Genomic DNA, 56567 nt, shown 5'->3' with positions numbered 1-56567 from the left:
AACCTTCATCATGCCGGCTCGTCCATTAGATGCAGGCTGTCGCGGTTGAAGGTGAGCATCACCGCCTCGCCTTCCGCCGGCAGCGACGTTCCCGCCGGCACCACCGCATGCAGCCTCAGCCCATCGGCATCGAGCGCCAGCCTCGTGGTGGCGCCGAGATAGTTGGTCCCGACCAGACGCGCGGCAACGCCATCGCCGCTGGTCGCGTTCGAAACGCGGATGGATTCGGGGCGGAGACTGCCCCAGCGGTGCTGGCCGGAATAGCGCTGCACGAAATCCGGCGGCAGCACGTTGGACGAGCCGACGAAATCGGCGACGAAGCGCGTGTTCGGCCGCTGGTAGATATCTTCCGGCGTGCCGACCTGCATGATCCTGCCGTCGTTGAAGACGGCGACGCGGTCGGCCATGGACAGCGCCTCGCCCTGGTCGTGGGTGACGAAGACGAAGGTGATGCCGAGCACCTTCTGCAGCGACTTCAATTCCTCCTGCATGTTCTCGCGCAGCTTGAGGTCGAGCGCGCCGAGCGGCTCGTCGAGCAGCAGCACCTTGGGCTGGTTGACAAGCGCACGGGCGAGCGCGACGCGCTGGCGCTGGCCGCCGGAGAGCTGGCCTGGGCGGCGCGTGCCGTAGCCCGGAAGTCTAACGAGGGAAAGCGCCTCTTCCGCCGCCTTCAGCCGCTCTGCCTTGCCGACACCCTTGACCATCAGGCCGTAGGCGACGTTGTCCAGAACGTTCAGATGCGGGAACAGCGCGTAATCCTGGAAAACGGTGTTGACGTTGCGGCGATAGGGCGGAACGCCTTCGGCGCGCTCGCCGAAGATCGAGATCGATCCGGCCGTCGGCTGCTCGAACCCGGCGATCAGCCGCAGGCAGGTCGTCTTGCCGGAGCCTGACGGCCCGAGCATGGCGAAGAATTCGCCCGCGGCGATCTCCAGATCGACCGCGTCGACGGCGCGCACGCTGCCGAAATGGCGCGAGACTTTTTTGAAGGAAACGGCAGAGGTCATGAGTCTGTTTGTTTCGTTGCCGGTTTAGAGGAGATGCGCGACGCCTGCCTCCCCCTCGATGGGGGAGGTCGCGGCGAAGCTGCGGGTGGGGGGTGATAGCGCGAACCTATCAGACAGCCCCCCACCCCGACGCTCAAGCGTCGACCCTCCCTACAAAGGGGGAGGGTAAAGCCGATTACCGCCCGCCGATGACGCCGATATAGTCCGACACCCAGCGGTAATAGGGCACGCACTGGTCGTTCTGGCTGGCGCATTTCGACACCGGCGTCTTCCAGAACTTGATCTTGTCGAAATTGTCGTAGCCGTTGGTCTTGCAGCCTTCGTCGGTCAAAAGCTCATTGCCCTTGCAGGCGGCGGGCACGACGGGCAGCGAGCCAAACCAGGCCGAGACGTCGCCCTGGACCTTCGGCGAGAGCGAATGCTCGAGCCACATATAGGCGCAGTTCGGATGAGCGGCGTCGGCTTCCATCATGGTGGTGTCGGCCCAGCCGGTGACGCCTTCTTCCGGCACGGTCGAGGCGACCGGCTTCTTGGCGGCGACCAGCGTGTTGACCTGATAAGGCCAGGAGCCGGACGCGACCACGCCCTCGTTCTGGAAATCGTCGACCTGGATCGCGGCATCGTGCCAGTAGCGGCCGACCAGCGTGCGCTGCGTGCGCAGCAACCCGAGCGCCGCCTTGTACTGGTCTTCGTTGAGCTCGTAGGGGTCCTTGATGCCGAGTTCCGGCTTGTGGAACATCAGGTAATTGGCGGCGTCGGCGATGTGGATCGGGCCGTCATAGGCCTGGACGCGTCCCTTGTTCGACTTGCCGTCGGGCAGCTTCATTTCCTCGAAGACGACGTTCCAGCTCTTGGGCGCTTCCTTGAAGACGTCGGTGTTGTACATCAGGATGTTCGGGCCCCACTGGTAGGGAACGCCGTAATGCACCTTGTCGACAGTGAACCAGGGCGCGTCCTTCAGGCGGTCGTCGACGGTCTTCCAGCTCTTGATGAGATCGGTGTTGATCGGCTGCACGCGCTTGCCGGCAACGAGGCGCAGCGATGCATCGCCCGAAGCGGTGACCAGGTCGAAGCCGCCCTCGTTCATCAGCGAGACCATTTCATCCGAGGTGTTGGCGGTCTTGACGTTGACCTTGCAGCCGCTTTCCTTCTCGAAAGCCGTCACCCAGTCATAACCCTTGTCGGTCTCGCCGCGCTCGATGTAGCCCGGCCAGGCGACGATGTTGACCTCGCCCTCGCCCTTGCCGATTTCCTTGACCTGGGCCATGGCCTGACCGGAAAAAGTCAGCGCGACAGTCAGCGCCGTGCACGACTTCAGGAATGCATTCATCGTCGATCTCCCATTTTGGCGCATGACCCAGAAACCGGTCCGGTTTCGGAAAGGATCATGCGCAGACTCAAAAGCGACAGGACACATCGTGCTCTGCCAGCAGCGCTCTCAGGGCGCGGCTTTGTTCCCTGGGCGAAAGGTGCTGTGAAAAATCCGGTTTCGCAAATTCATTTATCAGAAAGCCGATATCGGTTTTTCCGATATCAAACCGCCCTCAAGCCAGTGCCGTGACCAGCCAGCAGGCAGCGATGAAACGAGCCTTGCCGTCGGCCACGAAAGGCGCGAATGCAGCGGGCAAGGCCGCGGTGACTTTTTCGGCAGTTGCTCGGTCAAGCTCGCGCAGGGCGGCGCCCACCGGTCCCAGCCGGGTGGCATATGTCATCAAATGGCTTTCGGCGATCTGACACGGAACGTCCGCCCGTTCGATTTTGACTGACGACCAGCCGCTCGCTTCAAGGATCCGCCTCACCCTGGCGCCGTCGGCAAAGGCAAACTGCCCCGGCGCCTCGGGGTCTGGCGCGGGCGCGGGCGGCAGGAAGGGCGCGGCCGCCCGCGCGGCGGTCGTCATGAAATCATTCTCGGCCGGACTGCGCCAGGCGACAAAGGCGAGTTTACCGCCGCGCCTTGCGGCCTGTCTTATGTTGCTGAACGCCGCCACAGGATCATCGAAGAACATGACGCCAAAGCGCGAGACAACGGCATCGAAGTGCCCCGATTCGAACGCATACAGCTGAGCATCGCCGACTTCAAACCTTGCGTTTGCCACCTCTTCAACCCGCGCGCGCTCCGTCGCCAGGGCGACGAGCGGCCGCGAGATATCGAGCCCGGCGCATCGGCCGCCATTGCCAAGGCGGCGCGCCATCGCCAGAGTCGTGGCGCCGGCGCCACAGCCGATGTCCAGGACATTGCCCCCTTCTCCGGGATAGCCGGCATCCACCACCAGGCTCTCGAACGGCGATAGCACGCCATCGAGGATCGGCTGCATCTCGACCCAGGCCTTTCCGCTGGCGTCGTTCCAGAGAGCGGCTTGCTGTGTGTTTGGCTGCGCGGATTGCGGCATGGCGGACCTCGCTTCAGTTGCCCTCATCGATCGCTGCCGGCACTCTACGAGTTCAAGCCGACTTGAGGTCAAGCATGAAAGATGAGTGCAAGCATGAAAGACTTGGACATTGCCGAAGTGTCGCGCCGCACCGGCGTCCCCTCCTCGACGCTTCGCTACTACGAAGAGAAAGGCCTCATCGCCTCGACCGGCCGTCGCGGCCTGCGCCGCCTGTTCGATCCGGCCGTCCTGGAACGGCTTGCCTTGATCGCGCTTGGACGCGCGGGTGGATTTGCACTGGACGAGATTTCCGCGATGCTGATGCCCGACGGCCTGGCGAAAATGGATCGAGGGCGCCTGGATGCCAAGGCGGACGAGCTGGACCGCACCATCCAGCGCCTGACCACGATCAGAGAGGCTTTACGTCACGCCGCCCGATGTCCGGCCGCCCGGCCGATGGAGTGTCCGACGTTCCGGCGCGCCGTCAGGCTGGCCGGCGCCGGCCGCTTCGAGGTTGCCCCGATCGGCTCGTTCAAGGCGGAGGCCGTTTTTGTCACAAGGCGCAAGCGCAAGACTGGCGATATCGGCTAGGAGTTTCACCGTTTCATGGAAACGGTGAAACTCCCTATCTCTTTGTTTTTACGCAATTCCGGACAGAAAACCGCTCGCACTTTTCCTGGAATTGCTCTAGCGGCGAACCATGCGCTGCGACTGGGCGAGGCCGATGAAATCGCGCGCGGCCTGCGGCAGGCTGGAGCCGCGGCGCCAGACCATGCCGACCTGGACCACCGGCAGCGAGCCGGAAATGTCGCGCGATTCGATGCGGTCGCCTTCCAGCGACCAGGGCCGGTAGACAAGGTCCGGCAGGAGCGCCACGCCGGCGCCCGTGGCGACCAGGCTGCGAACCGCTTCCACCGAACGCGTGCGGAAAGCGACATGCGGCCTGGCGCCGATCGCCGACAAGAGCTTGCCCGTGTTCTCCTCGATCTCGTCGACTGTGAGCATGATCAGCGGCTCGGACGCGATATCGCCGATGCCGATGATGTCGGCGCTGGCCAGCCTGTGGCTGAGCGGGATCCACAGCCGGTAGGCCGAGACTTCCAGGATTTCCGACTGCAGCGCGGTGCGGTCGCGCAAATTGGACGTGACCATGACGGCAATGTCGAGCTTGCCGCCGACCAGAAGATGCTCGAGATAGTCGCCATTGTCCTCGATGGCCGAAACCTCGACGCCCGGATAGGCGCGGCGGTAGCGGGCGAGCAGATCGGACAGCACATAGCCGGCGACCAGCGAGGTGACGCCGAGTTGCAGGCGGCCGCCGGCGACGGCCTGCTCGCTGGAAAAGGAACGGCGCGCGTCGGAGACATCGGCCAGGATTTTTGTCGCGTGGCGCAGGAACTGGTGGCCCTTGTGGGTGATGTTGAGGCCGCGCGGATGGCGCTCGAAGAGCTCGACGCCGAGGTCGCTCTCCAGCTCCTTGATCGCCTCGGTGACCGAGGATTGCGAAATCGAGAGGTTCTGGGCGGCACCCGAGACGGTGCCCTGCTCGGCGACAGCGACGAAGAACTGGAGTTGACGGATGGTGAAGGCCATGGCCGGACTAAACACCGGCGCGTGCGGGAAAGAAAGCGGGGGCAGCGCATCGTTTGCGCCGGGCAGCGTCTACCCTCCTGCAACGCGGCGCCAGTGGGAGCGCAGCGCGACGAGGAACGCGATTTCCAGGGCGAGCACGACAGCCATGATGCGAAACGCCACCGTGGGCAGATCGTGGACGCTGTCGCGCATCGCGTAGCCGGCAAGAAGGAAGGAAGCATTCCACAGCATCGCGCCAAGCAGGGTGGCCAAAGCGAAGGGCAAAGCCGGCAGGCGCAGCGCACCGGCGGCAATCGGCAGGTAATTGCGCACCGTGGGCACGAACTGCGCCAGCAGCGAGGCGCGCATGTGATTGCGGCGGTACGCGCCGGAAAACCGCAGATAGGTTTCGTGGCGCAGGAAGATGTAGCGGCCGCAACGCCGGGCCAGCGTGTCGGCACGGGCCGGCCCGAGCCGGCCACCCAGCGCGAACCAGAACAGGCAGCCGGCTGTCGAAGCCAACGTCGTCACCATGAGCAGGGTGCCGAGCGCCGCAAGATCGGACGCCCTGGTCATGCCGAGAAAGAGCAGCAACACATGCGACGGCGGCGCAGGCAGGATCTTTTCGGTAAAGGCCAGGCAGGCGGCACCGAACAGGCCAAGTCCCAGCATCGCCGACAGGAGATCGGTCATGAGAAGCGCCAGTCATAGGTGCTGAGGCTCTTGATCCTGGAGACACGATAGACCGTCGCCGGCGGAAAGTTGCGGAAGGTGCCGCCGATGCGGACCGCCTCGAGGTCGAGCCGGTCGAGGACCGTCTGATCGAAAGGGCAGCGACGGCCAAAGGTAAACTGGTAGAGGGCTGCACCCGGCCGAAGAGCGGCAAAAACGCCTTCGAGGATGGCGGATGATTTGCGCGGCGATATCAGCCGAAACGGCAAGCCGCTGACAGCCGCGCCGACGACCGGGCCATCGAACAGCGGCAGATGGCGCAGGCCGACCGCGTCCATCTCGACGATGCGCGCCGTCGGGAAGCGGCGGGCGAGCAGCGCGGCGAAATCCGGATCGGACTCGACCAACGTCAGGTCGTTTTCGCTAACGCCGCGCTGCAGCAGGGCGCGCGTGAAAGGACCAGTGCCCGGCCCGAGCTCCAGCACCGGACCTGTGTCGGGCCCAATCTCACGCGTCATCAGCGCCGCAAGGCTGGGACTGGAGGGCGTGACCGAGCCCATCCGGAACGGCGCCAGCGTCCAGGCCATCAAGAAGGACAAAGCGTCATTTGCAGGCATGTTGACCTCATTGTTTTCCGCGGGCGATTCGGTTGCCCGGTCTTCGACGAGGCGCTGTTTGAGAGCAGCGGATTGCATGGACATTGCGGATGTTATGGCTTCGCGAAAGAAAAGGCTCGCTGCCGGCAGCGAGAACTGGCGCCATGTTTACGCAATCCTGGCGCGATAGCCGGCAGGGATTGTAAGAAGTCGCGAGCGTAAGAGGTTTTCAATGCGTATCCTGCTGGTCGAGGACGAGCCGGAAATGGTTTCGGCGCTGCGGGCGGCGCTGAAGCGGCACGACATGGTGGTCGATCACGCCGCCTCGCTGCTGGAAGCGGAAGGGTTCGTCGCCGTCGACGGCTACGACGCGATCCTGCTCGACCGGCAGTTGCCGGATGGCGACGGGCTGACGCTGGTGCCAAGACTTCGCGCCGCGAGGAACACGACGCCGGTGCTGATGCTGACGGCGAGGGGCGACATTGCCGACAAGGTCGACGGGCTCGACATGGGCGCCGACGACTATCTGGCCAAGCCCTTCGCCTTCGAGGAACTGCTGGCGCGGCTGAGGGCATTGCTGAGGCGCCCGGCGGCGATCGAGACGCAGACCATCCGCGCCGGCCATCTTTCGCTCGATGTCGGCCATCGCGAGGCCTCGATCCGCGGCGAGCCGCTCACCCTGCCGCGGCGTGAATTGCTGGTGCTGGAAGCGCTGATGCGGCGCACCGGCCGTATGGTGCAGCGCGAGGCCTTGATGGAAGCCGTGTTCGGGCTCGACGACGAGATCCAGTCCAACGCGCTCGACACCCATGTGTCGCGGCTGCGCCGCAAGCTCGCCGAGGCCGATGGCGGGGTGGTCATCAACGGCATACGCGGCGTCGGCTACCTGCTGCGCGAGACGACATGAGCCTTCGCCGGCCGCGCTCGCTGAAATGGAGCCTGGTGCTGCGCATCGCCATCCTGCAATGCGTGATGCTGACGTTGATCATCGCCGGCATCATCGGTGTCATGCTGGCCACCGGCATCATTCCGCACGACTATGAGGACGGCACCATGGACGTGCTGGCGGATGCGGTGGCGCGCGACACCAATGGCGCGCTGGTGCTGAAGGAAAATTCCGATCTGGCGAAGCTGCGGTCGGATGTTCCGGACCTCTGGTTCATCATCCGCGACAAGGAAGGACACCGGCTTCAGGAAGGGACGGTGCCGGCAAAATTCCAGCCCTTCGTCGCACTGCTGGACAATATCGGCGATGCCCGCATCGATCCCGCCATCGGCGACGCCGCGCCGCCGGGCGGAAAGATCCGCTGGACGGACACGGCGGCCGGCAAGGTCCAGATCATGAGCGGCACCAAGGGCGAGCTTTCGTTGCTGCGCGTGCTCGGATCGGCGCCTGAGCTCTTCCTGCAGGGCATCCTGCCGCTGGCCGGGCTGATGGCGCTGGCGACGCTGTTGGCAACGCCCTGGGTGGTACGCGGCGCGCTTTCCGGCCTTGGCAACGCGGCGCGGGCGGCAGGGCAGATCGACATCGACAAGCGCGGCGTGCAGCTGCCGCTGGACGGCGTGCCGAAGGAAGTCACGCCGCTGGTCGATGCGGTCAACGCGGCGCTGTCGCGACTCGATGCCGGTTACGCGCGGCACAAGCGCTTCCTGAGCGATGCCGCGCATGAGCTCCGAACGCCGGTCGCCATCCTCAACACGCGGCTCGCCGCGCTGCCGGCGACGCCCGAGCGCGCCAGGCTGCTGCAGGATGCCGCGCGGCTGTCGACGCTCGCCGACCAGTTGCTCGACCTGCAGCGGCTCGACCGCCAGGCCGAGCATTTCGGACCGGTCGACCTGGTCGCCCTCGCCCGCAACGTCGTGCTCGACCTGGCGCCGATGGCTTTTGCCGCCGGCTACGAGATGTCGTTCGAGCCGGCGAAGGAAAAGCTGATCGTGCGCGGCGACCGCACGGCGATCGAGCGCGCCGTGACCAATCTCGTCCAGAACGCGATCGATCATGGCGGCAAGGCCGGCCGCATATCGATCAGCATCCGGTCGCCCGCGATGATCGAAGTGCTGGACGAAGGCGACGGCGTGCCGCCGTCCGAGCGCGAGCGCATCTTCGAGCCGTTCTACCGCTTGCACCCGCAGGATCACGGCGCCGGCCTCGGCCTGAACCTGGTGCGCGACCTGATGCAGTTGCATGGCGGCAAGGTCGAGGTGCTCGACGGCAAGGCCGGCGGCGCCTGTTTCCGGATGGTCTTTCCGGCCTGACATCGGGCCGATCTTCGCGGCGATCCAAGGAGGTTTGACATCGGCGCCATTCGTAACTAATTAAGTTACATGAAGCGCAACAGCCGACTGTCCTCGACCCTGCATATCCTCGTCCATATGGCCGACGCCCCCGACCGGGCGCTGACCTCCGAGCAGCTTGCCGGCTTCATCCACACCAATCCGGTGGTCGTGCGCCGCACCATCGCCGGGCTGCGCGAGGCGGGCATCGTCACCTCGTCACGTGGCCATGGCGGCGGCTGGCAGCTCGGCCGCGCGCCGGACAGGATCTCGCTGGCCGAGATCAGCGCGGCGCTTGGCGAGACACTGCTGCCGTTCAGCACCGAGCCGGAAAGTCCCGGATGCCTGGTCGAGCAGGCGGTGATCGCCGTGCTCGACGATTTTCGCCTGGAGGCGGAGAGGCTGCTTGCCGAAAGGCTCAGCCATATCACGCTGGCCGACCTGACGGCCGATTTCCGCCGCCGTTACGACCTGATTGGAATATCCAGCCATGCAGTATGATGTGATCGTCGTCGGCGGCAGCTTCGCCGGCCTGTCCGCCGCCATGTATGCGGCGCGCGGACGGCGCAAGGTGCTGGTGATCGATGCCGGAAAGCCGCGGAACCGCTTCGCCGAACATTCGCATGGCTTCTTCGGCCAGGACGGGCGCTCGCCCTCGGACATTCTCGACGAGGCCAAGGCACAGTTGCTTGCCTATCCCACCGTCACTGCGATCGATGCCCGCGCCGAGAAGGCCTCGATCACCGGCAATGGCTTCGAGGTCGCGACGGACAACGGCGAGAGTTTCGGCGCGACGCGGCTGGTGCTCGCCACCGGCGTCCGCGACATCCTGCCGGAGGTTCCCGGCCTTGCCGCGCAGTGGGGCAAGACGGTGCTGCATTGCCCCTATTGCCACGGTTACGAGGTGGCCGGCGGGCCGCTCGGGGTGCTGGCGACCGGACCGATGTCGCTGCACCAGGCCGAGCTGATCTCCGACTGGGGCGACGTCACGCTGTTCGCCAACGGGCTGTTGGAACCGGACGCCGACGAGGCGCGGGCATTGGAGCAACGCATGATCCGCTTCGAGCCGGCCAAGGTGAGCGAAGTGCAGGAAGACGGATCGGGCGGCCTGGCCGTCAGGCTCGATGACGGCCGCAGCGCAAGCGTGCGGGCGTTGTTCACCGCGCCACGCAACGAAATGGCAAGCCCGCTCGCCGAGCAGTTGGGCTGCGCCTTCAATGAAGGCCCGCTTGGCCGGGCGATCGTGGTCGACGACAAGCAGCAGACATCGGTGCCCGGCGTGTTCGCGGCCGGAGACGCCGCGCGCATGATGCACAACATCGCCTTCGCGGTGTCGGGCGGCGCCATGGCCGGGGTCGCGGCGCATCAATCGCTGGTGTTCGGCTAGCTTCTTTTTTCCTGGGTAATTTCAGGCCGTCGCAATGGTCAGGCGCGCGCCGGCCTGGCTCAGCGCGGCGGCGACGTCATGCGGCGGCGGCTGGTCGGTGACAAGCTCGGAAAAGCCGTCGAAGCCGCAGACCCGGACAAGGCCCTGGCGGCCGAACTTGGTGTGGTCGGTGATGACCAAAGAGCGCTGGCCGCGCGACAGCACCATGCGGGCGAATTCCGCCTCGTCCAGATCATAATCGGTCAAGCCGGCAACGGCGTCGACCGCGCCGATCGAGATCACCGCATGATCGACCGAGAAACGGCTGACGAACTCGATTGCCGAAATGCCGAAAGCCGCGCCTGAATCGCTGCGCAGCTCGCCGCCCGCCATATAAACCTTGTTGCCGTTGACCGTCGCCAGCGTGCGGGCAATGTCGGAGGAATTGGTGACCACCGTCAGCCGGCGGTGCCCGAGCAGCTCGCGCGCCAGGAAGGATGTGGTCGTGCCGGTGTCGAGCATGACCGCCTCGCCGTCGCGGATGGTGGCCGCGACCATCCTGGCGATCAGGCGCTTGGCTTCGGCATTCTCGCGCATGCGCCGCTCGAACGGCGCCTCGCCCACCATCGAGGCAAGCCCCACCGCGCCGTGCATCTTCAGCACCGAGCCGTCATCGGCGAGGGGCTTGACGTCGCGCCGCACCGTTTCCAGCGAGACGCCGAGACGTTCGGCGAGGCTGGCTATGGTGATCGTGCCCTCCTCCTTGAGGAGTCGCAGGATCTCGCCATGCCGTTTCGAATGGATCATGTGGATGTCCGGGATTTTGACCGAATTTAAGGCTTTGACAACGCTTTGAAAGGAGTTGCTTATATTTTCGGGCAAAACACCCAAAAAAGGTCACAGCTTTTGATTGACAGTTCCGCCACCACGGCATGAGAGTGCTTGCAAGTGACAAGGCTCGGAACTGCTAGCGGGAGGGTAATGGCAGAGCCGCAACCTAGTGACCAGATCGTCTGGAAACAGCCAGGCGCGGGCTTTTATCGAATCCGCGGGGGCGGATGCCGGGATCCTAAACCTGGCCAAGGGGCTCGTCGGTGCGGTGCGGGATACCGATCCTGGCGTCTCGCACCGACGAGGCTTTTTTGTTTTTTCCCATCGCTGTTTTCCGGAGGACCGGCTTGGGCCGGAGCAAAGCCGTGACTGCCGAAGACCGTATCCGCGCCTTGCCGTGCTGGAGCGGCAGCATCGAGATCGCGCCGCTGCCGGGCGGCCTCAGCAACGCCAACTATATCGTCACGGACGCCGCCGGGCGCCATGTCGTGCGCTTCGGCCAGGATTTCCCGTTCCATCATGTCTTCCGCGAGCGCGAGGTGATGACGGCGCGCGCCGCGCACGCGGCCGGCTTGGCGCCGGCCGTCCACTATTCCGAGCCCGGCATTCTGGTGACGGCGTTTCTCGGCGCGAAGACCTTTCTCGGCGAGGACGTGCGGGCCAATCTCGGCCGCGTGGCGGCGCTCCTGCGCGGCTTCCATCGCGAGATGCCGAACTATGTCTCCGGCGCCGGCTTCATGTTCTGGGTGTTTCACGTTATCCGCGACTATGCGCGCACGCTGGACGAAGGCGGCAGCCGCAAGAAGGACCAGTTGCCGCGCTATCTTTCGCTCGCCGACGAGCTCGAGCGGGCGCAGAAGCTTTTGCCGATCGTGTTCGGCCACAATGATCTTTTGCCGGCCAATATCCTCGACGACGGCCAGCGGCTGTGGCTGATCGATTTCGAATATGCCGGCTTCAACACGGCGATGTTCGACCTTGCCGGCGTCGCCTCGAATGCCGGCATGAGCGACGACGAGTCCTTCGCCTTCATGACCGCCTATTTCATGAAGGAGCCGGACACCGAAATCCGCCGCTCGCACGCCGCCATGCAATGCGCATCGCTGCTGCGCGAGGCGATGTGGAGCATGGTCTCCGAGCTCTATCTCGACGCGCCCGGCATCGACTACGTCGCCTATACCGAGGAGAACCTCGTGCGGCTCGACGCGGCGCTTGACAACTACCGGACGAAATACGGACCAAAGTCATGACCCTGCCCAGCCATGCCGGGATCGTCGTCATCGGCGGCGGCATCATCGGCTGTTCCACCGCCTATCACCTGGCGCGCGACCACAAGGCCGATGTCGTGCTGCTCGAACAGGGCAAGCTGACCTCGGGCTCGACCTGGCACGCGGCCGGGCTGGTCGGGCAGTTGCGCTCGTCGGCCTCGATCACGCGCGTGCTCAAATATTCGGTCGAGCTCTACAAGGGGCTCGAGGCCGAGACGGGTTTGGCCACCGGCTGGAAGATGACCGGATGCCTTCGATTGGCGACGAACGCCGACCGCTGGACCGAGTTCAAGCGGCTGGCGACGACGGCCAAGAGCTTCGGCATGGACATGCAATTGCTGTCGCCGGCCGAGGTGAAGCGCATGTGGCCGCTGATGGAGACCGGCGATCTGGTCGGCGCCTCGTGGTTGCCGACCGACGGGCAGGCGAGCCCCTCCGACATCGCCCAGTCGCTCGCCAGGGGCGCGCGCATGCATGGCGCGAAACTGTTCGAGGACGTGCGCGTCACCGGCTTTGAAATGAAGGACGGCCGCATCACCGCGGTGAAGACGGAAAAAGGCGACATCGCCTGCGACAAGGTGGTGAACTGCGCCGGGCAATGGGCACGACAGGTCGGCGCGATGGCCGGCATCAACGTGCCGCTGCAGCCGGTCAAGCACCAGTATATCATTACCGAGAAGATCGAGGGGCTCGCCACCGACGCGCCGACGATCCGCGACCCCGACCGCCGCACCTATTTCAAGGAAGAGGTCGGCGGACTGGTGATGGGCGGCTATGAGCCCAATCCGCAGGCATGGACGACAGGCGATGTTCCCAACGACTGGGAGTTCCGCTTGTTCGACGACGACTACGATCATTTCGAACAGCATATGACCCAGGCGATCGCGCGAGTCCCCGCCCTGGAAACCGTCGGCGTCAAGCAGATGATCAACGGACCGGAAAGCTTTACGCCGGACGGCAACTTCATCCTCGGCGTCGCGCCCGAATGCACCAATATGTTCGTCGGCGCCGGCTTCAACGCCTTCGGCATCGCATCGGGCGGCGGCGCCGGCTGGGTGCTGGCGCAATGGGTGGTCGACGGCGAGGCGCCACTCGACCTGTGGGTGGTCGACATCAGGCGTTTTTCCGGCCTGCATCGCGACCGCGACTGGGTCCGCGACCGCACGCTGGAAGCCTATGGCAAGCATTACACGATCGGCTTCCCGCATGAGGAATATCTGTCGGGACGGCCGCGTATCGTCTCGCCGCTCTATGAGCGGCTGGAGAAACATCGCGCCGTGTTCGGCTCCAAGCTCGGCTGGGAGCGGCCGAACTGGTTCGCGCCCGACGGCGCGGCCGCCGAGGACGTCTATTCGATGGGCCGGCAGAACTGGTTCGGCCCGGTCGGGGACGAGCACCGGCATGTGCGCGAGAAGGTCGGCATCTTCGACCAGTCCTCCTTCGCCAAATATGAGCTGACCGGTACGGATGCGCTGAAGGCACTCGACTGGATCTGCGCCAACGACATCAACAAGCCGGTCGGGCGGCTCACCTACACGCAGTTGCTCAACACACGCGGCGGCATCGAGGCGGACCTCACTGTGTCGCGGCTCGGCGAGGACAGGTTCTATATCGTCACCGGCACCGGCTTCCGCACGCATGACCTGTCCTGGATCGGCGACCATATCGGCGCCGGCCTCCACGCCAGGCTGAACGACGTCACGGAAGAGTACGGCACGCTGTCGCTGATGGGGCCACACGCCCGCGACGTGCTGTCGGCGGTGACGGAGGCCGACGTCTCCAACGCCGCCTTCCCCTTCGGCCATGCGCGCGAGATCGCGATTGCCGGCCACACCGTGAAGGCGCTGCGCGTCACCTATGTCGGGGAGCTCGGCTGGGAGCTGCATGTGCCGATCGCCGCCACGGGCGAGGTCTTCGAAGCGCTGATGACGGCGGGCAAGCCGCATGACATTCGCCCGGTTGGCTACCGCGCGCTGGAATCGCTGCGGCTGGAGAAGGGTTATCGCGCCTGGGGCTCCGACATCACGCCGAACGACACGCCGCTGGAGGCGGGCCTCGGCTGGGCGGTGAAGCTTCGCAAGAATACGGATTTCGTAGGACGCAGGGCACTGGAGAAAGCTAGCGGCAAGCCGCTGACCAAACGCTTTGCCGGCTTCACGGTCGACGATCCGGAGATCGTGCTGGTCGGCCGCGAGACGATCCTGCGCAATGGCGCGCCGGTCGGTTATCTGACCAGCGGCGGCTATGGCTATACGGTGGGCAAGAACATCGGCTACGGCTATGTGCGCAATGCCGACGGCGTCAGCGACGAGTTCCTCGCCTCTGGGGACTACCAGCTGGTGGTGGCGATGGAGGCCACGCCGGCAAAGATCCATCTCGAGCCGATGCATGACCCGGCCGGGACAAAGATAAAGGCCTGACCATCGGGCCGGTCAGCTGACGCGCAGCACCAGGCCCCGGCTCGGCACGGTATCGGATTCGCCCGGCATCGAGGCGTAGGGCCGCGTTTCCTCGACACGCATCAGCCGGCCCTGCGCTTCGAGCTCGGCGATGCGCGCGGCGAAGCCGGCCTGCCAAAGCGTGTTCTTGACAGTCAGCACGATGACGCCGCCGGAACGGCAGATGCGGATCAACTCGTCCAGGCCCTCGACCCCGACATGGCCGGAGGTGAAGACGCCGGCCGAAATGATGCCGGCATAGGCGCCGTCGGCGAAGGGCAGTGCGTCGCCCATCGCCAGGCGATGCAGGGCCGTGTAGACGCCCTTGGCGCCGGCCTTGTCCAGCATGCCTTGTGAGATGTCGAGCGCCTCGACCTTAGGGTAGCCGGTGATGGAGAGCCATTCGCCGATCAATCCGGTGCCGGCGCCGGCGTCGAGCAAGGGTTCGGCGCCGCGCGGCAGGTGCCGGGCAAGCAGCGCCAGGCAGATCGTCGGGTGGCGATAACCTGCCGCCGACATGTCGGCATCGTAGGTGTCCGCCCAGCTGTCATAGATCGCGGCCACGTCTTCCGGCCGCTTCGCCGCATAAGCTGCGCCCAGCGCGCTGTTCTGCTTGCCGTTCGTCATTGCTGCTCCCGACGCCCCGACTCTCGTTCAATGGATGATAGCCAAGCCGTCAAAATTGTGGAACCGTCAGAGCCGTAACAAATGGCGTGAAGCGGGGACACGACATGACCGACGAGTTGCGCGCGGCGCTGGCGGCCATTCCGATGCTGGCGGGCTATGACGGAGCGCTGGAGCGGCTCGGCGGCCTGACCAACATGGTCTACAGGGCCGGCGAAGTCTGTCTGCGCATTCCCGGTAAGGGCACGGAAGAATATATCAACCGCGCCAACGAGGCCGTGGCGGCGCGCGAAGCGGCCAAGGCCGGCGTCAGCCCGGAAGTGCTTTATGCCGATCCGGCAACCGGCCGGATGGCGACGCGCTTCATTGCCGGCGCCGAGACGATGTCGCCGGAGAAATTCAAAACGCGCAAGGGGAGCCCGGCCCGCGCGGGCGAGGCCTTCCGCAAGCTGCATACGTCGGGCGCGGTGTTTCCCTTCCGCTTCGAACTGTTCGCGATGATCGACGACTATCTCAAGGTTCTGTCGACCAAGGATGTGGCGCTGCCCGCAGGCTATCATGACGTGGTGCGCGAAGCAGGCGCGGTGCGCGCCGCCCTTGATGCGCACCCGATCGAGCTTGCCGCCTGCCATTGCGATCCGCTGTGCGAGAATTTTCTCGATACGGGCGAGCGGATGTGGATCGTCGACTGGGAGTATTCCGGCATGAACGATCCGCTGTGGGACCTCGGCGACCTCTCGGTCGAGGGCCAGTTCGACGAGGGCCAGGACGAGGAGCTGATGCGCGCCTATTTCGGCGGCGAGGCGCGACCGGCCGAGCGCGGCCGCGTCGTCATCTACAAAGCGATGTGCGACCTCTTATGGACGCTGTGGGGGCTGATCCAACTCGCCAACAACAATCCGGTCGACGATTTCCGCGCCTATGCCGACGGCCGCTTCGCCCGCTGCAAGGCGCTGATGGAGGCGGCGGAGTTCTCGCGCCATCTTGCGGCCGTGCGCGCCGGTTGAGCGGCGAAAAATCCTGACGTCAGTTCACGCCCTTCGGCACGTTCTCCGGCGGCACCTCGGTCTCCACCACCTTCTGGCGATGGAAGATGAACATGCCGGCGAGCACGACGATGGCCGCGCCGACCAGGATGCGCAGGCTCGGCACGTCGCCGAAGAAGGCGAGGCCGAAGACGATCGCCCAAAGCAGCAGGCTGTAATGCAGCGGTGCCAGCGTCGAGGCGGGCGCCAGCTTCAGCGCCCGTGTGATCATCAGATGGGCGGCGCAGGAGACGACGCCGAGCAGGAGCATGGCGCCGAAATCGAGCGCCGACGGCGCGCGCCAGGCGCCGATGGCAAGCGCGCCGCCGACCAGCAGCGTGCCGATGGTCTGCCAGGTGACCAGGGTCGTGTCGCTGGTGCCGCGCAGCAGGCGACTCAGGATGATGGCGAAGGCGAAAGCGATGCTGCCGACCAGCGCGAAGCCGGAAGACATGGAGAAGGCCGCCGAGGACGGCTTCAGGATGATCAGCACGCCGCAGAAGCCGACCAGGATGGCCAGCCAGCGGCGCCAGCCGACCTTTTCGCCGAGCAGCAGGTGCGACAATGCCGCGACGTAGATCGGCCCTGCCATGTAGAAGCTCATCACGTCGGCGAGCGGCAGGTAGACGACCGCGGCGTAGAAAAGCGCGGTATCGGTGGTGGTGGCGACGACACGCAGGACCTGCAGAAGCGGCCGTTCCATGTGAAACAGCTTGCCCGTGCCCTGGTTGGCGATCATCGGGCCGAGCACGATGAAGGCGCCGATCGACCGGATCAGCACCACCTGTCCGACGGAAAAGGAGGCGACCAGCCATTTGCCCATCGCGTCGTTGAGCGCGAACATGAAGTCGCCGGCCAGCATCAGAAGGATGCCGGCCAGCAGCACGTTCCTGATCGTAAAGTTGCGGGCAAGGGGCTGAGCCATGCCGGCTCCCTAGCCGCAAGCAGCCGGTTTGACGAGGGTAATTCGGCCGATCGGTGAGACCAGCAGCGGGATTCGGCTGGTTCTAGCTGGTCTTGTGCCGCCGGTTGACCTGCGCCGGCCGCCCCGAGATCGACAGCCTGGTTTCCTGCCTGGTCCGCTCGGCCACGACCTTGCCCCTGGCGATGACGCAGAGACGTTCGGGGCGCAGGCGAACGGCCTCGATCGGGTTGCCGGCGTCGAGCACGACGAGGCTGGCGCGCTTGCCGACGGCGAGGCCGAGATGATCGAGGCCCATGATGGCGGCGTTGACGTTGGTGACCATGTCGAAGCAGCGCGCCATGTCGGCCGGGCTCGACATCTGCGCGACGTGCAGGCCCATGAAGGCGACGTCGAGCATGTCGGCCGTGCCCAGCGAATACCAGGGGTCGAGCACGCAATCCTGGCCCCAGCCGACGCGGATGCCGAGCGCCAGCATCTCCTTCACCCGGGTCAGGCCGCGCCGCTTCGGGAAGGTGTCGTGGCGCCCCTGCAGCATGATGTTGATCAGCGGGTTGGGGATGGCCGAGACGCCGGCCTCCGCGATCAGCGGCAACAGCTTCGAGACGTAGTAATTGTCCATCGAATGCATCGACGTCAGATGCGAGCCGGCCACCCTGCCCTGCAGGCCGAGCCGCTGCGTTTCATAGGCGAGCTGCTCGATATGGCGCGACAGCGGGTCATCGGTCTCGTCGCAATGCATGTCGACCATCAGGCCGCGCTTGGCGGCGATCTCGCAAAGCTCCGTCACCGAGCGGGTGCCGTCGGCCATGGTGCGCTCGAAATGCGGGATGCCGCCGACGATGTCGACGCCCATGTCGAGCGCGCGGACGGTGTTTTCCAGCGCGGTCGGCGAGCGGTATAGGCCGTCCTGCGGGAATGCGACCAGTTGCAGGTCGATGTAGGGCGCGACGGTCTTCCTGACGTCGAGCAACGCTTCCACCGCGAGCAACCGGTCGTCGCAGACATCGACGTGGGTACGAATGGCAAGCAGGCCCATCGACACAGCCCAGTCGCAATAGGCGAGCGCGCGGTCGCGCACCGCCTCATGCGTCAGCAGCGGCTTCAGTTCGCCCCAGAGCGCGATGCCTTCGAGCAGCGTGCCTGACGCGTTGATGCGCGGGATGCCGTAGGACAGCGTGGCGTCCATGTGGAAATGCGGGTCGACGAAGGGCGGCGACACGAGATTGCCGCGCGCATCGATCTCGCTCGGCGCGGAGTCCGGCAGTTTCTGCTCGATCGCGCGAATGGTCTCGCCGGCAATGCCGATATCGGCAATCCTGCCATCCGGCAGCGTGCCGCCGCGCACGATGAGGTCGAAATCCATCTGTCGTCACCCTTTTCAAGAATCGGCAGCCATCGTGGCCGAAAAGACAGCCTGAAGCAGCCTTTTCTTTCCCCGGCGGCCGAAAGGTTCCATCGCGCCGCAACTCGCTCTATAAGCCGCCTCTCGCCCCGGTGGCGAATCCGAAATTCGTGCAGCCAGACACAGGATCGGCCGTTGTTTCGCTTCTTCCGCTCGACGGAAAACCAGCGCCTCATCGCGAGGCTGGTGAGGGAGTCGTTCCACGAGCATAAGTTCGGCTATGGCGCGGCCATAGTGTCGATGCTGGTGGTAGCCGTCATGACGGGCGCCAGCGCCTGGATCCTGAAGGAGATCACCAACGAGTTCGTGATCTACAAGAGGATCGACCGCGTCAACCTGATCGCCGCGGGGGTGGCCACGATCTTCGTCGTCAAAGGCCTCGCAACCTTCGTCCAGAGCTATTTCATGAGCCGTGTCGGCAATGCCATCATTGCCGACCGGCAGCGCAAGATCTACGACCAGATTCTCGCGCAAGGCATCGAATTCTATCATTCGACGTCGTCGTCGGACCTGATCACCCGCATGACCAACAATGCGCAGGCCGCCCGCAGCGTGCTCGACCTCGTCGTCACCTCCTATGTGCGCGACCTGGTGACGCTGATCGTGCTGGTGGTGGTCATGGTGTGGCAGCAGCCGGCGCTGTCGCTGATCTGTTTCGTCGTCGGACCGGTTGCGGTCTATGGCGTCAACCTCATCCTGAAACGTGTGCGCAGCATCGCCGCCATGGAATTCCGCTCGCTCGGCCAGATCGTGCATGTGATGCAGGAAACGGCGATCGGCGTGCGCGTCGTCAAATCCTTCAATCTCGAAGGCGCGATGCGCAAGCGCATGTACAAGGCGGTCTCGGATGTCGAGAACCGCGCCAACAACATCGCCACGCTGGAGGCCGCCACCAGCCCGGTGATGGAAACGCTGGCCGGGCTGGCAATCGCCGGCGCGGTCTTTGTCAGCGGCTTCCTGGTGCTGCAGGGCGGCCAGATGCCGGGCAACATCATGGCCTTCATCGCGGCGCTGCTGCTGGCCTATGAGCCGGCAAAGCGCCTGGCGCGCGTGCGCATCTCGCTCGAGACCGGCATCGTCGGCGTGCGCATGATGTTCCAGCTCGCCGACCGGCCGCTGACGCTCGCCGAAAAGCCGGACGCCAAGCCGCTGCGAGCAGGCCCGGGCGAAATCCGCTTCGACAATGTCGACTTCGCCTATCCGGAAAGCCCGCCGGTGTTCGAGGGTTTCAACCTGACGCTGGCAGCCGGCAAGATGACGGCGCTGGTCGGGCCGTCCGGCAGCGGCAAGTCGACGATCCTGAACCTCATCATGCGCATGTATGACCCGCAGACCGGCAAGGTGGAGTTCGACGGCCAGGACATTTCTTTCGCCACGCTCGATTCGCTCAGGCGCAAGATCGCCTATGTCAGCCAGGACACCTTCCTGTTTGCCGGAACAATCATGCACAATATCCGCCTTGGTCGGGAGGATGCGACCGACGCGGAGGTGATCGCCGCCGCCAGGGCCGCCAACGCGCACGAGTTCATCAGCGCCATGGCCAAGGGCTACGAGACGGACGTGGGCGAGAACGGCGCGCTGCTGTCCGGCGGCCAGCGCCAGCGCATCTCGATCGCGCGCGCCATGCTGCGCAATGCCGAGATCCTGCTGCTCGACGAGGCGACCAGCGCGCTCGACGCCGAGTCGGAAGCGCTGTTCCGCGACGCGCTGCAGCAGCTGACCGTGGGGCGCACGACGATCGTGATCGCGCACCGGCTGTCGACCGTGCACCAGGCCGACACGATCGTGGTGCTGGAGAAGGGCAAGGTGCTGGAAAGCGGCCCGCATAAGACGCTGCTCAGGCAGGGCGGGCTGTACCAGAAGCTCTATGAGTATCAGTTGATGCCGTAACGCGGCGCTCCCCTTCTCCCCTTCTTGTGGGAGAAGGTGTCGCCGAAGGCGACGGATGAGGGGTGTTCCAGGAAACGCCAGCGTCTCACTCCGCTGGAACACCCCTCATCCGTCTCGGCGCTGCGCGCCGATCCACCTTCTCCCACAAGGGGAGAAGGAGAAGCGCTTTCTCACTCCGGCACTTTGCGCACCGCGCCCTTGTCGGCGCTGGTGGCGAAGGCGGCGTAGGCGCGCAGCGCGGTGGTCACCTTGCGCTTGCGCTTTTCCGCCGGCTTCCAGGCGTCCGCGCCCTTGGCGTTCATGGCAGCTCGCCGCGCGTCGAGTTCGGCATCGCTGATGGCGAGGCGGATGGTGCGGTTGGGGATGTCGATCTCGATCGTATCGCCTTCCTGAACCAGGCCGATGGCGCCGCCTTCGGCGGCTTCCGGCGAGACGTGGCCGATCGACAGGCCCGACGTGCCGCCGGAGAAGCGGCCGTCGGTGATCAGCGCACAGGCTTTGCCGAGGCCCTTCGACTTCAGGTAGCTGGTCGGGTAGAGCATTTCCTGCATGCCCGGGCCGCCGCGCGGCCCCTCATAGCGGATGACGACGATGTCGCCGGCCTTGATCTCGTTGCCGAGGATCGCCTTCACCGAGGCGTCCTGGCTTTCGAAGACGCGGGCCGGGCCGGTGAACTTCAGGATCGACTCGTCGACGCCGGCGGTCTTCACGATGCAGCCGTCGAGCGCCAGATTGCCTTTCAGCACCGCAAGGCCGCCGTCCTTCGAGAACGGCGTCTTTGCCGAGCGGATGACGCCCGTCTCGCGGTTCGTGTCGAGTTCGTCCCAGCGGCGATCCTGGCTGAAGGCGACCTGGGTCGGCACGCCGCCGGGCGCGGCGAGGAAGAACTCGCGGACATTCTCGGCCGAGCTGCGCGAGATATCCCAATGGTCGAGCGCTTCGCCGAGGGTGGCGGTGTGCACTGTCGGCAGGTCGCGGTTGATCAGGCCGGCGGCGTCGAGCTGGCCGAGGATGGCCATGATGCCGCCGGCGCGATGGACGTCCTCCATGTGCACGTCGGACTTGGCGGGCGCCACCTTGCACAGCACCGGCACCTTGCGCGACAGACGGTCGATATCTTCCATGGTGAAGTCGACCTCGCCCTCGTGCGCGGCGGCGAGGATGTGCAGCACCGTGTTGGTCGAGCCGCCCATGGCGATGTCGAGGGCCATGGCGTTCTCGAAGGCGCCCTTCGAAGCGATGCTGCGCGGCAAGGCGCTTTCGTCTTCCTGCTCGTAATAGCGCTGGGCGAGATCGACGACGAGATGGCCGGCCTCGACAAACAGGCGCTTGCGATCGGCATGGGTGGCCAACGTCGAACCGTTACCCGGCAGCGACAGGCCGAGCGCCTCGGTCAGGCAGTTCATGGAATTGGCGGTGAACATGCCGGAACACGAGCCGCAGGTCGGGCAGGCCGAGCGCTCGATGACCTTGACATCCTCGTCGGAGATCTTGTCGTCGGCGGCCGCGACCATGGCGTCGACCAGATCGAGCGCCTGCGCCTTGCCGGCCAGCACCACCTTGCCGGCCTCCATCGGGCCGCCGGAGACGAAGACGGTCGGGATGTTGAGACGCAGCGACGCCATCAGCATGCCGGGAGTGATCTTGTCGCAATTGGAGATGCAGACCATGGCGTCGGCGCAATGCGCGTTGACCATGTACTCGACGGAATCGGCGATCAGCTCGCGCGACGGCAGCGAATAGAGCATGCCGTCATGGCCCATGGCGATGCCGTCATCGACGGCGATGGTGTTGAATTCCTTGGCGACGCCGCCGGCCTTCTCGATCTCGCGCGCGACCAACTGGCCGAGGTCCTTCAGATGCACGTGGCCCGGCACGAACTGGGTGAAGGAATTGACCACCGCGATGATCGGCTTGCCGAAATCCGAATCCTTCATGCCGGTGGCGCGCCACAGGCCGCGGGCGCCGGCCATGTTGCGGCCATGGGTGGTGGTGCGGGAACGATAGGCGGGCATCGAATTGTCCTTGCTGGCTGGCCGCGCCGGCGCGCGGCGGGCGGCGCTCAAATTTTAGTCGGCAGCGGTTATAGCGGCCATGGTCCGGCATGACCACCATTTTGCACTGCGCCAGGAAGCTGGTTGACCATCGATGTCGATTTGTATATAGCCATTTAGGAATATAACTGATTGGCTATCTAATATGAACCAACTCGACATTACTTTTGCAGCGCTTTCCGACCCGACGCGGCGCGCCATTCTCGCGCGGCTGATCGACGGCGAAGCTTCGGTGATGGAACTTGCCGAGCCTTTCGCCATGAGCCAGCCGTCGATCTCGAAACATCTCAAGGTGCTCGAGAACGCAGGCCTGATCTCGCGCGGCCGCGATGCGCAGCGCCGGCCATGCCGGCTCGAAGTGAAACCGCTGGCCGAGGCCACCGAGTGGCTGGAGCGCTACCGCAAGATCTGGGAAGGCAATTTCCAGCGGCTCGACGCCTTGCTGGGCGCATTGCAGGCCAGCAACAACCCGGGCGAGGCGGAACAATAGCCGAAGCTGGGCGTATCCGGCCTATGGCACACGGCCTGATCAGAAAAACTTCGGTCGTGTCGGACCGGCGGCTGGCCGGACGTCCTTGGGTTCAGCAAGCGCAAGAGAGGACTTTCGATGAGCACCACGAGATTGCCAGGCCCGACCGTCGCGACGCTGACCGTTACAACTCCCAGCGATCGCGAGGTGCGCATAACCCGCATCTTCAATGCGCCGCGTGCGATGGTGTTCGATTGCTGGACTGTTCCCGAGTTGCTCAAGGGCTGGCTGCATGGTCCAGAGGGCTGGCGGCTGGATGTGTGCGAGATCGACCTCAGGGTCGATGGGAAGGCACGCTATGTGTGGCGTCATCGCGACGGACAGGCGATGGGCATGAGCGCAACCTACCGCGAGATCGTCCGGCCGAGCCTGATCGTGGCCAGCGAGTTGTTCGACGAGGATTGGACCGGCGGCGAGACGCTTGGAACCGTGGTTTTCGCCGAGGTCGACGGCAAGACGCTGCTGACGCAGACGATCCTCTACGCATCGCAGGCCGCGCGCGACGGCGCGCTCGGCACCGGCATGACCTCGGGCATGGCCGACAGTTACGCGCAGCTCGATGCCCATCTCGCGTCGCTGCAAAACGCGGCCGCCAGAGGCGCCGCCTGACCCCTTCCCCAAGAAAGCCCAAAGGAGAAAACGATGCAGAAGATCACCACCTTCCTGTGGTTCGACACCCAGGCCGAAGACGCGATGAACCATTACATCTCCATCTTCAAGAATTCGAAGGTGCTGAGCGTGACGCGCTGGCCCGAAGGCCATCCGCAGCAAGGCCGGGTGCTGGTCGCCTCGTTCGAGCTCGATGGTGTTCAGTTCCTGGCGCTGAACGGCGGACCGCAATACAAGTTCACCGAGGCGATCTCGCTGTCGATCGACTGCAAGACGCAAGCCGAGGTCGATCATTTCTGGACCAGGCTTACCGAAGGTGGCGGCGAGCCAGGACCTTGCGGGTGGCTGAAGGACAGATTCGGCGTTTCCTGGCAGGTCGTGCCGGAGCAGCTGCCGCGTCTGCTTCAAGACCCCGACCGGGGCAAGGCCGGCCGCGTCATGGACGCCATGATGAAGATGGGCAAGATCGAGATCGACAAGCTGGAGGCGGCGGCGAAGGGGTGAGCGCGACTTTCCCTTCTCCCCCTGTGGGAGAAGGTGTCGCCGAAGGCGACGGATGAGGGGTGTTCCAGGGAACGCCAACGCCTCACTCCGCTGGAACACCCCTCATCCGTCTCGGCGCTGCGCGCCGATCCACATTCTCCCACAAGGGGAGAAGGGAAGGCCGTGCCTACGCCGCCTTGTCGCGAACCTGATAGTCCTTCACCGCTGTAAAGCGGATCGCTTTCCAGCGCTCGGCTTCGTAATTCAGCGAGAAGGCGTGCTGGGCGAGGAAGACCGGATCGTTGTCGAGATCGCGGGCGATGTCGCCGCGATGCGATTCGATGAAGCGTTGCACTTCCGCCCTGTCGTCGGCCGAAATCCAGCGGCAGACGGAGAAGCGCGACATCTCGAAATCCACCGGCAGCGTGTATTCGATGTTGAGCCGTTCCTTCAGCACGTCGAGCTGCAGGGCGCCGACGACGCCGACGATGGCCGGCGAGCCGTCCTCGGGCGAGAACAGCTGCACGACGCCTTCCTCGGCCATCTGGTGCAGCGCTTCCTTGAGCTTCTTGGCCTTCATGGCGTCGCCGAGGCGGACGCGGCGCAGGATTTCGGGCGCGAAGTTCGGCACGCCGCGGAACAGGATCTCCTCGCCCTCGGTCAGCGTGTCGCCGATGCGCAGCGTGCCGTGGTTGGGGATGCCGACGACGTCGCCGGCAAAAGCCTCGTCGGCGGTGACGCGGGTGCGGGCGAAGAAGAACTGCGGTGCCGAAAGGCTCATCGGCTTGCCGGTGCGCACGAGCTTGGCCTTCATGCCGCGCTCCAGCTTGCCAGAGCAGACGCGGACGAAGGCGATGCGGTCGCGATGGTTGGGATCCATGTTGGCCTGGATCTTGAAGACGAAGGACGTCATCTTGTCCTCGGTCGCCTCCACCGTGCGCTCATCGGCTTCCTGGGCGCGCGGCGGCGGGCCGTAGGCGCCGAGCGCCTCGATCAGGTCGCGCACGCCGTAATTGCGGAGCGCCGAGCCGAAATAGACCGGGGTCAGATGGCCTTCGCGAAAGGCTTCAATATCAAGAGGCCGGCAAGCTTCCCGCGCGAGCTCCAACTCCTCGATGAAGTCGTTGCGCTCGTTTTCCGGCAAAAGCCCGGCGACGCGGTTGGAATCCGGGCCGTTGACCGGCGTGCGCTCCTTCTCGTCGTCGCTGCGGCGCACGGCGTTCTGCGCCAGATGGTAAGTGCCGGAAAACGTCTTGCCGCGGCCGATCGGCCAGGTGACCGGCGCGGTGTCGAGCGCCAGCTTCTGCTCGATCTCGTCCAGTATCTCGAACGGGTCGCGGCTCTCGCGGTCCATTTTGTTGACGAAAGTGATGATCGGGATGTCGCGCAGGCGGCAGACCTCGAACAGCTTCAGCGTGCGCGGCTCGATGCCCTTGGCGGCGTCGATGACCATGACGGCCGAATCCACCGCCGAGAGCGTGCGGTAGGTGTCGTCGGCGAAATCCTCGTGGCCGGGCGTGTCGAGCAGGTTGAAGACGTTGTCGTCATATTCGAAGGTCATCACCGAGGTGACGACCGAGATGCCGCGCTCGCGCTCGATCTTCATCCAGTCGGACCGCGTCTGGATGCGGTCTTTCTTGGCCTTGACCTCGCCGGCAAGCTGGATCGCGCCGCCGAACAGCAGCAGCTTTTCGGTGAGCGTCGTCTTGCCGGCGTCGGGGTGCGCGATGATCGCGAAGGTGCGGCGGCGCGCAACCTCTTCAGGTATCGTTTCGGGCATTTCTTTTTAAGGCGTTCCGTGTGACAGGCGGCGCTTCTACCAGCGTGGCGCCGGCCTGTCGACATGGGGCCTTGCCCGCCTCTCCGGCTCAAGCCGGCTCGGCCGCGCTTTCCGCCCTGGCGATCTGAGGCAGCCAGCCGGCGATCGCCTCGCCGATCGCATCGGGGTGATCTTCCTGCAGATAGTGGGCGCCCGGACCCAGGTCGATGAAGCGGCAGTTCTTCAGTCCCGCCGCGAACTCCTTTGCCGCCTGTGCTGAGATCAGAGCGCCTGGATCGCCGGCGAACAGCAGCTTCGGATAGGAGGAAAGCCGCAGCGCGCGATGATCGTGCTCGCTGATCGCCGCGACATCCGCCGGCTGGTTCTCGATCGGCAGTTCGCGCGGCAGGCGCAGCGCCGGCTTGCGCGACTGCGGCGTCGGGAACGGCGCACGGTAAGCGTCCATCTCCTCCGCGCTCATCTTGCGCAAGATGGAAGCAGGCAGGATCTTTTCGACGAAGACGTTCTCCTCCAGCACCAGCTTCTCGCCGGCGCCCGGCGTGCGCAGCGCCTTGAACAATTCGCGCGCCTGCGGACGCTGGTGGAAATCCTCCCAGCGCTCGAAGGGCCGAATGAACTCCATGAAGGCGAGGCCGAGGACGCGCCTGGGCCGCCGCGCCGCAAAATGGAATGCCAGCGCCGTGCCCCAGTCCTGCGCGACGAGCACCAGGTCCTTGAGATCGAGCGCTTCGATGAAGGCGTCGAGATAGCGGACCTGATCGAAGAAGCGATAATCGATGTCGGGCTTGCCCGACTGGCCGTAGCCGATCAGGTCGGGCGCGATGCAGCGGCCGAACGGCGCGACATGCGGAATGATGTTTCGCCATATGTAGGAAGAGGTCGGGTTGCCGTGCAGGAACAGCACGGTCGGGCCGGACGTGCCGGCCTCCAGATAGGACATCGTGGAATCAAGCACGGCGATCTCGCCACGTCGCAGCGGAACTTTCTCTGTCGTCGAATTCATCGGAATCACTCCCTTCCGAACACGGTGCTGAAGATGATTTTCTTGAACCGCTCGAGCGGTTCCGGACTGCGCTCGACCTTCATGCGCAGCATTGCGCCCTGCCAGGACGACAGCAGGAAATCGGCGAGGTCCTCGGCATCGAAAGCCTTGGTGATCTCGCCTGCAGCCTGACCCTCGGCGATGCAGGCCGCGAAGGGTCGGCGCCAGCGCTCGAAGATGTCGACCAGCCTGAGCCGCAGCGGTTCGCTGTGCACGGCCGTTTCGAGGCTGAGATTGCCGATCATGCAGCCGCGCGCCCAGTCATGCGCCTCGAGCTTGGAGGTGATGATTTCGAGGTAGCGGCGGAGCCTGCCGATGGGCGGCGTGCCGTCTCGCGCCAGCGCGTTCTCCACCAAGCCGCTGACATAGGCGAAGTAGCGTTCCAGCACCTCGCCGGCGAATTCTTCCTTCGAGGCAAAATGGTTGGTGAAGGAGCCCGGCCGGGCTCCCGCGGCCGCAACGATGTCGCGGACGCCGGCGGCGGTGTAGCCGGCATTCCAGATGGTCTGGAAGCCGGCCTCGAGGAGATTTTCGCGGAGTGATTGTCTAGCCATACCGACATAATACGTACGTACGTATTGATGTCAAGCTCAGAAGTTTGCATTGGCAAAAGCTCCCGCAAATGGCAGGTGGAGACCTTCACCGCGAACAGGGATGGAGAGCAGCGTGGCGAAAGAAATCATCGTCATCGGCGCCGGCATCATCGGCGCTTCGATCGCCTGGCACCTGACGAAAGCCGGCGCGCGGGTGACGGTCATCTCGACAAGCGGTGCCGGCGGTGTCGCCACACCCAATTCCTTCGCCTGGATCAATGCCAGCTGGGGCAATCCCGAGACCTATTTCCGACTGCGTGTCCGCGCCATGGCCGAGTGGAAGAGGCTGGCGAAGGACGTGCCAGGGCTGCCGCTCGCCTGGTGCGGCGGCCTGTGCTTTGATCTGCCCGCCGACAAGCTGGAAGCCTACGCTGCCGAACACTCGTCATGGGGATACGGCATCGAGCGCGTCGACCGTGAGCGGGCGGCGCAAATCGAACCTAACCTTGTCGACCCGCCCGATTTCGCCGTTTACGTTGCGGAAGAAGGCGTGGCTGAACCCGTCGCAACCGCCAAGGCGTTGCTGGCGGATGCCGAACGGCTTGGCGCGCGGGTGGCGACCGGCACGGTGGAGAGGCTGACATTCGGTGACGGCAAGGTCACAGGCGTGGTCGTTTCGGGCGAAACCATCAGCGCGGACGACATCGTCATCGCGGCCGGCACAGGTGCGCCGGCGGTAGCCGCAACGGCCGGCATCGAATTGCCGATCGAGACTCCGCCAGGTCTCATCGTGCACTCACGTCCCCATGGAAAGCTGCTCAACGGGCTGGTGCATGCCGACAGACTGCATATGCGCCAGACGGCCGAGGGCCGCATCATCGCCGGCTCGGATTTCGCCGGCGGCGATCCTGGCGAAAACACGGAAGCCACGGCGCGCGACTTATTCGCAGCTATGAAGGGCGCATTGCGTGGCTCGGACAGTCTGGAGCTCGATTTCCACACGGTCGGCTACCGGCCCAATCCGGTCGACGGTTTTCCGATCATCGGCCGCGCCGAGGGCGTCGGCGGCCTTTATATCGCCGTGATGCATTCCGGCATCACACTGGCGCCGGCCATCGGCCTGTTTGCCACGCGAGAAATCCTCGAGGGCGAGCGCGATGCGTTGCTCAAGCCTTACGGGCTGGAGCGTTTCGCTCAATAACCCGGCGGCCGGCAAAAGCCGCCAGCGAGCGGCGCAATCGCGGCCACAATGCCGAGCAGCCGCGCTTCCGACCAATGCCGGCCGACCAGTTGCAGGCCGATCGGCAAGCCATCGCTATCCTGCCCGCAAGGGAATGCCACTGCCGGATGGCCGGAGTAGTTAAAGACCGCGCCGTGAGCCGGCAGCATCCAATAGCTTTCGCCCTTGCCGTTGACCTCGAGCGGACTGCCGGGCTTGCAATGCGGGAAGGCCGTCGTCATGGCGACCGGACAGAGCAAGGCATCGCAGCTTTCGAAGAAGCGTTCCCAGGCGAGGATCGAGCGATCGCGGCGGGCGAGCGCCGCGAACCACGACGATACCGGTGTCGGCTGGCCCGGCGGCTCCGGTTGGGCAGCCTCGAGCATCATGCCGATCAGCTTGCCGCCCTCGGCGAGGTCGTCGTGCAGATCGAGCGCCGGCAATCTCGCGGCCTCGACGCGCGCGCCGGCGGACGCGAGCTGCGCCGCCAGCTTCTCCAGCGCGGCGCTGATCTCGGCGACCACCGGGAAACCGGAGAACCCGCCGGCGAAGGCTATACGCAGCGATTTCAGCTCGAGCTTCGGCATCGTCTCCACGGGTACCGGCGGCAAATCCACGTCCGCTCCGTCCGGCCCGGCGATGATGCGATAAATCAGGGCCAGATCCTCGGCGCTGCGCGCCAGCGGACCGACGCAGGACATCAGCCGCACGCTGCGCGGCGAGTCGCCCGGATTGGGGAAAGCGCCGGCCAGCGAGACACGATGCTCGGTCGGCTTCAGGCCGTAGACGCCGCAAAAGGCGGCCGGCAGACGGACAGAATCCTGCATGTCGGTGCCGACCTCGAAAGGCGTCATGCCCGCCGCGATCGCTGCCGCGGCACCACCGCTGGAGCCACCGGCGGTGCGCGACACATTCCACGGGTTCCCGGTCCGTCCGAACAGCGGGTTGTCCGACTGCCAGTCGCCCAGCATGGTCGCCACGTTGGTCTTGCCGACCAGCACCGCGCCTGCCGCCTTCAGCCGCGCAACGACCGGACTGTCCTGCCTGGCCGTATAGTCGGCGAAAGGGGGAAAACCGGCGGTCGTCCTCATGCCCGCCGTCTCATGCGCGTCCTTCAGGGTGAAAGGCACGCCGTGCAGCGGTCCAAGCCTGTCGCCGTTAGCCTGCGCCGCATCGGCTTGCCGGGCGCGTTCGCGTGCTCCCTCCCGGTCGAGGATGACGACGGCATTCAGCGTCTCATTGTGCCGGTCGATCCGTGCCAGATGTGCGTCGAGCGCCTCGACCGCCGATATTTTGCGCGCCGCGATCGCGGCGGCGATTTCCGGGATCGAAGAGAAGGCGAGGTCCATGACGGGTGCTCCGGCTGTTGCCGCTCAGCACGAAAATGGCGGACTGCTGCACGGCTTCAAGCCGAGTTGATCACCGGGAAGCCAGCGGTGCTTGATCGAAATTGCGGCTCAGCCCGCCAGCGCCAGCGGAGCCGCTGCCGGCGCAAATGGCCAGATGCTGGTGCCATCCCTCGTCATGGTGACGAAGCTCGAGGGCGGGATCGCCTGCCATTCACCACCGTCGCGGTCGAAGGGTTCGGAGACGATGCAATGGCCGGCGCGCCTGGCGAAGGCGCCGGCATAGAGCGTCGGCGCATGGTCGTCGGTGGCGTAACGCACGGCGTAGAGCGTTTCGCCATCGGAAAAGGCCGCGGTCAGTTTCAATGCCGGTTCGATGCCGGCGCGGCGCGCGGCCTCGACAACCCGGCCGGTCGCGCGCGCGACCGCGCCTTGCGGGTCGGTCGCCAGCCCCTGGTCGATCATCAGCAGGAAAAAGAGCTCTGAATCGGTGGTGCCTTCGCGCTGGTCGAAGACGTCGTCGGAAAGCGAGTTTTCCAGCGCGCGGCGGATCTTTTCGAAGCCGCCGATCTGGCCGTTATGCATGAACGACCAGCGCCCGGAGATAAAGGGATGGCAGTTCATGCGGCTGGTGGCGCCGCCGGTCGAGGCGCGTACGTGAGCGAGGAACAAGCCGGATTTGATCTGCCGGCACAGGCTTTTCAGATTGGGATCGGACCACGCCGGCAGGATGTCGCGATAAAGGCCGGGCTCAGGCCGGTCGCCATACCAGGCCAGACCAAAACCGTCGCCATTGGTCGGCGACTTGGCTTCCTGGGCGCAGTGGCTCTGGGCAATCAGCGAATGGCAGGGCGCGGTGATGATGTCTTCGAGGAAGACCGCTTCACCGAGATAGGCCGCCCACCGGCACATCGCTTTCCACCATCTATCAGGCGCGATCCATCAGAGCCGCCGGCTCCTTGACCGCATGTGAGCCTCGGTTGTGCGTGCGCTCATAGAGCTCGCGAACAATTCGGCTCGCCGTAGTTTCGAACAGAAATGGCAAGAAAGCGTGAACGAGCGCGGCGCCCGCCGCCATCGACAGGCGCGAACAGAACCAGGCGGCAAAGGCCATGTGGCCGAAATAGGTCTCGCCGACCTTCTCCGGGTGAGCGGTGAACAGTGCCGTAAGCCGTGTCGTCATGGTGATCCCTCCTGCCGGGATGAGCCCCGATGGTGAGTATCTTGCCACATGGCTTTGGTTCATCGGTCCCAAATCGTCCTTGCTTTTGGCTATCTGATGGGACATTCATCCCAATATGGCGACCGATATTGATGAGATTGATCGAAGATTGCTGGCCGAGCTGCAGCGCGACGGCACGCTTTCGGTCGACCAGTTGTCGGAGCGGGTGGCGCTGTCGCGCAATGCCTGCTGGCGACGCGTCAAGCGGTTGGAGGAGGATGGCGTCATCACCGGCCGCGTCGCGCTGGTCGATGCCGACAAGCTCGGCCTCGGCCTCTCCGTCTTCATTCTGATCCGCACCTCCAACCACGACCCGGACTGGCTGCAGAAATTCCGCGCGGCGGTGACCGGCTTTGCCGAGATCACCGGCGTTTACCGCATGTCGGGCGACCTCGACTATGTGCTGAGGGCCCGCGTCGCCGACGTGAAGGCCTATGACAGGCTCTACCAACGGCTGATCGCCAAGGTGGCGCTGTCGGATGTCTCGGCCTCCTTCGTCATGGAGGAGATCAAGGAGACGACCGTGGTGCCGGTGGAACTGCGCTGAGGTCGCTGAGACCGGACACCAAAGAAAAGCCGTTGATAGGCCTATGCCAGAGTTGACCGAATCGGGATTCGCGCCGATAGGAATGCGCTCATGCGCACGGCTGTCCATTCTTCCTCCGTCATCGGCCCCACCGTCGGTTTCGTCAGGCTTCCGCATGGCGAGGGCCTGCCCCTGCCGGCCTATGAGAGCGCGGGCGCGGCGGGCATGGATTTGCGGGCCGCGGTGCCGGAAGACCGGCCGCTGCTCATCCTGCCTGGAAAGCGGGCACTGGTTCCGACCGGACTCGTCCTGGAAATCCCCGAAGGCATGGAAGGTCAGGTGAGGCCGCGCTCCGGCCTTGCCTTCAAGCATGGCCTCACCGTCCTCAACTCGCCCGGCACGGTCGACAGCGACTATCGTGGCGAGGTGAAGGTGCTGCTCGTCAATCTCGGCGACGAGGATTTCTCGGTGACGCGCGGCATGCGCATCGCCCAGATCGTCTTCGCCACCGTGACCCAGGTTACGGTCGAGGAGCGCGCGCTGGCCGGCGGCACGACGCGCGGCGCAGGCGGTTTCGGATCGACCGGCACCGCTTGAATGGCAATACCTAAGCTCGTTATTTTCGACTGTGACGGGGTTCTGGTCGATACGGAAAACCTTGCCAATCGGCGCCTCGCCGAATGGCTGAGCGCCGCCGGTTTTGCGACCAGCTTCGAATATTGCCGCAAGCATTTTTCCGGCCGCAGCATGGTCTCGGTGCAGAAAGAGATCGAAGAGACGACAGAGGCCCGCCTCGGCGCCGACTTCGTCGATCGCTGGAATGCCGGCCTGCCGGATCTCTTTTCGCATGGTGTCGAGGCGATCCCCCATGTGCGGGAGTTCGTCGAGGCCGTCCGCGCGGCCGGCATCGCCTATTGCGTCGCCTCCTCGGCGCGGGTCTCGAAGATGCACATCACGCTCGGCCAGACCGGGCTGCTGCCGCTGTTCGAGCACGCCATGTTCTCGGCCACCATGGTCAGCCGCGGCAAGCCGTTCCCGGACCTCTTCCTGCATGCGGCCAAGACGATGGGTTTTGCGCCGGCCGACTGTATCGTCATTGAGGACAGCGTCGCCGGAACGCAGGCCGGCATTGCCGCCGGCATGCGGGTGTTCTCCTACCATGCCGATCCGCTCTCCGACCGCGACGGCCTGGCTGCGGCCGGTGGTATTCTGTTCGACGACATGCGCGAACTGGCCAGGTTGGTGCCGGTCCTTTGATCCGGCACTCGGCTTTACGGCGAAATCTTCCGTGCTAGCCTGTAGCCGTCAGACAGCCGGCGGCTCCCACGCATGAAATCGACCCTGCTTCGCCTCGCATTCGCTCTTTCGCTTCTGTTCTGGCTATTGGCTACGGCAACCGCGGAAGAGGTCACCTTTCCGGACCTTGGCAGCGCCATCTCGGGCCACAAGGACGTCACCTATCTCGATCTCGCCAGGATGGTCTTCCCCGACCTGGCATCGAACGCCGACGGGCTCTACCACGGCACCTTGCCGATCGAGATGCGCCACATCGAGGGTCCGGACAGCGGTGGCTCGCCACCCGAGACATCGAGCCTGCCCAATGCCGCCGTGCTTGCCATCAAGGCCGGCGGTAAGGACCGGCTGACCATGCTGTTCGATCTTGGCGACTCTCCCGACAGCGCCGAGGGCTATGCGGTGCTGGCGCTCTACGATCTGACCGGCAAGCCGGCGCTGCTCGACGCGGTCAATGTCGCCCTCGACCGCAGCACCTATTTCCGCGAACCAAACAAGCTTTCGGTGGGCGCCGGTGACGATGTGCTCATCACCATGAGCACGCATTTCAATTCGAGCCAGGGCTATGTGATCACGCCGCTGATCATGGTGCGCAACGACAAGTTCGAGCTGATCGACTTGATCTACACGTTCGACGAAAGACTGTGCGCCTACAGCCGCAAGCAGGACGTCGCTTTCCGCACCATTGCGGGCGGGCAGCCGTATGCAGCCTTCAAGGTCACGGTGACCGACGCCACGATACCGAGCGGGGACAGCTGCGACGATGCGCCACCGAAGGCGTCATCGAAAGATATCTCCGTCACCTACCGTTGGGACAAGAAAACGTCGCGCTACGTGGCGAATTCAAACGCCCTCAAACGTTTGTCAGCAGAGAACGAGAAACGCTTCTGATCCAAGCGCATTCGTTTGCCCGCTTCGAGCGGCCGCGATAAATTCCTCTCACAACCCCGCTCGTGATTGAGGACCCGCCATGGACAAGGGTAAGATTTTTCGTGACCTGCATGCCTCCACCTTCGTCATGCCCAACCCCTGGGATGTCGGCACGACCAAGCTTCTGGGCTCGTTCGGCTTCAAGGCGCTGGCGACGACCAGCGCCGGTTTCGCCTTCTCACGCGGCCTGCCGGACGGCGGCGTGACCTTCGAGGCAATGATCCACCATTGCCGCGAGGTGACGGCGGCGACCGACCTGCCGGTGTCGGCCGATCTCGAACGCGGCAAGGGCGACAGCGCCGAACAGGCGGCCGAGACCATTTTCGCGGCCGAAGCCGCCGGCCTCGCCGGCTGTTCAATTGAGGACCACACCGGCGATGCCGCCAATCCGATCTATGATTTCTCGCACGCCGTCGAGCGCGTCGCCGCCGCCGTCGAGGCGGCCCGGGCGCTCAAGCGCGATTTCGTCTTCACCGCGCGGGCCGAGAATTTCCTGTGGGGCAAGACCGATCTCGACGACACCATCAAGCGGCTGCAGGCCTTCGAGAAAGCCGGCGCCGACGTGCTTTATGCGCCGGGCATCGGCGACGTCGAGACGGTGCGCACGATCTGCTCGTCGGTGAGCCGGCCGGTCAACGTGATGGCGCGGCCGGGCTTCACCGTCGCCGACCTCGCCACGGCCGGCGTCAAGCGCGTATCGCTCGGGCCGTGGCTGACCAACTACGCTTATGGCATGCTGGAGAGTGCGGCGCGCGAAATCCAGCAGGATGGCACGTTCGGCTTCACTCGCGCGGCGATGCCGTTCGGCAAGCTGCAGGCGCTGTTCGGCAAGAACGGAGACTGACCAGGAATTGGGTCATGCCGGCTGCCGCGCCGACACCGCCTTGTGCAGGTGCACCATCATGGCGGCCGCGAATAGCGGCGTCAGCAGGTTGAGCAGCGGTACGGCGAGGAACACGGCGATGACCAATCCGGCCAGGAACACCGTGCCGGCATATTTGCGGCGCAGCGCCTTGGCCTCCGCCTCGGGGCGAAACCGCATGGCGGCGAATTCGAAGAATTCCCGGCCAAGCAGATAGCCGTTGACGACGAAGAAGGCGGCGATGTTTATGCCCGGCACCAGAAGCAAAAGCAGCGCCACGATGTTGCCGAGGACGACCACGCCGAAGAACTTGATCGCCAGCACAAGCGAATGCAGCGCCGGCACGGGTTTGCCGGGCGGATCGCTAGGGTAGTCGGTACGCTCGACCACTTCGGCGACGTCGTCGAGGAACAGACCGGCGACGATCGCCGTCACCGGCGCGATGAGCAAGGCCATGCCTACTGCCAGAACGATGCCGGCGATGATGGCGCTGAGCCATCCGGCCCAGGACGGCAGGCCCGGCAGCAGGCTCTGCAGCCACGGCCAGGCCAGCCATTCGAGCAGGCTCTCCAGACCGACCCACAACGCCAGCAGGGCGAGCAGCGTCAGCCCCAGCGTCTTCAGGAAGACGGAGCGGAATTCAGGCGAGAACAGCCTGCTGGCGGCGGCGCGGGCGGCGTCCAGGATCACGGCGGGTGCAGACCCCTCAACGAGAAACGACGCCCCCGACATAGGCGGCGACGGCGGCCGGCGCAACTGTTGCGCCAGCTGAGAGAGGTCCATCAGAGGCTATGGCAAAGGGCCCGAGTCCAACCGTTTCACGCCTTTCCTGGGATTGCCCTGACCCGCCGGGCGGGAATGGTCATGGCCGCGACGCCGGCGACGACAAAGCCCATGCCGACCCAGGCCGCCGGCCCCAGGCTCTCGCCGAGGAAGACGGCGCCGATGCCGACGCCGATCGGCACGCGCAGATAGGCCTGCGAGGTGGTGCCGACCGAGCCCAGCGTGTGGATCAGGCGAAAGAAGATCGAGAAGGCGAGCGCGGTGGAGAAGATCGACAGGCCGAGCAAGGCCAGGATCGACGCGCTCGACGGCGCCAATGTCCAGGGCCTGTCAAAGACGAGGCTCAGCGGAATCAGGATCGCGGCGCCGCAGATCATCGAACCGGCCGCGGGCACCATCGGGTCCAGTCCCTTGAAGTTGCGACCGAATATGGCAGCGCCCGCATAGCAGATGGTGGCGGCGACGACGGCAAGCTGCGCCCATAATTGATGGCCGATGCCGTCCAGCGCCCCGGTCCCGACGATCAGGCATATGCCGGCAATTCCGGCGCCGACGCCGACCAGCTTGCGCGATGTGACCGGCTCATGGCGGGTGATCAGCGCCGTCAGCAGGAAGGTGAAAATCGGCGACGTCGCGTTGAGGATGGTAGCTAGGCCGGCATCGATCGAACGCTCGGCGGCGGCGATCAGCGTGAACGGGATGACGCTGTTGAGGCATGCCTGGAACATGAAGCGGCGCCAGTTCAGCGCGTCCCGCGGCATGGCGAGGCCGCGCCAGCGGATGATGGCCAAAAGGATGCAGCCGGCGATTAGAGTGCGACCGGCAATGAAGCTTATCGGTGGGATCGTCTCGACGCCGATCTTGATGAAGGTGTAGGAGGCGCCCCACAGCACCGCGAGGAAGCCGAGCAGCGCCAGTTCGGTGGTTATTTCGGTCTTTTCGGACATTGGTGGTCGGCGCCTTCAGCCTGGAACGGTCCGCTTCTAGCTCGTGACGCGGCGGAAATGTTTCGATCGCGGTGGAACGATAGCCGCCAACACTTCAACTGGGATGGGCCAGTCAAGTGCGAACGCTGCCGCAGCCGGCGAACAGTCGGCGTCAACGCCGGCATCGTGGAAGGCAGCGGCGATTTTCGGGGTAGGCAAAACAGTGCCAACTCGCTAGACCCGCGCCCGGCCGGCATGCCAGATAGCCGGGTGGTTCCTTGGCGGAGATTTTGATGCCGGAATATGACGTGCTTTGCATCGGCAATGCCATTGTCGACATCATCGCGCAATGCGACGAGGCCTTTCTCGAAACCAACGGCATCATCAAGGGCGCGATGAACCTCATCGACGCCAAGCGCGCCGAACTGCTCTACAGCCGCATGGGCCCGGCGATCGAGGCTTCCGGCGGCAGCGCCGGCAACACCGCGGCCGGCGTCGCCAGCCTCGGCGGACGGGCCGCCTTCTTCGGCAAGGTGTCGAAGGACGCGCTGGGCGAAATCTACACGCACGACATCCAGGCGCAGGGCGTGGCCTTCGATACCGGGCCGCTCGAGGGCGAGCCGCCGACGGCGCGCTCGATGATCTTCGTCACGCCAGACGGCGAGCGTTCGATGAACACCTATCTCGGCGCCTGCGTCGAGCTCGGCCCGGAGGATGTCGAGGCCGACAAGGCGGCCGGCGCCAAGGTGACCTATTTCGAGGGTTATCTGTGGGATCCGCCACGCGCCAAGGAAGCCATCCGCCAGACGGCGAAGCTGGCGCATGCGGCGGGCCGCGAAGTGTCGATGACGCTGTCGGACTCATTCTGCGTCGACCGCTATCGCGACGAGTTTCTCGAGCTGATGCGTTCGGGCACCGTCGACATCGTCTTTGCCAACAGCCACGAGATCAAGTCGCTCTACCAGACCGCTTCCTTCGAGGAGGCGCTCGCCGCCATCCGCAAGGATTGCAGAATAGCCGCTGTCACCCGTTCCGAGAAAGGCTCGGTCATCGTGCGCGGCGACGAGACCGTCATCATCGAGGCGACGAAGATCAAGGAACTGGTCGACACGACCGGCGCCGGCGATCTCTATGCCGCCGGCTTCCTTTTCGGCTACACGACCGGGCGCAGCCTCAAGGATTGCGGCGATCTCGGCTCGCTGGCCGCCGGGCTGGTGATCCAGCAGATCGGCCCGCGCCCGCGCCAGAGTTTGCGCCAGGAGGCCGAGCAGGCCGGGCTGCTTTAAGGTTTCTTACCTCTCCCCTTGTGGGAGAGGTCAGATTGCCCCGATTTGTCCTTACAAATCGGATGGCAATCCGGGTGAGGGGTAGGCAGCGCCAAGCTGGAGCACCCCTCATCCGTCTCGGCGCTGCGCGCCGAGCCACCTTCTCCCACAAGGGGAGAAGGAAGAACACTGGTTGTCGCGTCCCTGTCACAGAGCGCTCCTACACGCAGGATGGGCGTTCCGCGACTGACATTTCGGCACGCCGAACCAGGGGTGTGAAGATGCGAGCCAGCAACCTGCCGGGCCGCGGCGTCCGTTGCCGCCGCAAATCTTGCTTTCCGAGATAGAATTTCAATCGCCGGCGCCTGGGGAGGGGCGCGGGCCACAAGACGAACGCATGACCAGATTTCAGACCCCGCCCGAGGGGATTTCGCAAGAGACCCTGGCAGACCTGGTGACCGAAGCCGTGCAGCAGGCATTGATGCAGCACGGTGTCCTGCTGGATGCCCAGGCCCTGGTTTCAGCCAGTGTGCTCGCCGGCAGCGTGGCGGCCGCCCTCCCCTTCCTGCCGCAGACGCAGCGCGTTGCAATCGACTCATTCAAGGGCGACTGGACCGCGCTTGTCTCCGAATTCTTCCGCACGATGCCGGGCAGAATCGCGAGCGCGGATTCACCTGTGCCCGATCAGGCTTCCGAGCGCATGCCGCCGAAGGCAGGAAGGCCCCAGAGCATCGCGGAACGTGCCGCCGATCTCCAGTCGATGCTGATCGAGGACTGGGCCGGCGAGGTCGCGGGCTCGACCTATCTTGAAGAGAAGCTCCGTATTCCGCGCTCGACGCTGCATCGCTGGCAAAGGCGGGGCGAGGTCGTGGCGCTGCGCAAGGGCGGCCGCAAGCATGTCTTCCCGCTGGCCCAGTTCATCGACGGCAGGCCGGTTCCGGGCATAAGCGAGGTGCTGTCGGCGATCACCAATCCGAGGCTGGCCTGGTTCTGGCTGACCCGGCCCTCGCCCGAGCTCGAAGGCCGCATCCCCATCGAGATGTTGCGGGAAGACATGGTCGAGGATGTGCTCCACGCCGCACGCACGCTATCCTGACCCTGGCTTCAGGAGTCGATTTTTCCGCATTCGTTCGCAGTTTTAGAAATTTATTCGGCAAATCATCCGTCATAAAACTGTAATAATTGGCACATTTGGCACATTATGCAGTTTTTTGGCCGTTTCGATTGTACTTATTGTTCAGAATGTCCCATCTTTGCAGATATGTGACGTGATATTTGGGCAACAAGACTTCCAGAAGAGTCGAAAAGCCGCCTTTCCGACACAATCTCTGTTGTGCGCGCCCACCGATTAGGCCATGTCCAAGGCGAAGAAGCGGCGCCGGTGCGCGTACTTTTTCAACGATGGGGACGGGGGTGGCAAAAGCCGAATGGCATGTCAGGCCTGTCTTGAACCTTTGACTGGAGATTCAAGAAAATGAACATCAAGAGCCTTCTACTCGGCTCCGCTGCGGCTCTGATCGCAGTTTCGGGCGCCCGTGCCGCCGACGCGGTGACCGTCGCCGAGCCGGAACCGGCCGAATATGTCAAGATCTGCGACGTCTATGGCTCGGGCTACTTCTACATTCCCGGCACCGAGACCTGCCTGCGCATCGGCGGCTATCTGCGCTACGACATGGGCGTAGGCGACGCCGGCACGCTGGATGGCGTCAACAACGTCCAGGACCACATGGACGGTGATCGCCACGACACCTACTACAAGAACATGCGCTTCACGCTGCGGACCTATACAGGTCAGGAAACCGAGCTCGGCACGCTGAAGACCTTCACCGAGACCCGCTTCCAGTTCGGCAACTCCTCTGGCGACTATGATAACCAGTTCCCCGGCTCGGGCTGGCAGGCTGGCAACAAGGGCACCACGCTCAACTTCGCCTGGATCCAGCTCGGCGGCCTGCGCGTCGGTAAGGATGAAACGGCCTATGACCAGTTCATCGGATACGCCGGCAACGTCATCCAGGACACCATCATCCCGTACGGCATCAAGGACACCAACGTCGTCCAGTACAATTTCGACGCGGGCAACGGCATCACCGGCGTCGTCTCGCTCGAAGAAGGCACCGGCATCAACTCGATCGACAGCTATGTTCCGCATGTCGTCGGCGGCCTGAAGTACAAGGGCGACTGGGGCGCGATCACCGGCGTCGTGGCCTATGACAGCAACTACGAGGAAGTCTCCGGCAAGGTTCGCCTGGACGTCAACGTCACCAAGGAACTGACGCTGTTCGTCATGGGCGGCTACGGCACCGACGATAACTCCAAGGACGACGTCAACAACAATATCGACGTCCACGGCCGCACCCAGTACAAGCCGTGGGGCGGCAACTGGGCCGTCTGGGGTGGCGGCACTTACAAGTTCAACGACAAGACCGCGTTCAACGTCCAGGCTTCGGCCGACGACGACAAGAATTACGCTCTCGCCGCGAACATCGCCTACACGATCGTGCCTGGCTTCACGGTCACGACCGAAGTTGATTGGGATCACTACGGCAATTTCGGCAATCCCTCCATCTACGGCAACTGGACCAAGGCCAACAAGAAAGACAGCGTCGGCGGCATCGTCCGCTTCCAGCGCAATTTCTGATCGAACCTCACAAGCTGAAAAGAAGGCCCGCGGCATCACCGCGGGCCTTCTGCTTTTCAGTTCGCCGAAGGGTTGCGACGGCCGCTCAATTCCCCGCCGTATAAGCCGCGATCGCCGCCATGTTGACGATGTCGCTATCCTTGGCGTTCAACGACACGATCTGCACCGGCTTGTTCAGGCCGACCAGCAGCGGGCCGATGACGGTCGAGCCGCCGAGCTCCTGCAGCATCTTGGTCGAGATCGAGGCCGAGTGGAACGCCGGCATGATCAGGACATTGGCCGGGCCGGTCAGGCGGATGAACGGATATTGCGCCATGGCGCGCGGATTCAGCGCCACGTCGGCGGCCATCTCGCCGTCATACTCGAAATCGACGCGGCGCTTGTCGAGGATGCGCACCGCTTCCTGGACGCGCTCGGAGCGCTCGCCCTGTGGATGGCCGAAGGTCGAGTAGGCGAGCATGGCAAGCCTCGGCTCGTAGCCCATGCGGCGGGCAAAGCCGGCCGCCTCCTCGGCGATGTCGGCGATCTGCTCGGCGTTCGGCATGTCGTGCACGGCAGTGTCGGCGACCAGCACCGTCCTGCCGCGCGCGAGCACGATCGAGACGCCGATGACGCGGTGGCCGGGCTTGGCGTCGATGATGCGGCGCACGTCGTCGAGCGCGGTGGAATAGTTGCGGGTGACGCCGGTGACGATGCCGTCGGCATCGCCCAGCGCCACCATGCAGGCGGCGAAATGGTTGCGGTCGTTGTTGATCAGCCGCTGGCAGTCGCGGAACAGGAAACCCTTCCGCTGCATGCGCTCGTAGAGATAGTCGGTGTAGATGCCGTTGCGGCGCGACAGGCGGGCGTTGATGATCTCCAGGCCCTGCTTGTTCAAGTCGATGCCGGCGTTGCGGGCATTGTCCTTGATGACGTCGTCGCGGCCGAGCAGGATAGCGGTGCCGAGCCGCTGGTTCACATAGGAGACGGCGGCGCGCATCACCTGCTCCTCCTCGCCCTCGGCGAAGACGATGCGCTTGGGCTGGCGGCGCACGCGGTCGTAGATGCGCTGCAAGGTCGAGGCGATCGGGTCGCGGCGGGCGGACAGTTCCTGCGCATAGCGGTCGAGATCGAGGATCGGCTTGCGGGCGACCCCGGATTCCATCGCGGCCTTGGCCACCGCCAGCGGGATCGCCGAGATCAGGCGCGGATCGAACGGCACCGGGATGATGTAGTTGGGGCCGAATTTCGGCCGGTTGCCCTGATAGGCGGCGGCGACATCGTCCGGCACGTCCTGGCGCGCCAGCTCGGCCAGGGCGCGGGCCGCGGCGATCTTCATGTCGTCATTGATGGTGGTGGCGCGCACGTCGAGCGCGCCACGGAAGATATAGGGGAAGCCCAGCACATTGTTGACCTGGTTCGGATAGTCCGAGCGGCCGGTGGCCATGATGGCGTCGGTGCGGATCTCGGCCACTTCCTCCGGCGTGATCTCCGGATCGGGGTTGGCCATGGCGAAGATGATCGGGTTCTTCGCCATCGACTGCACCATGGCGGTGGTGAGCGCCCCTTTGGCGGACAGGCCGAGGAAGACGTCGCAGCCCTCCAGCGCCTCGGCCAGGCTGCGCGCCTCGGTCTTGACCGCATGCGCCGACTTCCACTGGTTCATGCCTTCGGTACGGCCCTGATAGACGACGCCCTTGGTGTCGCACAGGATGACGTTTTCCGGCGCAAAGCCCATCGCCTTCATCAGTTCGATGCAGGCGATGCCGGCGGCGCCCGCACCATTGCAGACCATCTTGGTGGTCTTCATGTCGCGGCCGGTGACCTCCAGCGCGTTGATCAAACCGGCGGCCGAGATGATGGCGGTGCCGTGCTGGTCGTCGTGGAAGACGGGGATGTCCATCAGCTCGCGCAGCCGCTGCTCGATGATGAAGCATTCCGGCGCCTTGATATCCTCGAGATTGATGCCGCCGAAGGACGGCCCGAGGAAGCGCACGCAGTTGATGAACTCGTCGGCATCCTCGGTATCGACCTCGAGGTCGATGGAATCGACGTCGGCGAAGCGCTTGAACAACACCGACTTGCCTTCCATCACCGGCTTCGAGGCCAGCGCGCCGAGATTGCCGAGGCCGAGGATGGCGGTGCCGTTGGAGATGACGGCGACCATGTTGCCGCGCGTCGTATAGTCGAAGGCGCGGCTCGGATCCTCGGCGATGGCGCGCACGGGGACGGCGACGCCCGGCGAATAGGCGAGGCTCAGATCGCGTTGCGTCGCCATCGGCTTGGTGGCGACGATCTCCAGCTTGCCGGGCCGCCCCATGGCGTGGAATTCCAGCGCCTCCTCGGGACTGACGGAGGGTCCGCTGCTTTCGGTTTTCCTGGCCATGATGCTTTCGATTTCCTCGCCCTGCACGGCACCGCTTGAATGGATGCTTCCTTTTGGGATTTCAGGACTAAGGCTACAGGCGGCAGCTGTAAACCGGCAAGCCCGGCAAAGCTCATTCAATGTGGATGCGGTTACTCCGGCTTGGCACCGCGACGGCACCTGGCAGCAGGGGCTGCTGGCTTTCCCCTGCTTTTCGAGCGGCCGGCATTAAACCCGGCTGGCCGATCTGCTAGCGTCCCGGCATGAACATGCACATGCCGACAGATATCGACGCCCAGGAGACGACGACGCCTTCGCCCGCCACGGGCGGCGTCACGCCGATGATGGAGCAATTCATCGAGATCAAGGCGGCAAACCCGGATTCGCTGCTGTTCTACCGCATGGGCGATTTCTACGAGCTGTTCTTCGACGACGCGGAGAAGGCGAGCCAGGCGCTCGGCATCGTCTTGACCAAGCGCGGCAAGCACCAGGGCCACGATATCCCGATGTGCGGCGTGCCGGTGCATGCCGCGGACGACTATCTGCAGAAGCTGATCGCGCAAGGATTTCGCGTCGCCGTCTGCGAGCAGATCGAGGATCCGGCCGAAGCCAAGAAACGCGGCTCCAAATCGGTTGTGCGGCGCGACGTGGTGCGGCTGGTCACGCCCGGCACCATCACCGAGGACAAGCTGCTCGCGCCCTCGGAATCGAGCTTCCTGATGGCGCTCGGCCGCGTCAAGGGGGGCGGTGCCGCGACCAGTCAGGCGAGCTTCGCCCTGGCATGGATCGACATTTCGACCGGCGCCTTCCGCGTCGCCGAGACGACGGCCGAGCGGCTGCTTGCCGATATCTTCCGCGTCGACCCCCGCGAATTGATCGTCGCCGAGCCGGTTTTCCACGATCCGGAGCTCAGGCCGGTGTTCGACGTGCTGGGCCGCGTCGCCAATCCGCAGCCGCCTTCGCTGTTCGATTCGGCTTCGGCCACAAGCCGCATCGCGCGCTTCTTCGAGGTCGCGACGCCCGACAGTTTCGGCACGTTCTCGCGCGCCGAGCTGTCGGCGATTTCCGGCACGATTGCCTATGTCGAAAAGACGCAGAAGGCCGAGCGCCCGCCCTTGTCGCGCCCCGAGCGCGAGGAGCAGGGCTCGACGCTGTTCATCGATCCGGCGACGCGCGCCAATCTGGAATTGCTGCGCACGTTGTCGGGCAGCCGCGACGGCTCGTTGTTCAAGGCGATCGACCGCACGGTGACCGGCGGCGGCGCGCGATTGCTGGCCGACCGGCTGATGGCGCCGCTGACCGATCCGGCGGCGATCGCGGCAAGGTTGGATTCGGTCTCCTTCTTCCGCTCCGAGACGCGGCTCTGCCAGGGCCTGCGGGCGAGCCTCAAAAGCGTCGCCGACATGCCGAGGGCGCTGTCCCGGCTGGCGCTCAACCGCGGCGGACCGCGCGATCTGGGAGCGCTGCGCGCCGGCTTCGAGGCGGCGGGCGCCATTGCCGAACTGTTCGCGGCAGCCGCCCTGCCCGCCGAGCTCACCGCCGCGCTTGCCGCGATCAGAGCCCTGCCCGAGGCGCTTGCCCGCCATCTCAGCGAAGCGCTCGACGACGAGTTGCCGCTGATCAGGCGCGACGGCGGCTTCGTGCGCTCGGGCTACAATACCGAGCTCGACGAGATGCGGGCGCTGCGCGACGAATCGCGCAAGGTGATCGCCGGGCTGGAGCGTTCGCTGATCGAGGAGACCGGCATCCGCTCGCTGAAGATCCGGCACAACAATGTGCTCGGCTATTACATCGAGGTGACCGCCAACCATCACTCGATCATGACCGGCAACGACGCCGCCAAGGCGCGCTTCATCCATCGCCAGACCATGGCCAACGCCATGCGCTTCACCACGACGGAACTGGCGGAGCTGGAATCGAAGATCGCCAACGCCGCCGACAAGGCGCTCGGCATCGAGCTCGCCGCCTTCGACCGGCTGACGGCGGAAGTGGTGAGTGCGGCGGACAGCATCCGCGCCGGCGCCGAGGCGCTTGCCGTTCTGGACGTCTCGGCGGCATTGGCGCTGCTTTCCGAAAGCGAAAGCTGGTGCCGGCCGCTGGTCGATGCCAGCCTCGCCTTCGAAATTGCCGGCGGGCGCCACCCGGTGGTCGAACAGGCGCTCAGGCGTTCCGGCGAAGGGCCCTTCGTCGCCAACGATTGCGACTTGTCGCCCGAGGGCGGCGCCAAGGCCGGCGCGATCTGGCTGCTCACCGGTCCGAATATGGGTGGTAAATCGACGTTCCTGAGGCAGAACGCGCTGATCGCCATCCTTGCCCAGACCGGCTCGTTCGTGCCGGCGCAAAGCGCCCATATCGGTGTCGTCGACCGCCTGTTCTCGCGCGTCGGCGCCTCCGACGATCTGGCGCGCGGCCGCTCGACCTTCATGGTCGAGATGGTGGAGACGGCGGCGATCCTCAACCAGGCCGGCGAGCGGGCGCTGGTCATCCTCGACGAGATCGGCCGCGGCACCGCGACCTTCGACGGGTTGTCGATCGCCTGGGCGGCGGTGGAATATCTGCATGAGAAGAACCGCTGCCGGGCGATCTTCGCCACGCATTTCCACGAGATGACCGCGCTTGCCGGCAAGCTGCCCCGGCTCGCCAACGTCACCATGCGTGTCAAGGAATGGGAGGGTGACGTCGTCTTCCTGCACGAGGTCGGCAAGGGTGCCGCCGACCGATCCTATGGCGTGCAGGTGGCGCGGCTCGCCGGCCTGCCGGAAGCGGTCGTGGCGCGCGCCAAGGAAGTGCTGCACCAGCTCGAGGAAGGCGAAGTTTCGGGCAAGACCAACCGCCTGGTCGACGACCTGCCGCTGTTTTCGGTGGCGGTGAAGCGGGAGGCGCCGAAGCCGGTGAAGAGCGATGCGCTGGGCGAAGCGCTCGGCGCGATCAATCCGGACGAGATGACGCCGCGCGAAGCGCTGGAGGCGCTCTATCGGCTGAAGGGGCTGGCGACCAAATCCTAGACCCAGCCCTGTGTTGACACATTGTACCAATCGGTACAATACTCCTGATCAGCAACTCACTGACAGGAGATCCCGATGAGCCGTCCGCCTTTGCCACCCTTCACGGCTGAAACCGCCGCGCAAAAGGCACGGCTGGCCGAGGATGCCTGGAACAGCCGCGATCCCGAAAGGGTTTCGCTCGCCTATACCGAGGACAGCGTCTGGCGGAACCGGGCCGAATTCGTCTCCGGCCGCGGCGAGATCGTCGGCTTCCTTACGCGCAAATGGGCGCGCGAGCTCGAATACCGCCTCATCAAGGAAGTGTGGACCTGGAACGACAACCGCATCGCGGTGCGCTTCGCCTATGAATGGCGCGACGACAGCGGCCACTGGTTCCGCTCCTACGGCAACGAGAACTGGGAATTCGACGAAGCCGGGCTGATGCGCCGCCGTGTTGCCAGCATCAACGATCTGCCGATCACTGAGCGCGAGCGGAAATATCATTGGCCGCTCGGGCGCCGGCCGGACGACCATCCCGGCCTTTCGGAACTCGGACTGTAGCGCCCGCGAATGCGCAGGATCGCGCCCGACCGCGACGGCCTCTTGGCCATGATCGGCGAAGTCTTCCGCGAGCATGGCTATGAGGGTGCCAGCCTAGCCTTGATCGGCGAGGCGACAGGGCTCGGCAAGGGAAGCCTCTACCACTTCTTTCCCGGCGGCAAGGAGGAGATGGCGAGAGCCGTCATTGCCCATATCAACGGCTGGTTCGAAGACAATGTCTTTGCGCCGCTACGCGACAGCGTCGATCCGCTGGCCGGGATCGGGCACATGTTCGCGGCGACGGACGGCTATTTCCGCTCGGGGCGCCGCGTTTGCCTCATCGGCGCTTTCGCGTTGGATGACTCGCGCGATCTCTTCGCCGATCAAATAAGGGACTATTTCGGCCGCTGGGTCACCCATCTCGCCGAAGCGCTGGTGCGATCCGGGCACCGACCGGACGAGGCCGGCGAGCTGGCCGAGGAAACCGTCGCCGCCATCCAGGGCGCGCTCACGCTTGCCCGCGCCGCGAATGACCTCGACGTGTTTTCGAGGGCATTGCGGCGGCTGCGGAGGCGGCTTGGGCTGCCGGCCAATATCTAGGGCCAGTCGCTACAAGGGCTCGAAGCGGAAACCCGTTTCGGTTCGAAGAATCCGGCCGACGCCCGGTGAATCGAGATGCGCTCCCGCCACGCACCAGGCGTTGTCGGCGGCAAGGGCCAATATCCGCAGGCGGCTCGCCCGCGCCTGCTCCTGGTCGGCGTCGAACTCCCATGCGATCTCCGGCCGATCGAACTGCAGCGACGGCACATGCACCAGGTCGCCCCAGGCCAGCAAGGTTTCGCCGCCGCTCGTGACACGAAAGCCGGTGTGACCGATTTCGTGGCCGGGAGCGGCGACGGCCTCGATGTCCGCGCTCAGGTGCTGTCCAGGGTCCAAAGGTTCTGCCTGATCGTGGAAGCGGCTCAACCTCGCTACCGACCGGAACATGTCGAGCTCGGCTCGAGGGACAAGCAAGCGGGAGAGCTGCGGGAAACCGTCGCGACCATCGGCAAGGATAAGCCCGTGGATATGGTCGAGGTGCGTGTGGGTAAAGGCAACCGTGCGTATCCGATCGACGGCGATCCTCGCCTCGCTCAGCGCCTGCGGCAGAAAGCCCATCGTAGGGTGCCAGGCGTTCGAGGAGCCGGTATCGATCAGCGTGATTTCATGACCGTCGTCGATCGCAAAAGCGTTGACGGACAGCCTGAGCGCGCCATCGACCAGCTGCAGCTGCGTAGGGAGGTCCCTGTCGAATATCCTGTCTCCCGGCTGGCGCAGCCGGCGGATCGGCATGTCGACATAGCCGTCGCGCAGCGAGGTGACGCTGATGTCCCCGATCTTGTAGGTCGTGTGATGCGGCCCGGCTGAAATTCGTTCCAACGCTTGCTCTCTTTACCGCGATTGCGAATGCAGGTTTCGGTCAGATCATTTCCAGGCCGCGCTTGCGCGTCGGCGGCGGGAAGGCGCGGTCGAGCTCGGCGAAATCCTCAGGCGTCAGCTCGATGTCGAGCGCGGCGGCATTCTGGCGGACGTGCCCCTGGCGGCCGGCCTTCGGAATGGCGATGACGCCTTCCTGCGCCATCACCCAGGCGAGCGCGATCTGCGCGGCGGTGGCGTTGTGGCGGGTGGCGACCGCTTCGAGCCGTGCATTGCGCGCCAGCGCGCCCTGCTCGACCGGCGAATAGGCCATCAGCGGAACGCCGCGCTTCACGCACCATGGCGAGAGATCGAACTCCGGACCGCGCCGTGACAGATTGTAGAGCACCTGGTTGGTCTGAACGTTGCCGCCAGCGGTCAAGCCGACAAGCTCTTCCATCTCGTCGGTGTCGAAATTGCTGACGCCCCAGTGGCGGATCTTGCCTTCGCCCTTCAGCGCCTCGAAAGCCTCGACGGTTTCGGTCAACGGCACGCTGCCCGGCCAATGCAGCAGATAGAGGTCGATGCGGTCGGTGGCGAGCCGCTTCAGGCTGTTCTCGCAGGCGCGTTTCACGCCGGCGCGCGAAGCATTGGAAGGCAGCACCTTGGAGACCAGGAAAGTTTCGTCGCGGCGCCCATCGATGGCTTCGGCGACCACTTGCTCGGCTCCGCCGCTGGCATACATTTCGGCGGTGTCGATCAGCGTGATGCCGAGGTCGAGACCAAGCTTCAGCGCCGCGACCTCATCGGCGTGGCGGCGGCGGTCCTCGCCCATCTTCCAGGTGCCTTGGCCGAGCACCGGAACAGCTTCGCCCGACGGCAGCTTTAGGGTTCTGATCGACGAGCGGTTGATTGACGGGGACATGGCCTTCTCCGCGTGAGGCCGGATCGCAGCACAGCCAAAGCCGGAAATCCAGACGGTAGAGGCTCCTGGCCGCCCGGATTTCCCTGGGTGGGTTAGAGCGGTTCAGCGTTTCACGGAACCGCCGAACCGCTCCAGGTATTTGTTTCTAGCAATTCCGGACGGCGGGCTACGCCGCAAGCGCCGAGCCTAACCGCTGCACACTTTTCCTGGAATTGCCCTAGTTCGCCGGATGCTTGGCGAGCCAGTCCTGCATTTCCTTGATCTCGGCTTCCTGCGCCGCGACGACGCCTTCCGCGAGCTTGCGGATTTCCGGGTCCTTGCCGTTGGCGATCACAACCTTGGCCATGTCGATGGCGCCCTGATGATGCGGGATCATGCCGCGAACGAAATCGACATCGGCATTGCCGGTGTATTTGATCATCATGTCCTTGTGCATCTTCTTCATCGCCTTCTCATAGCCGACGGTGGCCGGGCTCTGGGCGCCCATCGCCATCTTGGACATGTCGTGCTTCATCTCCTCCGACGAAGCCGGCACGCTTTCGAGAAAGACGGCAAGCAGCATTCCGGCGGCCATGAGCAGCAGCACGATTTTCTTGGCCAAGGTCATTCAGGTCTCCTTCGTGATTGGATTTCGTATCTGGGGGTTTTGCTCAGAGTTTCAATGTTCTCAGCCGCAAAGCGTTGGCGATCACCGACACCGACGACAGGCTCATCGCCGCCGCGGCCAGCATCGGCGACAACAGCATGCCGGTGACCGGGTAAAGGACGCCGGCCGCGACCGGCACGCCAAGCACGTTGTAGAGGAAGGCAAAGAACAGGTTCTGCCGGATGTTGCGCAGCGTCGACTGGGCAAGCGTACGCGCCCTGACGATGCCGTTCAGGTCACCCTTGACCAGCGTGATGCCGGCGCTCTCGACAGCGACATCGGCGCCGGTGCCCATGGCGATGCCGACATCGGCGCCGGCAAGCGCCGGCGCGTCGTTGACGCCGTCGCCGGCCATCGCAACGGTGGCGCCTTTGCGGCGCAGTTCCTCCACCAGCGCGCTCTTGCCATCGGGCAGCAGGCCGGCGCGCACCTCGTCGATGCCAAGCCTGCCGGCGATGGCCTTGGCCGTGCGCTCGTTGTCGCCTGTCGCCATGATGATGCGCAGGCCCTTGTCATGCAGGGCCTTGATCGCCTCGGCCGTCGTTGCCTTTACAGGATCGGCGACAGCGACGATGCCGGCGAACCTGCCGTCGACCGCCACGAACATGGCCGTCTTGCCTTCGGCCTGCATCGTCTCGGCACTGGCCGCCGGCGCCTCTATGCCGAGGTCGGCCATCATCGCCGCGTTGCCGAGCGCGACCTTGCTGCCCGAAACCGTGCCCGAAACGCCCTTGCCGGTGACGGCTTCGAAGTCGGCCGCATCGGCCAGCTTCAGGCCGCGCGCGGCAGCGCCCTCGACGATCGCCTCGGCCAATGGATGCTCCGAGCCCTTTTCGAGCGCGGCGGCGAGGCTCAGCAGCCCGTTCTCGTCGATGCCCTCGGCCGCGACGACATCGGTGAGCCGCGGCTTGCCCTCCGTCAGCGTGCCGGTCTTGTCGACGATCAGCGTGTCGACGGAAGAAAAACGCTCCAGCGCCGCCGCTTCCTTGATCAGCACGCCGGCATGCGCGCCGCGCCCGGTCGCCGTCATGATCGACATCGGGGTCGCGAGGCCGAGCGCGCAGGGACAGGCGATGATCAGCACCGAGACCGCCGAGACGATGGCGAAGATCAGGCTGGGCTCGGGACCCAGGATCGCCCAGGCGATGAAGGCGAGAATGGCGACCAGCACGACGGCCGGGACGAAATAGAAGGAGACGCGGTCGGCCAGACCCTGGATTGGCGCGCGTGAGCGCTGCGCCTTGGCGACCAGCTCGACGATGCGCGACAGCGTGGTCTCGGCGCCGACCTTCTCGGCGCGCATGACCAGCGAGCCGTTCTTGTTCAGCGTGCCGCCGGTGAGCGCGTCGCCTTCTGTCTTTTCGACCGGCAACGGCTCGCCCGTGATCATCGATTCGTCGATCGCCGAGCGGCCCTCCAGCACGACGCCGTCGACCGGCACGGCGTCGCCGGGACGGATGCGCAGCCGGTCGCCGGACTTGACGCTATCGAGCGGCACGTCCTTCTCGGAGCCGTCGGCGCCGATCAGCCGCGCTGTCTTCGGCGCCAGGTCGAGCAGCGCGCGAATGGCCGAGCCGGTGCGCTCGCGGGCTCTGAGTTCCAGAACCTGGCCTAGAAAGACCAGCGCGACGATGACGGCGGCGGCCTCGAAATAGACCGGGACAGCGCCGTCATGACCGCGGAACTGATGCGGAAAGACATCCGGGAACAGCGTCGCGACGAGGCTGAAGAGATAGGCGGCGCCCACGCCGAGCGAAATCAGCGTCCACATATTGGGGCTGCGGTTGAGGATCGATTCCCAGCCGCGATGGAAGAACGGAAACGCCGCCCACAGCACCACCGGGCTCGCCAGCGCCAGTTCTGCCCATGTCTTGGTTCGGCCGTCGATGAGGGTTTCGAAGCTGAAGCCCAGCATCGGCGCCATGGCGATGATCAGCAACGGCACGGAGAGCACCGCGCTGACCCAGAGCCGGCGCGTGAAATCGACGAGCTCGGGATTCGGGCCTTCGTCGCCGGTCGGCACGCCCATCGGCTCAAGCGCCATGCCGCAGATCGGGCACGAACCGGGCTTGTCGCGGACGATCTCGGGATGCATGGGGCAGGTGTATTGCGTGCCCTTCGGCATCGGCTGCGGCTCGGGCCTGCCAGCGAGATATTTTGCCGGATCCGCATCGAACTTGCCCTTACAGCCCGCCGAACAGAAATAGAAACCCTGCCCTTCATGGCGCGAAAAATGCTTTGCAACGGCGCGATCGACGCTCATGCCGCAAACGGGATCGGTGGCGGTCAGATGGATTTCAGGATCGGCAACGAATTTCGCGCGGCAGCGCTCGCTGCAGAAATGGAATTTCCGGCCGTCATGTTCGGCCGTCGGCTTGCCGGCGGCAGGATCGACCATCATGCCGCAGACCGGATCGCGAATCACTGCGTCGGCGGTGGCCTTGCTGTCCTTGCCGGAGCAGCAGGCTGCGCCATGCGCATGGTGGTGGTGATGGTCGGAATGGGTCATGGCCAGTGCCTCTGCGTTCTCGAATTTAAAGTGGAGGTAGTCCTTCCAGTTACTGGAAGGTCAAGAGGCAAGCTTTCGGTTTTTCCACATGCGCGCGGCAATCGATTGGCAGGCCGGGAAATTAATCCGCACCGGATCACGCGGGCCATGCTATGCACGCCGCCACTTTCTTTTTCCGACCCGATCCGCTCAATGAGATGCCTCGTCATTAATCTCGACCGATCCGCCGACAGGCTGGCCCATGTCATCGCCGAATTCGGCCGGATCGGCGTCGCGTTCGAGCGGATTGCGGCAGTCGACGCTTTGCAGCGTCCGGATCTGTCGCAGATGCCCATGCGACCCGGCGCGCTGCCATGGCGGCTCGCCGACAGCGAGGTCGCCTGCCTGCTCAGTCACAGGGCGTGCTGGTCAATCCTTGCCGCGGGTGACGACCCGTATGGCGCCATCTTCGAGGACGACGTCGTGTTCACCGCGAGGGCCGGCCCGCTGCTTGCCGACAGCAGCTGGGTTCCGGCCGATGCCGACATCGTCAAGCTCGAAACCTTTCTCCAGAAAACCATTATCGGGCTACGCCGCAGCGGCGTCGGCCATGGATTTTCGGCCAGCAGGCTATACGGGGTCCATGTCGGTTGCGCTGGCTATATCCTCTCGAAACAGGCCGCGAGCACCCTTCTCGATGCGACCGAGGAGATCGGCATTCCGGTCGACCATGTGCTGTTCGATCCGGTACTCCAACCCAAGCCCGACCGGGTGGTCTACCAGCTCAGCCCGGCCTTGTGCATCCAGGAACAGCATCTGCGACCGGGCACGGCGCAACTGCCGAGCCTGATCCGTCAGGACCGTGAAACACGGTCCCCGCCCAATGGCTCGACGCAAGAGCCGATGAAATCCACACGCGCCAGAGTGATGCGCGAGATCGGACGGCTCTCGCGTCGGATCAGCGAGCTCCGCCGGTTCAGGCACTCCGTCATCGTGCCCTTCGAGCATCGTGGCAAGCCGATGCGCCGGCCCCATACACAGCACGGATAAAACGCGCTATAGACGCCGCCGAATGGCAAAGATCTCCCTGAAACTCGACGAAATCATCGATGGCGACGCCTTGCGCCGCGACCTGACCGCGCTGACGGCGGCAAGCGCCGGCGACGGTTCGGGACCGGCTGTCCGCACGGCTGTCCTGCAATTGCTCAAAGCCAGAATGGCGGACGGGCGAAAGATCGCCGAGGCCATGCTCAAGGAGGATGGCGGCGGCAATGCCTGCGCCGAGCGGCTGTCGCATCTCATGGATGAGCTGATACGCGCGCTCTATGATTTCGCCGCCACCCATGTCTACCGGGTCAAGAACCGCTCCGCTGCGGAGCGCATGGCGGTCGTGGCGGTCGGCGGCTATGGCCGCGGCACGCTGGCGCCGGGCTCCGACATCGATCTCCTGTTCCTGCTGCCCTACAAGCAGACGCCGTGGGGCGAGCAGATCGTCGAATACATGCTCTACATGCTGTGGGACATGGGGCTGAAGGTCGGCCACGCCACCCGCAACATCGAGGAGTGCCTCAGGCTCTCGCGCAGCGACATCACCATCCGCACCTCGATCCTCGAGGCGCGTTTCCTGTGGGGCGAACGCAAGCTTTATGACGAGCTGCTCACCCGCTTCGACCATGAAGTGGTGCGCACGACCGGGCCGGAATATGTGCAGGCGAAGCTTGCCGAGCGCGACGAGCGCCATGCCAAGGCAGGCGAGAGCCGCTACCTGGTCGAGCCCAACGTCAAGGACGGCAAGGGCGGCCTGCGCGACCTGCAGACGCTGTTCTGGATCGGCAAATATTTCTACCGCGTTCGCACCGGCGAGGAACTGGTCGAGAAAGGCGTCTTCACCGAGGCCGAATATCGCGAGTTCCAGAAGGCCGAGGATTTCCTCTGGGCGGTGCGCTGCCACATGCATTTTCTCACCGGCAAGGCGGAGGAGCGGCTGCATTTCGACATTCAGCGCGAGATCGCCGAACGCCTGGGCTACACGATGCATCCTGGCCTGTCGGCGGTCGAGCGCTTCATGAAGCATTATTTCCTCGTCGCCAAGGATGTCGGCGACCTCACCCGCATCTTCTGCGCAGCGCTCGAGGAGGAACAGGCCAAACATGTGCCCGGCTTCAACCGCATCTTCCTCACCTTCTCGCGGCGCAAGCGCAAGCTTGCCGGCACGTCGGACTTCATCGTCGACAATCACCGCATCAACGTCGCCGACGACGGCGTGTTCGAGCGCGATCCGGTCAATCTGTTGCGGCTGTTCTGGTTCGCCGACAAGCACGGGCTGGAGTTCCATCCCGACGCGCTGAAATTGCTCACCCGCTCGCTCGGCCTGGTCAACAAGTCGCTTCGGCGCGATGAGGAGGCCAACCGGCTGTTCCTCGACATCCTGACCTCGGACCGAAACGCCGAGCTCAATCTGAGGCGCATGAACGAGGCCGGGCTGCTCGGCAGGCTGATCCCCGACTTCGGCAAGATCGTCGCCATGATGCAGTTCTCGATGTACCACCACTATACGGTGGACGAGCATCTGATCCGCTGCATCGGCGTGCTGGCCGAGATCGAGCGCGGCGACGGCGAGAAGATCCACCCGCTGGCGCATTCGCTGATGCCGGGGCTGAAGAAGAGCCGCGAGGCGCTCTATGTCGCGGTGCTTTTGCACGACATCGCCAAGGGCCGGCCGGAAGACCACTCGGAGGCCGGCGCCCGCATCGCCCGGCGCATCTGCCCGCATATGGGTCTGTCGGCCGCCGACACCGAGACCGTCGCATGGCTGGTCGAAAACCATCTCGTGATGTCGATGACGGCGCAGACGCGCGACCTTAACGATCGCAAGACGATCGAGGATTTCGCCTCGATCGTGCAGTCGGTCGAGCGGCTCAAGCTGCTGCTGATCCTGACCGTCTGCGACATACGCGGCGTCGGGCCGGGTGTGTGGAACGGCTGGAAAGGCCAGCTGCTGCGCACGCTCTATTACGAGACCGAGTTGCTGCTGACCGGCGGCTTCTCGGAAGTCTCGCGCGCCCAGCGCACCGCCGCCGCGCGCGAGCGGCTGGCCGAGGCGCTCTCGGCCTGGCCGGCGAAGGAGCGCAAGCGCTATGTCGCGCAGCACTACGAGAACTATCTGCTGACGGTCGACCTGCCCGATCAGCTGCGCCATGCCGAATTCATCCGCGAGGCGGACGCGGCGGACAAGAAACTCGCCACCATGGTCAAGACGCATGAGTTCGAGGCGGTGACCGAGATCACCGTGCTGGCGCCGGACCATCCGCGCCTGCTGTCGATCATTGCCGGCGCCTGCGCCGCGGCCGGCGGCAACATCGTCGACGCCCAGATCTTCACCACCTCGGACGGACGCGCGCTGGACACCATCCTGATCTCGCGGGAGTTCGACCTCGACGAGGACGAGCGCCGCCGCGCCGAGCGCGTCGGCCGGCTGATCGAGGACGTGCTCTCCGGCAAGAGCTGGCTGCCCGAGATGATCGAGAAGCGCACCAAGCCGAAGCGTGGCGCCAAGGCGTTCCGCATCCAGCCGCGTGCCGAGATCCGCAACACGCTGTCGAACCGTTTCTCGGTGATCGAGGTCGAGGGACTGGACCGGCCGGGCCTGCTCTCCGAGATCACCGGGACGCTTTCCGACCTGTCGCTCGACATCGCCTCGGCGCATATCACCACCTTCGGCGAGAAGGTCATCGACACGTTCTACGTCACCGACCTGACCGGACAGAAGATCGACAGCCCGACGCGCACCGCCACCATCCACAAGCGGCTGGTCGATACGCTCGAAGGCAGTTCGTCCGAACGCAACGGCAAGGCCAAGGCGGCGGCCGAGTGACCATCCATTTGACGCAATTTCCCTGGCAATCGTCCCCAGCATGAGCCTTGTCAAGAAATTCGCCACCGTCGCCTCCGGCACGCTGATGAGCCGCGCGCTGGGTTTCGGCCGCGAGATGCTGATGGCGGCGGCCCTCGGCACCGGGCCGGTCGCCGACGCCTTTAACGCCGCCTTCCAATTCCCCAACACCTTCCGCCGGCTGTTCGCCGAGGGCGCCTTCAACGCCGCTTTCGTGCCGCTGTTCGCCAAGGAGATCGAGCAGCACGGCAATGAGGGCGCCAAGCGTTTTTCGGAGGAAGTGTTCGGCGTGCTGTTTTCGGCGCTGCTGGCGCTGACCATCGCGATGGAACTCGCCATGCCGCTGATCGTGCGCTACCTGGTGGCGCCTGGCTTTGCCGACATTCCGGGCAAGTTCGAGACGACGGTGCGGCTGGCGACGATCATGTTCCCGTACCTGATCTGCATGTCGCTCGGCGCCATGATGGCCGGCATGCTGAATTCGCTGCGCCGCTATTTCGCGGCGGCGATCGCGCCCGCCTTCCTCAACATCATCCTGATCGGCGTGCTCGGCTATGCCTGGTATCACGGGGCGGACGCGCATGACGTCGGCTTCGGCCTGTCCTGGGGCGTGCTGGCGGCTGGTATCGTGCAGCTCGCCATCGTCTGGATCGCGGTGCGCAATGCCGGTATCTCGATCGGCTTCCGTAGGCCGAAGATGACGCCGAACGTCAAGCGGCTCCTGATCCTGGCGCTGCCGGCGGCGATCACCGGCGGCATCACGCAGATCAACCAGCTGATCGGCACCGCGATCGCCTCGGCGCAGAACAGCGCCGTGTCGTCGCTCGCCTATGCCGATCGCATCTACCAGCTGCCGCTCGGCGTCGTCGGCGTGGCGGTAGCGATCGTGCTTCTGCCGGAACTGTCGCGGGCGCTGAAATCGGGCAACCTGAAAGAAGCCGCAAACCTGCAGAACCGCTCGGTCGAGTTCACGCTGTTCATGACCTTGCCGGCCGCCGCCGCGCTTTGGGTGATGTCGGAACCGATCGTGCGGCTGGTCTATGAGCGCGGCGCC

The 56567-nt window shown here is 64.9% G+C and carries 51 protein-coding genes (1 of these 51 running past the window's edge); 27 read left to right on the top strand and 24 right to left on the bottom strand.

Annotation, left to right across the window (positions count from 1 at the left end):
• Positions 1-8: 8 nt before the first annotated feature.
• The 3 genes from KVT37_RS08860 to KVT37_RS08850 all read right to left on the bottom strand — a co-directional run bounded on the left by KVT37_RS08860 (position 9) and on the right by KVT37_RS08850 (position 3397).
• The gene (locus tag KVT37_RS08860; protein ID WP_217571773.1) at positions 9-1007 is read right to left on the bottom strand and encodes an ABC transporter ATP-binding protein; all 999 of its coding nucleotides are present in this window, start codon (positions 1005-1007) and stop codon (positions 9-11) included.
• 175 nt (positions 1008-1182) lie between these two features.
• Positions 1183-2337 carry an ABC transporter substrate-binding protein gene (locus tag KVT37_RS08855; protein WP_217571771.1) on the bottom strand — a complete coding sequence of 385 codons (1155 nt, stop codon included), beginning with the start codon at positions 2335-2337 and terminating at the stop codon, positions 1183-1185.
• A gap of 214 nt (positions 2338-2551) precedes the next feature.
• Positions 2552-3397, bottom strand: coding sequence for a class I SAM-dependent methyltransferase (locus KVT37_RS08850; RefSeq protein WP_217571769.1), 846 nt, complete (start codon positions 3395-3397; stop codon positions 2552-2554).
• 93 nt (positions 3398-3490) lie between these two features.
• On the opposite strand from KVT37_RS08850, the gene KVT37_RS08845 reads away from it, so the two are divergent.
• Positions 3491-3967: a helix-turn-helix domain-containing protein gene (locus KVT37_RS08845; RefSeq protein ID WP_217571767.1), complete on the top strand. Its 477-nt coding sequence runs from the start codon at positions 3491-3493 to the stop codon at positions 3965-3967.
• A 96-nt stretch (positions 3968-4063) separates the two neighbouring features.
• Here the strand turns inward: KVT37_RS08845 and KVT37_RS08840 are convergent, their stop codons facing one another.
• The 3 genes from KVT37_RS08840 to KVT37_RS08830 all read right to left on the bottom strand — a co-directional run bounded on the left by KVT37_RS08840 (position 4064) and on the right by KVT37_RS08830 (position 6237).
• On the bottom strand, positions 4064-4969 hold the full coding sequence (locus KVT37_RS08840) for a LysR substrate-binding domain-containing protein (RefSeq protein ID WP_217571765.1): 906 nt from the start codon (positions 4967-4969) through the stop codon (positions 4064-4066).
• A 69-nt stretch (positions 4970-5038) separates the two neighbouring features.
• Positions 5039-5641 carry a DedA family protein gene (locus KVT37_RS08835; RefSeq protein WP_217571763.1) on the bottom strand — a complete coding sequence of 201 codons (603 nt, stop codon included), beginning with the start codon at positions 5639-5641 and terminating at the stop codon, positions 5039-5041.
• The gene (locus KVT37_RS08830) at positions 5638-6237 is read right to left on the bottom strand and encodes a methyltransferase domain-containing protein (RefSeq protein ID WP_217571761.1); all 600 of its coding nucleotides are present in this window, start codon (positions 6235-6237) and stop codon (positions 5638-5640) included. Before KVT37_RS08830 ends, KVT37_RS08835 begins: the two co-directional genes overlap by 4 nt.
• 211 nt (positions 6238-6448) lie before the next feature.
• Here KVT37_RS08830 and KVT37_RS08825 point away from each other — a divergent pair, with 211 nt between their 5' ends.
• The 4 genes from KVT37_RS08825 (at position 6449) to KVT37_RS08810 (ending at position 9877) form a co-directional block, all read left to right on the top strand.
• Complete coding sequence (locus KVT37_RS08825) at positions 6449-7123, top strand: response regulator transcription factor (RefSeq protein WP_217571759.1); 675 nt, start codon at positions 6449-6451, stop codon at positions 7121-7123.
• Positions 7120-8472: a HAMP domain-containing sensor histidine kinase gene (locus KVT37_RS08820; protein ID WP_217571757.1), complete on the top strand. Its 1353-nt coding sequence runs from the start codon at positions 7120-7122 to the stop codon at positions 8470-8472. Before KVT37_RS08825 ends, KVT37_RS08820 begins: the two co-directional genes overlap by 4 nt.
• 69 nt (positions 8473-8541) lie before the next feature.
• Entirely contained in the window at positions 8542-8991 is a 450-nt protein-coding gene (locus KVT37_RS08815; protein ID WP_217571755.1) for an Rrf2 family transcriptional regulator, read from the top strand.
• Entirely contained in the window at positions 8981-9877 is an 897-nt protein-coding gene (locus tag KVT37_RS08810; RefSeq protein WP_217571753.1) for an NAD(P)/FAD-dependent oxidoreductase, read from the top strand. Before KVT37_RS08815 ends, KVT37_RS08810 begins: the two co-directional genes overlap by 11 nt.
• 21 nt (positions 9878-9898) lie before the next feature.
• Here the strand turns inward: KVT37_RS08810 and KVT37_RS08805 are convergent, their stop codons facing one another.
• Positions 9899-10663, bottom strand: coding sequence for a DeoR/GlpR family DNA-binding transcription regulator (locus tag KVT37_RS08805; protein WP_217571751.1), 765 nt, complete (start codon positions 10661-10663; stop codon positions 9899-9901).
• 389 nt (positions 10664-11052) lie between these two features.
• On the opposite strand from KVT37_RS08805, the gene KVT37_RS08800 reads away from it, so the two are divergent.
• On the top strand, positions 11053-11937 hold the full coding sequence (locus tag KVT37_RS08800; RefSeq protein WP_217571749.1) for a phosphotransferase family protein: 885 nt from the start codon (positions 11053-11055) through the stop codon (positions 11935-11937).
• Entirely contained in the window at positions 11934-14375 is a 2442-nt protein-coding gene (locus KVT37_RS08795; protein ID WP_217571747.1) for an FAD-dependent oxidoreductase, read from the top strand. The genes KVT37_RS08800 and KVT37_RS08795 overlap by 4 nt, the downstream gene beginning before the upstream one ends.
• Before the next feature lie 12 nt (positions 14376-14387).
• Here the strand turns inward: KVT37_RS08795 and KVT37_RS08790 are convergent, their stop codons facing one another.
• Complete coding sequence (locus tag KVT37_RS08790; RefSeq protein ID WP_217571746.1) at positions 14388-15020, bottom strand: class I SAM-dependent methyltransferase; 633 nt, start codon at positions 15018-15020, stop codon at positions 14388-14390.
• A gap of 104 nt (positions 15021-15124) precedes the next feature.
• Between KVT37_RS08790 and KVT37_RS08785 the strand changes: the two genes are divergently transcribed.
• Positions 15125-16024, top strand: coding sequence for a phosphotransferase family protein (locus KVT37_RS08785; protein WP_217571744.1), 900 nt, complete (start codon positions 15125-15127; stop codon positions 16022-16024).
• 19 nt (positions 16025-16043) lie between these two features.
• On the opposite strand, the gene KVT37_RS08780 is transcribed toward KVT37_RS08785, so the two are convergent.
• Both KVT37_RS08780 and KVT37_RS08775 read right to left on the bottom strand, forming a co-directional pair.
• Entirely contained in the window at positions 16044-16967 is a 924-nt protein-coding gene (locus KVT37_RS08780; RefSeq protein ID WP_217571741.1) for a DMT family transporter, read from the bottom strand.
• 82 nt (positions 16968-17049) lie between these two features.
• Positions 17050-18330: an amidohydrolase family protein gene (locus tag KVT37_RS08775; protein ID WP_217571739.1), complete on the bottom strand. Its 1281-nt coding sequence runs from the start codon at positions 18328-18330 to the stop codon at positions 17050-17052.
• Positions 18331-18504: 174 nt separating this feature from the next.
• Between KVT37_RS08775 and KVT37_RS08770 the strand changes: the two genes are divergently transcribed.
• Positions 18505-20259, top strand: coding sequence for an ABC transporter ATP-binding protein (locus KVT37_RS08770; protein WP_217571737.1), 1755 nt, complete (start codon positions 18505-18507; stop codon positions 20257-20259).
• Positions 20260-20429: 170 nt separating this feature from the next.
• Here the strand turns inward: KVT37_RS08770 and ilvD are convergent, their stop codons facing one another.
• Positions 20430-22274 (bottom strand): dihydroxy-acid dehydratase, encoded by a 1845-nt coding sequence (gene ilvD, locus KVT37_RS08765; RefSeq protein ID WP_217571735.1) that lies wholly within the window; start codon positions 22272-22274, stop codon positions 20430-20432.
• Positions 22275-22458: 184 nt separating this feature from the next.
• Between ilvD and KVT37_RS08760 the strand changes: the two genes are divergently transcribed.
• From KVT37_RS08760 to KVT37_RS08750, 3 genes are all read left to right on the top strand, one after another.
• Positions 22459-22803 (top strand): helix-turn-helix transcriptional regulator, encoded by a 345-nt coding sequence (locus KVT37_RS08760; protein ID WP_217571734.1) that lies wholly within the window; start codon positions 22459-22461, stop codon positions 22801-22803.
• A 117-nt stretch (positions 22804-22920) separates the two neighbouring features.
• Entirely contained in the window at positions 22921-23451 is a 531-nt protein-coding gene (locus tag KVT37_RS08755) for an SRPBCC family protein (RefSeq protein WP_217571722.1), read from the top strand.
• A gap of 33 nt (positions 23452-23484) precedes the next feature.
• Positions 23485-23955: a VOC family protein gene (locus KVT37_RS08750; protein WP_217571720.1), complete on the top strand. Its 471-nt coding sequence runs from the start codon at positions 23485-23487 to the stop codon at positions 23953-23955.
• A 166-nt stretch (positions 23956-24121) separates the two neighbouring features.
• Here the strand turns inward: KVT37_RS08750 and KVT37_RS08745 are convergent, their stop codons facing one another.
• The 3 genes from KVT37_RS08745 to KVT37_RS08735 all read right to left on the bottom strand — a co-directional run bounded on the left by KVT37_RS08745 (position 24122) and on the right by KVT37_RS08735 (position 27310).
• Entirely contained in the window at positions 24122-25714 is a 1593-nt protein-coding gene (locus tag KVT37_RS08745; RefSeq protein ID WP_217571718.1) for a peptide chain release factor 3, read from the bottom strand.
• Between the two features lie 88 nt (positions 25715-25802).
• Entirely contained in the window at positions 25803-26717 is a 915-nt protein-coding gene (locus KVT37_RS08740; protein ID WP_217571716.1) for a haloalkane dehalogenase, read from the bottom strand.
• A 5-nt stretch (positions 26718-26722) separates the two neighbouring features.
• The gene (locus KVT37_RS08735; RefSeq protein ID WP_217571714.1) at positions 26723-27310 is read right to left on the bottom strand and encodes a TetR/AcrR family transcriptional regulator; all 588 of its coding nucleotides are present in this window, start codon (positions 27308-27310) and stop codon (positions 26723-26725) included.
• Between the two features lie 100 nt (positions 27311-27410).
• Here KVT37_RS08735 and KVT37_RS08730 point away from each other — a divergent pair, with 100 nt between their 5' ends.
• Positions 27411-28490, top strand: coding sequence for an FAD-binding oxidoreductase (locus KVT37_RS08730; RefSeq protein ID WP_217571712.1), 1080 nt, complete (start codon positions 27411-27413; stop codon positions 28488-28490).
• On the opposite strand, the gene KVT37_RS08725 is transcribed toward KVT37_RS08730, so the two are convergent.
• From KVT37_RS08725 to KVT37_RS08715, 3 genes are all read right to left on the bottom strand, one after another.
• Positions 28484-29857, bottom strand: a complete 1374-nt coding sequence (locus tag KVT37_RS08725; RefSeq protein ID WP_217571710.1) for an amidase — start codon at positions 29855-29857, stop codon at positions 28484-28486. The two genes, KVT37_RS08730 and KVT37_RS08725, sit on opposite strands and share 7 nt — an antisense overlap.
• A 108-nt stretch (positions 29858-29965) precedes the next feature.
• A complete protein-coding gene (locus KVT37_RS08720; protein WP_217571707.1) occupies positions 29966-30766 on the bottom strand; it encodes a class II glutamine amidotransferase in 801 nt (266 codons plus the stop codon).
• A 16-nt stretch (positions 30767-30782) separates the two neighbouring features.
• Positions 30783-31037 carry a DUF6356 family protein gene (locus KVT37_RS08715; RefSeq protein WP_112128153.1) on the bottom strand — a complete coding sequence of 85 codons (255 nt, stop codon included), beginning with the start codon at positions 31035-31037 and terminating at the stop codon, positions 30783-30785.
• Positions 31038-31152: 115 nt separating this feature from the next.
• Here KVT37_RS08715 and KVT37_RS08710 point away from each other — a divergent pair, with 115 nt between their 5' ends.
• The 5 genes from KVT37_RS08710 (at position 31153) to KVT37_RS08690 (ending at position 34669) form a co-directional block, all read left to right on the top strand.
• Entirely contained in the window at positions 31153-31623 is a 471-nt protein-coding gene (locus tag KVT37_RS08710) for an Lrp/AsnC family transcriptional regulator (RefSeq protein WP_217571705.1), read from the top strand.
• Positions 31624-31713: 90 nt separating this feature from the next.
• Positions 31714-32199: a dUTP diphosphatase gene (gene dut / locus KVT37_RS08705; protein ID WP_217571704.1), complete on the top strand. Its 486-nt coding sequence runs from the start codon at positions 31714-31716 to the stop codon at positions 32197-32199.
• Entirely contained in the window at positions 32200-32859 is a 660-nt protein-coding gene (locus KVT37_RS08700; RefSeq protein WP_217571702.1) for an HAD family phosphatase, read from the top strand. It begins immediately after the preceding gene.
• A gap of 72 nt (positions 32860-32931) precedes the next feature.
• On the top strand, positions 32932-33786 hold the full coding sequence (locus KVT37_RS08695) for a hypothetical protein (protein WP_217571700.1): 855 nt from the start codon (positions 32932-32934) through the stop codon (positions 33784-33786).
• A gap of 79 nt (positions 33787-33865) precedes the next feature.
• A complete protein-coding gene (locus KVT37_RS08690) occupies positions 33866-34669 on the top strand; it encodes an isocitrate lyase/phosphoenolpyruvate mutase family protein (protein WP_217571698.1) in 804 nt (267 codons plus the stop codon).
• A gap of 12 nt (positions 34670-34681) precedes the next feature.
• Here KVT37_RS08690 and KVT37_RS08685 read toward each other — a convergent pair whose 3' ends face one another.
• Both KVT37_RS08685 and KVT37_RS08680 read right to left on the bottom strand, forming a co-directional pair.
• Positions 34682-35377 (bottom strand): sulfate transporter family protein, encoded by a 696-nt coding sequence (locus KVT37_RS08685; RefSeq protein WP_217571696.1) that lies wholly within the window; start codon positions 35375-35377, stop codon positions 34682-34684.
• Between the two features lie 128 nt (positions 35378-35505).
• On the bottom strand, positions 35506-36417 hold the full coding sequence (locus KVT37_RS08680; protein WP_217571694.1) for a DMT family transporter: 912 nt from the start codon (positions 36415-36417) through the stop codon (positions 35506-35508).
• A gap of 272 nt (positions 36418-36689) precedes the next feature.
• Here KVT37_RS08680 and KVT37_RS08675 point away from each other — a divergent pair, with 272 nt between their 5' ends.
• The 3 genes from KVT37_RS08675 (at position 36690) to KVT37_RS08665 (ending at position 40299) form a co-directional block, all read left to right on the top strand.
• Complete coding sequence (locus tag KVT37_RS08675) at positions 36690-37682, top strand: adenosine kinase (protein WP_217571692.1); 993 nt, start codon at positions 36690-36692, stop codon at positions 37680-37682.
• Between the two features lie 376 nt (positions 37683-38058).
• Positions 38059-38757, top strand: a complete 699-nt coding sequence (locus KVT37_RS08670; RefSeq protein ID WP_217571683.1) for an antitoxin Xre/MbcA/ParS toxin-binding domain-containing protein — start codon at positions 38059-38061, stop codon at positions 38755-38757.
• 378 nt (positions 38758-39135) lie between these two features.
• A complete protein-coding gene (locus KVT37_RS08665) occupies positions 39136-40299 on the top strand; it encodes a porin (RefSeq protein WP_217571681.1) in 1164 nt (387 codons plus the stop codon).
• Between the two features lie 85 nt (positions 40300-40384).
• On the opposite strand, the gene KVT37_RS08660 is transcribed toward KVT37_RS08665, so the two are convergent.
• Positions 40385-42664: an NADP-dependent malic enzyme gene (locus tag KVT37_RS08660; RefSeq protein WP_217571679.1), complete on the bottom strand. Its 2280-nt coding sequence runs from the start codon at positions 42662-42664 to the stop codon at positions 40385-40387.
• A 242-nt stretch (positions 42665-42906) separates the two neighbouring features.
• Between KVT37_RS08660 and mutS the strand changes: the two genes are divergently transcribed.
• The 3 genes from mutS to KVT37_RS08645 all read left to right on the top strand — a co-directional run bounded on the left by mutS (position 42907) and on the right by KVT37_RS08645 (position 46767).
• A complete protein-coding gene (gene mutS / locus KVT37_RS08655) occupies positions 42907-45648 on the top strand; it encodes a DNA mismatch repair protein MutS (RefSeq protein WP_217571677.1) in 2742 nt (913 codons plus the stop codon).
• A 75-nt stretch (positions 45649-45723) separates the two neighbouring features.
• Positions 45724-46188 carry a nuclear transport factor 2 family protein gene (locus tag KVT37_RS08650; RefSeq protein ID WP_217571675.1) on the top strand — a complete coding sequence of 155 codons (465 nt, stop codon included), beginning with the start codon at positions 45724-45726 and terminating at the stop codon, positions 46186-46188.
• Positions 46189-46197: 9 nt separating this feature from the next.
• Complete coding sequence (locus KVT37_RS08645; protein ID WP_217571672.1) at positions 46198-46767, top strand: TetR/AcrR family transcriptional regulator; 570 nt, start codon at positions 46198-46200, stop codon at positions 46765-46767.
• A gap of 9 nt (positions 46768-46776) precedes the next feature.
• On the opposite strand, the gene KVT37_RS08640 is transcribed toward KVT37_RS08645, so the two are convergent.
• From KVT37_RS08640 to KVT37_RS08625, 4 genes are all read right to left on the bottom strand, one after another.
• A complete protein-coding gene (locus tag KVT37_RS08640) occupies positions 46777-47586 on the bottom strand; it encodes an MBL fold metallo-hydrolase (RefSeq protein WP_217571670.1) in 810 nt (269 codons plus the stop codon).
• Positions 47587-47626: 40 nt separating this feature from the next.
• Positions 47627-48487 carry an aldo/keto reductase gene (locus tag KVT37_RS08635; RefSeq protein ID WP_217571668.1) on the bottom strand — a complete coding sequence of 287 codons (861 nt, stop codon included), beginning with the start codon at positions 48485-48487 and terminating at the stop codon, positions 47627-47629.
• Positions 48488-48704: 217 nt separating this feature from the next.
• Positions 48705-49094 carry a DUF305 domain-containing protein gene (locus tag KVT37_RS08630; RefSeq protein ID WP_217571666.1) on the bottom strand — a complete coding sequence of 130 codons (390 nt, stop codon included), beginning with the start codon at positions 49092-49094 and terminating at the stop codon, positions 48705-48707.
• Positions 49095-49137: 43 nt separating this feature from the next.
• A complete protein-coding gene (locus KVT37_RS08625; protein ID WP_217571664.1) occupies positions 49138-51642 on the bottom strand; it encodes a heavy metal translocating P-type ATPase in 2505 nt (834 codons plus the stop codon).
• Between KVT37_RS08625 and KVT37_RS08620 the strand changes: the two genes are divergently transcribed.
• The 3 genes in view from KVT37_RS08620 to murJ are tightly spaced (at most 40 nt apart) and all read left to right on the top strand, a layout consistent with a single transcriptional unit that may run on beyond the window.
• Positions 51607-52671 (top strand): glycosyltransferase family 25 protein, encoded by a 1065-nt coding sequence (locus tag KVT37_RS08620; protein ID WP_254633876.1) that lies wholly within the window; start codon positions 51607-51609, stop codon positions 52669-52671. The genes KVT37_RS08625 and KVT37_RS08620 overlap by 36 nt on opposite strands.
• Positions 52672-52693: 22 nt before the next feature.
• On the top strand, positions 52694-55495 hold the full coding sequence (locus tag KVT37_RS08615; protein WP_217571662.1) for a [protein-PII] uridylyltransferase: 2802 nt from the start codon (positions 52694-52696) through the stop codon (positions 55493-55495).
• Positions 55496-55535: 40 nt separating this feature from the next.
• Positions 55536-56567, top strand: the 5' portion of a protein-coding gene (gene murJ / locus KVT37_RS08610) for a murein biosynthesis integral membrane protein MurJ (protein ID WP_217571660.1). 573 nt of this gene lie beyond the right edge of the window; the window shows 1032 of its 1605 coding nt (coding positions 1-1032); its start codon is at positions 55536-55538; its stop codon lies off the right edge, out of view.

It is taken from the genome of Mesorhizobium sp. GbtcB19 (assembly GCF_019091085.1).
Taxonomy (GTDB): domain Bacteria; phylum Pseudomonadota; class Alphaproteobacteria; order Rhizobiales; family Rhizobiaceae; genus Mesorhizobium.
This window is presented reverse-complemented; position numbering and strand designations above follow the sequence as displayed.

Bases quoted from the DNA above. Each gene is read 5' to 3' on its own strand.
- KVT37_RS08775 (WP_217571739.1), bottom strand. From the start codon at position 18,330: ATGGATTTCGACCTCATCGTGCGCGGCGGCACGCTGCCGGATGGCAGG.
- KVT37_RS08805 (WP_217571751.1), bottom strand. From the start codon at position 10,663: ATGATCCATTCGAAACGGCATGGCGAGATCCTGCGACTCCTCAAGGAG.
- KVT37_RS08785 (WP_217571744.1), top strand. From the start codon at position 15,125: ATGACCGACGAGTTGCGCGCGGCGCTGGCGGCCATTCCGATGCTGGCG.
- KVT37_RS08630 (WP_217571666.1), bottom strand. From the start codon at position 49,094: ATGACCTTGGCCAAGAAAATCGTGCTGCTGCTCATGGCCGCCGGAATG.
- KVT37_RS08840 (WP_217571765.1), bottom strand. From the start codon at position 4,969: ATGGCCTTCACCATCCGTCAACTCCAGTTCTTCGTCGCTGTCGCCGAG.
- ilvD (WP_217571735.1), bottom strand. From the start codon at position 22,274: ATGCCCGCCTATCGTTCCCGCACCACCACCCATGGCCGCAACATGGCC.
- KVT37_RS08680 (WP_217571694.1), bottom strand. From the start codon at position 36,417: ATGTCCGAAAAGACCGAAATAACCACCGAACTGGCGCTGCTCGGCTTC.
- KVT37_RS08720 (WP_217571707.1), bottom strand. From the start codon at position 30,766: ATGTGCCGGTGGGCGGCCTATCTCGGTGAAGCGGTCTTCCTCGAAGAC.
- KVT37_RS08660 (WP_217571679.1), bottom strand. From the start codon at position 42,664: ATGGCCAGGAAAACCGAAAGCAGCGGACCCTCCGTCAGTCCCGAGGAG.
- KVT37_RS08795 (WP_217571747.1), top strand. From the start codon at position 11,934: ATGACCCTGCCCAGCCATGCCGGGATCGTCGTCATCGGCGGCGGCATC.
- KVT37_RS08675 (WP_217571692.1), top strand. From the start codon at position 36,690: ATGCCGGAATATGACGTGCTTTGCATCGGCAATGCCATTGTCGACATC.
- KVT37_RS08850 (WP_217571769.1), bottom strand. From the start codon at position 3,397: ATGCCGCAATCCGCGCAGCCAAACACACAGCAAGCCGCTCTCTGGAAC.
- KVT37_RS08690 (WP_217571698.1), top strand. From the start codon at position 33,866: ATGGACAAGGGTAAGATTTTTCGTGACCTGCATGCCTCCACCTTCGTC.
- KVT37_RS08670 (WP_217571683.1), top strand. From the start codon at position 38,059: ATGACCAGATTTCAGACCCCGCCCGAGGGGATTTCGCAAGAGACCCTG.
- KVT37_RS08645 (WP_217571672.1), top strand. From the start codon at position 46,198: ATGCGCAGGATCGCGCCCGACCGCGACGGCCTCTTGGCCATGATCGGC.
- dut (WP_217571704.1), top strand. From the start codon at position 31,714: ATGCGCACGGCTGTCCATTCTTCCTCCGTCATCGGCCCCACCGTCGGT.
- KVT37_RS08725 (WP_217571710.1), bottom strand. From the start codon at position 29,857: ATGGACCTCGCCTTCTCTTCGATCCCGGAAATCGCCGCCGCGATCGCG.
- KVT37_RS08745 (WP_217571718.1), bottom strand. From the start codon at position 25,714: ATGCCCGAAACGATACCTGAAGAGGTTGCGCGCCGCCGCACCTTCGCG.
- KVT37_RS08710 (WP_217571705.1), top strand. From the start codon at position 31,153: ATGGCGACCGATATTGATGAGATTGATCGAAGATTGCTGGCCGAGCTG.
- KVT37_RS08740 (WP_217571716.1), bottom strand. From the start codon at position 26,717: ATGAATTCGACGACAGAGAAAGTTCCGCTGCGACGTGGCGAGATCGCC.
- KVT37_RS08845 (WP_217571767.1), top strand. From the start codon at position 3,491: ATGAAAGACTTGGACATTGCCGAAGTGTCGCGCCGCACCGGCGTCCCC.
- KVT37_RS08820 (WP_217571757.1), top strand. From the start codon at position 7,120: ATGAGCCTTCGCCGGCCGCGCTCGCTGAAATGGAGCCTGGTGCTGCGC.
- KVT37_RS08835 (WP_217571763.1), bottom strand. From the start codon at position 5,641: ATGACCGATCTCCTGTCGGCGATGCTGGGACTTGGCCTGTTCGGTGCC.
- KVT37_RS08635 (WP_217571668.1), bottom strand. From the start codon at position 48,487: ATGTCCCCGTCAATCAACCGCTCGTCGATCAGAACCCTAAAGCTGCCG.
- KVT37_RS08735 (WP_217571714.1), bottom strand. From the start codon at position 27,310: ATGGCTAGACAATCACTCCGCGAAAATCTCCTCGAGGCCGGCTTCCAG.
- KVT37_RS08625 (WP_217571664.1), bottom strand. From the start codon at position 51,642: ATGACCCATTCCGACCATCACCACCACCATGCGCATGGCGCAGCCTGC.
- KVT37_RS08620 (WP_254633876.1), top strand. From the start codon at position 51,607: ATGCGCATGGTGGTGGTGATGGTCGGAATGGGTCATGGCCAGTGCCTC.
- KVT37_RS08810 (WP_217571753.1), top strand. From the start codon at position 8,981: ATGCAGTATGATGTGATCGTCGTCGGCGGCAGCTTCGCCGGCCTGTCC.
- KVT37_RS08650 (WP_217571675.1), top strand. From the start codon at position 45,724: ATGAGCCGTCCGCCTTTGCCACCCTTCACGGCTGAAACCGCCGCGCAA.
- KVT37_RS08830 (WP_217571761.1), bottom strand. From the start codon at position 6,237: ATGCCTGCAAATGACGCTTTGTCCTTCTTGATGGCCTGGACGCTGGCG.
- KVT37_RS08860 (WP_217571773.1), bottom strand. From the start codon at position 1,007: ATGACCTCTGCCGTTTCCTTCAAAAAAGTCTCGCGCCATTTCGGCAGC.
- KVT37_RS08855 (WP_217571771.1), bottom strand. From the start codon at position 2,337: ATGAATGCATTCCTGAAGTCGTGCACGGCGCTGACTGTCGCGCTGACT.
- KVT37_RS08715 (WP_112128153.1), bottom strand. From the start codon at position 31,037: ATGACGACACGGCTTACGGCACTGTTCACCGCTCACCCGGAGAAGGTC.
- KVT37_RS08755 (WP_217571722.1), top strand. From the start codon at position 22,921: ATGAGCACCACGAGATTGCCAGGCCCGACCGTCGCGACGCTGACCGTT.
- KVT37_RS08750 (WP_217571720.1), top strand. From the start codon at position 23,485: ATGCAGAAGATCACCACCTTCCTGTGGTTCGACACCCAGGCCGAAGAC.
- KVT37_RS08780 (WP_217571741.1), bottom strand. From the start codon at position 16,967: ATGGCTCAGCCCCTTGCCCGCAACTTTACGATCAGGAACGTGCTGCTG.
- mutS (WP_217571677.1), top strand. From the start codon at position 42,907: ATGAACATGCACATGCCGACAGATATCGACGCCCAGGAGACGACGACG.
- KVT37_RS08825 (WP_217571759.1), top strand. From the start codon at position 6,449: ATGCGTATCCTGCTGGTCGAGGACGAGCCGGAAATGGTTTCGGCGCTG.
- KVT37_RS08615 (WP_217571662.1), top strand. From the start codon at position 52,694: ATGGCAAAGATCTCCCTGAAACTCGACGAAATCATCGATGGCGACGCC.
- KVT37_RS08695 (WP_217571700.1), top strand. From the start codon at position 32,932: ATGAAATCGACCCTGCTTCGCCTCGCATTCGCTCTTTCGCTTCTGTTC.
- KVT37_RS08815 (WP_217571755.1), top strand. From the start codon at position 8,542: ATGAAGCGCAACAGCCGACTGTCCTCGACCCTGCATATCCTCGTCCAT.
- KVT37_RS08700 (WP_217571702.1), top strand. From the start codon at position 32,200: ATGGCAATACCTAAGCTCGTTATTTTCGACTGTGACGGGGTTCTGGTC.
- KVT37_RS08760 (WP_217571734.1), top strand. From the start codon at position 22,459: ATGAACCAACTCGACATTACTTTTGCAGCGCTTTCCGACCCGACGCGG.
- KVT37_RS08665 (WP_217571681.1), top strand. From the start codon at position 39,136: ATGAACATCAAGAGCCTTCTACTCGGCTCCGCTGCGGCTCTGATCGCA.
- KVT37_RS08730 (WP_217571712.1), top strand. From the start codon at position 27,411: ATGGAGAGCAGCGTGGCGAAAGAAATCATCGTCATCGGCGCCGGCATC.
- KVT37_RS08790 (WP_217571746.1), bottom strand. From the start codon at position 15,020: ATGACGAACGGCAAGCAGAACAGCGCGCTGGGCGCAGCTTATGCGGCG.